46 protein-coding genes (2 of these 46 cut by a window edge) are annotated in these 57,671 nt (G+C 57.2%); 18 read left to right on the top strand and 28 right to left on the bottom strand.

What is annotated here, in order from left to right:
* On the top strand, positions 1-590 hold the 3' portion of the coding sequence (locus tag V9K67_RS10790; RefSeq protein WP_336722258.1) for a sugar transferase. Its footprint begins 214 nt before the window's first position; 590 of the gene's 804 nt are visible here — the last part of the coding sequence; its start codon lies off the left edge, out of view; the stop codon is at positions 588-590.
* A gap of 121 nt (positions 591-711) precedes the next feature.
* Here the strand turns inward: V9K67_RS10790 and V9K67_RS10785 are convergent, their stop codons facing one another.
* The 3 genes from V9K67_RS10785 to V9K67_RS10775 form a co-directional block, all read right to left on the bottom strand.
* Positions 712-1,473, bottom strand: coding sequence for an SDR family NAD(P)-dependent oxidoreductase (locus tag V9K67_RS10785; RefSeq protein ID WP_414696768.1), 762 nt, complete (start codon positions 1,471-1,473; stop codon positions 712-714).
* Positions 1,474-1,589: 116 nt separating this feature from the next.
* Positions 1,590-2,918: a xylose isomerase gene (gene xylA / locus V9K67_RS10780; protein ID WP_336722256.1), complete on the bottom strand. Its 1,329-nt coding sequence runs from the start codon at positions 2,916-2,918 to the stop codon at positions 1,590-1,592.
* Positions 2,919-2,970: 52 nt separating this feature from the next.
* Positions 2,971-4,431 carry a xylulokinase gene (locus V9K67_RS10775; protein ID WP_336722255.1) on the bottom strand — a complete coding sequence of 487 codons (1,461 nt, stop codon included), beginning with the start codon at positions 4,429-4,431 and terminating at the stop codon, positions 2,971-2,973.
* Positions 4,432-4,708: 277 nt separating this feature from the next.
* Between V9K67_RS10775 and V9K67_RS10770 the strand changes: the two genes are divergently transcribed.
* Together V9K67_RS10770 and V9K67_RS10765 are read left to right on the top strand one after the other, a co-directional pair.
* The gene (locus V9K67_RS10770) at positions 4,709-5,545 is read left to right on the top strand and encodes an AraC family transcriptional regulator (RefSeq protein ID WP_336722253.1); all 837 of its coding nucleotides are present in this window, start codon (positions 4,709-4,711) and stop codon (positions 5,543-5,545) included.
* An 85-nt stretch (positions 5,546-5,630) separates the two neighbouring features.
* Positions 5,631-6,047 carry a nucleoside-diphosphate kinase gene (locus V9K67_RS10765; protein WP_336722251.1) on the top strand — a complete coding sequence of 139 codons (417 nt, stop codon included), beginning with the start codon at positions 5,631-5,633 and terminating at the stop codon, positions 6,045-6,047.
* 61 nt (positions 6,048-6,108) lie between these two features.
* Here V9K67_RS10765 and V9K67_RS10760 read toward each other — a convergent pair whose 3' ends face one another.
* The 6 genes from V9K67_RS10760 to V9K67_RS10735 all read right to left on the bottom strand — a co-directional run bounded on the left by V9K67_RS10760 (position 6,109) and on the right by V9K67_RS10735 (position 14,483).
* Positions 6,109-6,996 (bottom strand): bestrophin family protein, encoded by an 888-nt coding sequence (locus V9K67_RS10760; RefSeq protein WP_336722250.1) that lies wholly within the window; start codon positions 6,994-6,996, stop codon positions 6,109-6,111.
* Between the two features lie 59 nt (positions 6,997-7,055).
* Entirely contained in the window at positions 7,056-8,486 is a 1,431-nt protein-coding gene (locus tag V9K67_RS10755) for an MmgE/PrpD family protein (protein ID WP_336722248.1), read from the bottom strand.
* A 110-nt stretch (positions 8,487-8,596) separates the two neighbouring features.
* A complete protein-coding gene (locus V9K67_RS10750) occupies positions 8,597-9,511 on the bottom strand; it encodes a TraB/GumN family protein (RefSeq protein ID WP_336722246.1) in 915 nt (304 codons plus the stop codon).
* 264 nt (positions 9,512-9,775) lie between these two features.
* On the bottom strand, positions 9,776-10,609 hold the full coding sequence (gene porG / locus V9K67_RS10745) for a type IX secretion system protein PorG (RefSeq protein WP_336722245.1): 834 nt from the start codon (positions 10,607-10,609) through the stop codon (positions 9,776-9,778).
* 156 nt (positions 10,610-10,765) lie between these two features.
* Positions 10,766-11,794, bottom strand: a complete 1,029-nt coding sequence (locus V9K67_RS10740; RefSeq protein ID WP_336722244.1) for a dipeptide epimerase — start codon at positions 11,792-11,794, stop codon at positions 10,766-10,768.
* A gap of 1 nt (position 11,795) precedes the next feature.
* Positions 11,796-14,483, bottom strand: a complete 2,688-nt coding sequence (locus V9K67_RS10735; protein WP_336722243.1) for a 4-alpha-glucanotransferase — start codon at positions 14,481-14,483, stop codon at positions 11,796-11,798.
* A gap of 234 nt (positions 14,484-14,717) precedes the next feature.
* Here V9K67_RS10735 and V9K67_RS10730 point away from each other — a divergent pair, with 234 nt between their 5' ends.
* Positions 14,718-14,867, top strand: a complete 150-nt coding sequence (locus V9K67_RS10730; RefSeq protein ID WP_336722241.1) for a hypothetical protein — start codon at positions 14,718-14,720, stop codon at positions 14,865-14,867.
* A 133-nt stretch (positions 14,868-15,000) separates the two neighbouring features.
* On the top strand, positions 15,001-15,228 hold the full coding sequence (locus V9K67_RS10725; RefSeq protein WP_336722239.1) for a hypothetical protein: 228 nt from the start codon (positions 15,001-15,003) through the stop codon (positions 15,226-15,228).
* A 214-nt stretch (positions 15,229-15,442) separates the two neighbouring features.
* Here V9K67_RS10725 and dnaK read toward each other — a convergent pair whose 3' ends face one another.
* On the bottom strand, positions 15,443-17,356 hold the full coding sequence (gene dnaK, locus V9K67_RS10720) for a molecular chaperone DnaK (RefSeq protein WP_336722237.1): 1,914 nt from the start codon (positions 17,354-17,356) through the stop codon (positions 15,443-15,445).
* 121 nt (positions 17,357-17,477) lie between these two features.
* Here dnaK and V9K67_RS10715 point away from each other — a divergent pair, with 121 nt between their 5' ends.
* Entirely contained in the window at positions 17,478-18,989 is a 1,512-nt protein-coding gene (locus V9K67_RS10715) for a DUF4403 family protein (RefSeq protein WP_336722235.1), read from the top strand.
* Positions 18,990-19,027: 38 nt separating this feature from the next.
* Complete coding sequence (locus V9K67_RS10710; RefSeq protein WP_336722233.1) at positions 19,028-19,414, top strand: endonuclease domain-containing protein; 387 nt, start codon at positions 19,028-19,030, stop codon at positions 19,412-19,414.
* A gap of 134 nt (positions 19,415-19,548) precedes the next feature.
* On the opposite strand, the gene V9K67_RS10705 is transcribed toward V9K67_RS10710, so the two are convergent.
* The gene (locus tag V9K67_RS10705; RefSeq protein WP_336722231.1) at positions 19,549-20,094 is read right to left on the bottom strand and encodes a GtrA family protein; all 546 of its coding nucleotides are present in this window, start codon (positions 20,092-20,094) and stop codon (positions 19,549-19,551) included.
* A gap of 132 nt (positions 20,095-20,226) precedes the next feature.
* Here V9K67_RS10705 and argS point away from each other — a divergent pair, with 132 nt between their 5' ends.
* Positions 20,227-22,005, top strand: coding sequence for an arginine--tRNA ligase (argS, locus tag V9K67_RS10700; RefSeq protein ID WP_336722230.1), 1,779 nt, complete (start codon positions 20,227-20,229; stop codon positions 22,003-22,005).
* A 93-nt stretch (positions 22,006-22,098) separates the two neighbouring features.
* On the opposite strand, the gene V9K67_RS10695 is transcribed toward argS, so the two are convergent.
* Positions 22,099-23,124, bottom strand: coding sequence for a tetratricopeptide repeat protein (locus tag V9K67_RS10695; protein ID WP_336722229.1), 1,026 nt, complete (start codon positions 23,122-23,124; stop codon positions 22,099-22,101).
* A gap of 104 nt (positions 23,125-23,228) precedes the next feature.
* On the bottom strand, positions 23,229-25,274 hold the full coding sequence (gene glgB, locus V9K67_RS10690) for a 1,4-alpha-glucan branching protein GlgB (protein ID WP_336722228.1): 2,046 nt from the start codon (positions 25,272-25,274) through the stop codon (positions 23,229-23,231).
* A gap of 160 nt (positions 25,275-25,434) precedes the next feature.
* On the opposite strand from glgB, the gene V9K67_RS10685 reads away from it, so the two are divergent.
* From V9K67_RS10685 to V9K67_RS10675, 3 genes are all read left to right on the top strand, one after another.
* Positions 25,435-28,164 (top strand): outer membrane beta-barrel protein, encoded by a 2,730-nt coding sequence (locus V9K67_RS10685; RefSeq protein ID WP_336722227.1) that lies wholly within the window; start codon positions 25,435-25,437, stop codon positions 28,162-28,164.
* Positions 28,165-28,198: 34 nt separating this feature from the next.
* Positions 28,199-28,942: a GLPGLI family protein gene (locus V9K67_RS10680; protein ID WP_336722225.1), complete on the top strand. Its 744-nt coding sequence runs from the start codon at positions 28,199-28,201 to the stop codon at positions 28,940-28,942.
* Between the two features lie 189 nt (positions 28,943-29,131).
* Complete coding sequence (locus V9K67_RS10675) at positions 29,132-30,178, top strand: hypothetical protein (protein ID WP_336722223.1); 1,047 nt, start codon at positions 29,132-29,134, stop codon at positions 30,176-30,178.
* A gap of 251 nt (positions 30,179-30,429) precedes the next feature.
* On the opposite strand, the gene V9K67_RS10670 is transcribed toward V9K67_RS10675, so the two are convergent.
* Together V9K67_RS10670 and V9K67_RS10665 are read right to left on the bottom strand one after the other, a co-directional pair.
* A complete protein-coding gene (locus V9K67_RS10670; RefSeq protein WP_336722221.1) occupies positions 30,430-31,701 on the bottom strand; it encodes a glucose-1-phosphate adenylyltransferase in 1,272 nt (423 codons plus the stop codon).
* 21 nt (positions 31,702-31,722) lie between these two features.
* The gene (locus V9K67_RS10665; RefSeq protein WP_336722219.1) at positions 31,723-33,144 is read right to left on the bottom strand and encodes a glycogen synthase; all 1,422 of its coding nucleotides are present in this window, start codon (positions 33,142-33,144) and stop codon (positions 31,723-31,725) included.
* Positions 33,145-33,366: 222 nt separating this feature from the next.
* On the opposite strand from V9K67_RS10665, the gene V9K67_RS10660 reads away from it, so the two are divergent.
* Positions 33,367-34,332: an ROK family protein gene (locus tag V9K67_RS10660; protein ID WP_336722217.1), complete on the top strand. Its 966-nt coding sequence runs from the start codon at positions 33,367-33,369 to the stop codon at positions 34,330-34,332.
* Positions 34,333-34,482: 150 nt separating this feature from the next.
* Here V9K67_RS10660 and V9K67_RS10655 read toward each other — a convergent pair whose 3' ends face one another.
* The 8 genes from V9K67_RS10655 to rhaT form a co-directional block, all read right to left on the bottom strand.
* Positions 34,483-35,142: a LutC/YkgG family protein gene (locus V9K67_RS10655; protein ID WP_336722215.1), complete on the bottom strand. Its 660-nt coding sequence runs from the start codon at positions 35,140-35,142 to the stop codon at positions 34,483-34,485.
* Positions 35,143-35,193: 51 nt separating this feature from the next.
* Entirely contained in the window at positions 35,194-36,570 is a 1,377-nt protein-coding gene (locus tag V9K67_RS10650) for a lactate utilization protein B (RefSeq protein ID WP_336722213.1), read from the bottom strand.
* Positions 36,571-36,699: 129 nt separating this feature from the next.
* On the bottom strand, positions 36,700-37,434 hold the full coding sequence (locus V9K67_RS10645; RefSeq protein ID WP_336722211.1) for a (Fe-S)-binding protein: 735 nt from the start codon (positions 37,432-37,434) through the stop codon (positions 36,700-36,702).
* Positions 37,431-38,822 carry an FGGY-family carbohydrate kinase gene (locus tag V9K67_RS10640; RefSeq protein WP_336722209.1) on the bottom strand — a complete coding sequence of 464 codons (1,392 nt, stop codon included), beginning with the start codon at positions 38,820-38,822 and terminating at the stop codon, positions 37,431-37,433. Before V9K67_RS10640 ends, V9K67_RS10645 begins: the two co-directional genes overlap by 4 nt.
* A gap of 193 nt (positions 38,823-39,015) precedes the next feature.
* Positions 39,016-40,290, bottom strand: coding sequence for a sugar isomerase (locus V9K67_RS10635; RefSeq protein WP_336722207.1), 1,275 nt, complete (start codon positions 40,288-40,290; stop codon positions 39,016-39,018).
* Between the two features lie 26 nt (positions 40,291-40,316).
* Positions 40,317-40,631: an L-rhamnose mutarotase gene (gene rhaM, locus V9K67_RS10630; protein WP_336722205.1), complete on the bottom strand. Its 315-nt coding sequence runs from the start codon at positions 40,629-40,631 to the stop codon at positions 40,317-40,319.
* A gap of 83 nt (positions 40,632-40,714) precedes the next feature.
* Entirely contained in the window at positions 40,715-42,835 is a 2,121-nt protein-coding gene (locus V9K67_RS10625; protein WP_336722203.1) for a bifunctional aldolase/short-chain dehydrogenase, read from the bottom strand.
* 112 nt (positions 42,836-42,947) lie between these two features.
* Positions 42,948-44,063 (bottom strand): L-rhamnose/proton symporter RhaT, encoded by a 1,116-nt coding sequence (gene rhaT, locus V9K67_RS10620; RefSeq protein WP_336722201.1) that lies wholly within the window; start codon positions 44,061-44,063, stop codon positions 42,948-42,950.
* A gap of 205 nt (positions 44,064-44,268) precedes the next feature.
* Between rhaT and V9K67_RS10615 the strand changes: the two genes are divergently transcribed.
* The 3 genes from V9K67_RS10615 to V9K67_RS10605 all read left to right on the top strand — a co-directional run bounded on the left by V9K67_RS10615 (position 44,269) and on the right by V9K67_RS10605 (position 48,042).
* Positions 44,269-45,300 carry a GntR family transcriptional regulator gene (locus tag V9K67_RS10615; RefSeq protein ID WP_336722200.1) on the top strand — a complete coding sequence of 344 codons (1,032 nt, stop codon included), beginning with the start codon at positions 44,269-44,271 and terminating at the stop codon, positions 45,298-45,300.
* A gap of 91 nt (positions 45,301-45,391) precedes the next feature.
* Entirely contained in the window at positions 45,392-45,931 is a 540-nt protein-coding gene (locus tag V9K67_RS10610) for an O-acetyl-ADP-ribose deacetylase (protein WP_336722199.1), read from the top strand.
* A gap of 128 nt (positions 45,932-46,059) precedes the next feature.
* A complete protein-coding gene (locus V9K67_RS10605) occupies positions 46,060-48,042 on the top strand; it encodes a primary-amine oxidase (protein ID WP_336722196.1) in 1,983 nt (660 codons plus the stop codon).
* An 89-nt stretch (positions 48,043-48,131) separates the two neighbouring features.
* Here the strand turns inward: V9K67_RS10605 and V9K67_RS10600 are convergent, their stop codons facing one another.
* The 3 genes from V9K67_RS10600 to V9K67_RS10590 all read right to left on the bottom strand — a co-directional run bounded on the left by V9K67_RS10600 (position 48,132) and on the right by V9K67_RS10590 (position 52,999).
* Positions 48,132-50,726, bottom strand: coding sequence for a S8 family peptidase (locus V9K67_RS10600; protein ID WP_336722193.1), 2,595 nt, complete (start codon positions 50,724-50,726; stop codon positions 48,132-48,134).
* A gap of 354 nt (positions 50,727-51,080) precedes the next feature.
* Positions 51,081-52,325, bottom strand: a complete 1,245-nt coding sequence (locus tag V9K67_RS10595) for a sensor histidine kinase (protein WP_336722191.1) — start codon at positions 52,323-52,325, stop codon at positions 51,081-51,083.
* Positions 52,322-52,999: a response regulator transcription factor gene (locus tag V9K67_RS10590; RefSeq protein WP_336722188.1), complete on the bottom strand. Its 678-nt coding sequence runs from the start codon at positions 52,997-52,999 to the stop codon at positions 52,322-52,324. Before V9K67_RS10590 ends, V9K67_RS10595 begins: the two co-directional genes overlap by 4 nt.
* A gap of 251 nt (positions 53,000-53,250) precedes the next feature.
* On the opposite strand from V9K67_RS10590, the gene V9K67_RS10585 reads away from it, so the two are divergent.
* Complete coding sequence (locus V9K67_RS10585; RefSeq protein WP_336722185.1) at positions 53,251-54,069, top strand: M57 family metalloprotease; 819 nt, start codon at positions 53,251-53,253, stop codon at positions 54,067-54,069.
* 159 nt (positions 54,070-54,228) lie between these two features.
* Here the strand turns inward: V9K67_RS10585 and V9K67_RS10580 are convergent, their stop codons facing one another.
* Positions 54,229-55,152 (bottom strand): 1-phosphofructokinase family hexose kinase, encoded by a 924-nt coding sequence (locus V9K67_RS10580; RefSeq protein ID WP_336722183.1) that lies wholly within the window; start codon positions 55,150-55,152, stop codon positions 54,229-54,231.
* 241 nt (positions 55,153-55,393) lie between these two features.
* Entirely contained in the window at positions 55,394-56,464 is a 1,071-nt protein-coding gene (locus V9K67_RS10575; RefSeq protein ID WP_336722182.1) for a baeRF3 domain-containing protein, read from the bottom strand.
* A gap of 706 nt (positions 56,465-57,170) precedes the next feature.
* Here V9K67_RS10575 and V9K67_RS10570 point away from each other — a divergent pair.
* Together V9K67_RS10570 and V9K67_RS10565 are read left to right on the top strand one after the other, a co-directional pair.
* A complete protein-coding gene (locus tag V9K67_RS10570) occupies positions 57,171-57,560 on the top strand; it encodes a BlaI/MecI/CopY family transcriptional regulator (protein WP_336722181.1) in 390 nt (129 codons plus the stop codon).
* 1 nt (position 57,561) lies between these two features.
* A protein-coding gene (locus V9K67_RS10565) for a M56 family metallopeptidase (protein ID WP_336722180.1) crosses the window boundary here: on the top strand, positions 57,562-57,671 show its beginning. The gene runs 1,555 nt beyond the window's last position; 110 of the gene's 1,665 nt are visible here — the first part of the coding sequence; the start codon lies at positions 57,562-57,564; its stop codon lies beyond the right edge, outside the window.

Genomic DNA, 57,671 nt, shown 5'->3' with positions numbered 1-57,671 from the left:
TCCAAAAACGCGTGGGCGCCGGCGGCAAGCTGTTCAACTGCCTGAAACTGAGGAGCATGGTTACCAACGCGCATGCCAATACCAAGCAGGCGCAGAAGAATGATCCCCGCATTACGGCCCTGGGCAGCTTCCTGCGCAAGGCCTGCCTAGACGAACTGCCCCAGTTCTTCAACGTATTCATGGGCGACATGAGCATCGTTGGTCCCCGCCCCCACATGATCCAGGATTGCAACGACTTCACGCAGCTGGTACCCCAATACAATTCCCGCCACCTGGTAAAACCCGGTATCACCGGCATCGCCCAGATCAAAGGCTGCCGGGGCGAAACCAAAAGCATTTACGACGTGATGCATCGTTACCAGTGGGATATGTTTTATATCCGCAACATCAATTTTTTCCTGGATCTCAAAATCATCTACAAAACTTTTCTCCAGACCGTATCGGACACCATGAAGCAGGAGGAAGAGAAAAAGGCCATCACCACGAAAACCACGGTGGTCACCAAGGAAAAAACCAGGTCCGACTTCCAGGACCACCTGGTGGAAGTGCTGGTTCCGGATTTTAAAGCAAGTGCCTACCTGCGCAAATAGGCAGCTTTACAGAAAGCCGGGATAGAAATTCTAAAAAAAAGGCCCTTCGGTTCACCAGGAACCGAAGGGCCTTTTTTTAGGAACGCCTTCTTGCGGTCCGATAAGTTATCAAAAAAATTCCCTAATTATTCAGCTTGATAAAGCCGCCATCGATGGGATAATCGCAGCCGGTGATAAAGGAAGCTTCATCGGAGCAAAGGTACAGCACCAGGTGGGCGATCTCTTCGGGCTTGGCCATGCGGCCGATGGGTTGGGTACGGGAAAGCTGCACGAACATTTCGTCCTCCCTGCCGGGATAATTCTTTTTCAAAAAGCCGTCCACGAACGGCGTATGCACGCGGGCCGGGGAAATGCAGTTGCAGCGGATGCCTTCGGCGATATAGTCGCGGGCCACCGAAAGGGTCATGGCGGCCACGGCGCCCTTGCTCATGGAGTAGGCAAAACGGTCGGGCAGTCCCACGTTGTTGGCAATGGAGGCCAGGTTCAGGATGGCGCCTCCCTTTTCCTTCATCAGCGGCAGGGCGGCGTACAGGCAGTTGTACACGCCTTTTACGTTTACCTGGAACACCCGGTCAAAGTCTTCCTCCGGGGTGGTTTCGGCTTTGCCGATATGCGAGATGCCGGCGCTGTTCACCAGGATATCCAGGGCGCCGATGCGCTGGAAAACCGTCTGCACCACCGACTGCTGCACCAGGTTGGCGATGTGCACCGATACGATGCCGCCGCCTTCCTTGATTTCCTGCGCCGTTTCGTCCAGGGCCTCTTCGTTGATATCGATCAGGTGCACCTGCGCTTTCTGCCGGGCGAATAACAACGCCACGGCCTTGCCGATGCCGCTGCCGGCGCCGGTAATAACTGCGATTTTATTTTGGAGACTGAACATCATGTATAGCGGTTTATAGTCATCAAACTTACTGCATTGTCGCATAAAAAAAGTCTTTCCTCCCCGGAGGGAGGAAAGACCTTTCCTTATAACAACTACGGATGAATGTCTATCGACTAGATGAAGCGGTTGATGATGTTCTCCAGGTACTCCTGGCGACCGCTGCGCGCTTCGGGTTCGCCGTTTTCGATGGCGTAGGCACGCAGGTCTTCCAGCCGCAGCTTGCCGGCAGCGAATTCCTGGCCTTTGCCGCTGTCGAAGGAGCTGTAGCGCTCCTGGCGGAACTTTTTGTAATCCGACTTTTGCAGGATGTTGTCGGCCGTGATCAGGGCGCGGGCAAAGGTGTCCATGCCGCCGATGTGGGCGTAGAACAGGTCGAGGTGGTCGGTGGAGTTCCGGCGGATCTTGGCGTCGAAGTTCACGCCGCCGCCCTGCAGGCCGCCGGCTTCCAGGAAGATCAGCATGGCTTCGGTGATCTCATTGAGGTTGTTGGGGAACTGGTCGGTATCCCAGCCGTTCTGGTAGTCACCGCGGTTGGCATCCAGGGAACCCAGCATGCCGGCGTCGGCAGCCACCTGCAGCTCGTGCTGGAAGGTGTGGCCGGCCAGGGTGGCGTGGTTCACTTCGATGTTGATCTTAAAATCGTTCTGCAGGCCGTGCTGGTTCAGGAAGCCGATCACGGTTTCGCAGTCGAAGTCGTACTGGTGCTTGGAAGGCTCGGCCGGCTTGGGCTCGATAAAGAAGTTGCCTTTAAAGCCTTGCTGGCGGGCATAGTCCTTGGCCATATGCAGGAAGCGGGCGAAATGCTCTTTCTCGCGCTTCATGTTGGTGTTCAGCAGGCTCATGTAGCCTTCGCGGCCACCCCAGAACACGTAGTTCTCACCGCCCAGGGCGATGGTGGCGTCCAGTGCCGCCTTCACCTGTGCGCCGCCATGGGCCAGCACCAGGAAGTCGGGGTTGGTGGAAGCGCCGTTCATGTAGCGGCGGTGCGAGAACAGGTTGGCGGTGCCCCACAGCAGCTTCACGCCGCTGTCCTGTTGCTTTTGCTTGGCATACTCCACCAGGGCTGCCAGGCGCTTATCGTTCTCATTTACGTTGTTGGTATAATCCACCACGTCCACGTCGTGGAAACAGTAGTAGGGCAGGTTCAGCTTGGTGAGGAACTCAAAGGCCGCATCCATCTTGTCCTTGGCACGCTGCACGGGGTCTGCGTTCTCGTTCCAGGGATGGATATGGGTGGGACCGCCGAAGGGATCGGTGCCATCGCCCACGAAGGAGTGCCAGTAAGCACCGGAAAACTTGAAATGCTCCTTCAGCGTTTTGCCGGCCACTACCCGGTTCTCGTCGTACCAGCGGAACGCCAGCGGGTTGTCGCTTTCGGGACCTTCATACTTGATCTGTCCAATACCTTTGAAATATTCTTTCGCTCCTAATAAAACTGACATAGTAGGTTTTATTTAATTGTTTTTTGTTGATTGTTTGGGGGGACGGGAACTCTTATTTTATCAATTGCTTCCACTCTTCGTACACCTGGTTGTAGGCGTCGGTTTGGGTGGGTTCGATCAGTTGCAGCGGCTTGATGTTCCGAAAAGCCTCCTGCTCGTTTTTGAAAGCTTTGGCGCCGATGCCCGCACCGATGGCGGCACCTACGCTGCCGTCGCAGGGGTACAGCTCCACGGGTACGCCGGTGGCATTGACGAAGGCCTCGGCAAATACGGGGCTCAGGAACAGGTTGGCCTTGCCGGCACGGATCACGCGGGGGTTCATGCCGTTCTCGCGCATGATGTCGAGGCCGTAGCGGAAGGCGAAGGCGATGCCCTCCTGGGCGGCCCGGAACAGGTGGGCGCGGGTATGCACGTTGAAGTCGAGGCCGTGCACCTGGGCACCCAGGATCCGGTTGTTCAGCATGCGCTCGGCGCCGTTGCCGAAGGGCAGGATGCGCAGGCCGTTGCTGCCGACCGGCACCGAAGCGGCTTCCTGGTTGATCTGGCCGTAAGGGATGCCGGGGGCCACCGTGTCGCGTACCCAGCGGTTGAGGATGCCGGTGCCGTTGATGCACAGCAGCACGCCCAGGCGCTTGTCGCTGCCGGTATAGTTGACGTGGGCAAAGGTGTTCACGCGGGATTCCTTATCGAAGGTCAGCTGGTCGCTGACGCCGTAGATCACGCCCGAGGTGCCGGCGGTGGCGGCTACCTCGCCGGGCTGCAGCACGTTCAGCGAAAGGGCATTGTTGGGCTGGTCGCCGGCCTTGTAGGTCACGGGGATGCCTTCGGTCAGGCCCAGCAGGTCGGCGACCTCCTTCTTTAAACGCCCGTGGTCGGCAAACACGTTGCTTACCAGCGGGATCAGGGAGGGGGAAAAGTCGAAATGCTGTAATACGTCTTTGGAAACGCTGTCTTTTTTAAAGTCCCAGAAAATGCCTTCCGACAGGGCCGAGGCGCTGGTGGTGACCTCGCCGGTCAGCTTCATGGCGATGTAGTCGCCGGGCAGCATCACCTTGTCGATTTGCTGGTACACCTGGGGCTCCGCCTCTTTTACCCAGGCCAGCTTGGCGGCGGTAAAGTTGCCGGGCGAGTTGAGCAGGGTAGACAGGCAGGTATCGCAACCGATGGCCTGGAAGGCTTTTTCGCCGTAGGGCACGGCGCGGCTGTCGCACCAGATGATGGAGTCGCGCAGCACGTTCTGGTCCTTGTCCACCACCACCAGGCCGTGCATCTGGTAGGCGATGCCGATGGCGCCGATGTCTTTGGTGTTTACGGACGTACCGACGCGCCGGATGGCCTGCTGCACGTGGTCCCACCACATGCCGGGAGCCTGCTCGGCCCAGCCGGGCTGCAGCGATTTGATCTCACTTTCCGAGTCGGGATATTGTGCCGATGCCAGGCACTGTTGGCTTTGGGCATCTACTACCGATACTTTAATGGAAGAAGTACCTACATCTATTCCTAGTAATAACATGTTCGGCAAGCGGTTTTTAGAAGTTTGTGGTTTGTAGCTGGTTGTTTGTGGTTGCCTTGAGCGCGGAAGCTTCGGAATAAATAAGCAAAACTCCCATAATAACTCCTGTTCCTGCTTCTACGCCCAATTACCAACCACAAACCACGAACTACAAACTTTTAAAGTGGTTGCAAATTAGATTTCCCCCCACAATTGCAATGCTACTTTCTTAATCAATTCTTATACGATTTTAATAAACTACAGGCTATACTTTAAAATTATTCCTTAATATCGTATCATGAAACCCCTGGTTGAGAAATTACCGCTGACGGAAAACACCTCCTACGTGGCCCGCACCCACCGCACGCCTTATTTCGAGGTGCCCTGGCACCAGCACCTCGAATACGAGCTGATCCTGTTTACCGAAGGCGCCGGCCTGAGCTTTATCGGCAACTACGTAGGCGCCTTCGAGGTGGGCGACATCTTCTTCCTGGGGTCCAACGTGCCCCACACCTTTCAGAAAAGCCACGAGGACCTGGTGACGAGCGCCGTGGTGGTGCACTTCCGCGACGACTTCTGGGGCCGCGACCTGCTGTCGCTGCCCGAGAGCAAGGGGGTGCGGCGCCTGCTGGAAACCTCGGCCCAGGGCCTGAAGATCTCGGGCGCCACCCGCGAACAGCTGAACCCGCTGATCCGCTCGCTGGAAACCGAACAGGGCTTCTGGCGTCTCGTGCGCCTGTGTGAATGCCTGGCACTGCTGGCCGGCACCCGCGAATACGAGACCGTGTCCACCCAGGAGATCCGGGCGCTGAACTACCGCGACCAGGAACGGATCGACGCCATCTTTCAATATACCATGGACAACTTCCGCGAGCCCATCCAGCTGCCGGTGATCGCCGGCATCGCGGGCATGACCGTTCCGGCCTTTTGCAACTACTTTAAAAAGCGCACCAAGAAAACCTATATCGACTTTGTCAACGAGATCCGCATCGGCTACGCCTGCAAACAACTGCTGTCCACCCAGATGAACGTGCTGGACATCTGCTACGAGTCGGGCTTCAACAGCATCGCCAACTTCAACCGCCAGTTCCTGAAAATAAAAGGCATGACACCCTCGGCTTTCCGGAAAGTTTAGAAAATGGGCAATCAGCAACAGGCAATGAGCAAATTTGGAACTTTCACCTACTTTTGCGCCGTAAAAAGCAAAAAGCAAAAGCACAATGAGCAACAGAACATTCACCATGATTAAGCCTGACGCCATGAAGAACGGTCATGCAGGCGCTATCCTCGACAAGATCATCAAAGCCGGCTTCCGCATCGTGGCCCTGAAACAAACCAGGCTGTCCTCCGACCGGGCCGGTGAATTTTACGCCGTGCACAAAGCCCGCCCCTTCTACGGCGAGCTGGTTGACTTCATGAGCAGCGGGCTGATCATTGCCGCTATTTTGGAGAAAGACAATGCCGTAGCCGACTTCCGCACCCTGATCGGCGCCACCGACCCGGCCAAAGCCGACGAAGGCACCATCCGCAAGCTGTTCGCCACCTCCCTGGGTGAGAACGCCGTACACGGCAGCGACAGCGACGAGAACGCGAAGATCGAAGGCGACTTCTTCTTCTCCGGCCTCGAACAATATTAATCGCCGGGATCACACATAGAAAAAAACGGAAGCGGACAACCGCTTCCGTTTTTTTATGCCGTTACAACACGTAAAAACCTTCGGACTGCAGGGGCCGGGGCACCTCCTGCTCTCCCAGCAGTTGCCGGATATTGATCTCGATGGTGGTAGCGATAGCGGTTACGGGCACGTCGCTGGGACGCCCCCGGAAGGGATCCTGCAGGTGGTAGGCGGTTTTCTCCAGCAGGAAAAACACCGAGGAAATCAGCAGCAACAGGGGGATCTCAAAAAGGGGCTGCACATTGCGCAGGGCAACGCTCAGTACGATCACGAACAGGTAAATGGCATAGTGCAGAAACAGGCGGTAGGTAACCGGGAAAACCGTTGAATTGATCCGCTCGGCCTTTCCCATCGCATCCACCAGGCGGACCAGGGTATTGTCCAGCTGCACCTGGGCAAACACATCGAGGCCGGGACCGTTCTTCAGCTCCCTGAGCTCCGCTGCATTCAGTTGAACGATGGCCAGTGGCTTGTTGGCGTGTTTGGCAATCACCTCCAGCTCCTCCCTGTCCAGGTAACGTTCCAGCCGGGCCATGGGATCGGTTCCCCGCAGCGACTGCCCCAGAGCATGGCACCAGGCGATTTGCCGGTAGGCCATACGCCGGGTGGCTGTTCCCCCGCCTACAAAAGTCTGCAGTTGCAGCACCAGGCTGCGCGAGTCATTGACAATAGCGCCCCACACCTTACGGGCCTCCCACCACCGGTCGTACGACTGGCTCATTTTAAAGGACAGCAGCACCGATATGCCCGTACCCAGGAAGGTGGGCACGCTGATGGGCATTTCGGGGATCACCGCATCGAAAACATCCGATAAATAATTAAAGACCAACCCCACCGCCAGGATAAACAATAAATCGGTCTGAATTTTTTTAAAGACATAGCTGAAGGGAACTTTCTTGCCGATAATCATAAGTACTTTCTTTTGGATACAACTGCCTGCCTGTACGCTCCTGCCCTCCTGCCCACCGTTTACCTGTTTGCTTCCGGCGCCGGGACAGCGGCCAGGAGGCCGGTCAACTCCCGGATCTCCTTGTGCTCCAGGTCGGCGATCACATCAATGATCCGCTGCTGGTGGTCACTGTCCAAAAACGGGGCCGATAAATTCCGGAAGCGGCCGGCCACTTCCTCCCAGGAAAAGGGCCGGGTAAAAAAGCCGGGATAATCTTCTTTCTCCTCCGTTATTTCCCGGCCATTCCGGAAGCGGATCGTCACCTTGCCCAGCAGGGCCTCGGGGTACGACTCGGTAAACGTATCGAGCAGGCCGGCTATTTTGGAGGGATGGTGCAGCAGCGAGGCGGTATGCACCGTTACCTTTTTTAATAGTCCCTGCACATCGGGACGGTTGATGCGTTCGGGCAGAAATTGGCCGGGCCCGGCCTCCCCGTCGATCAGGGCGACGGCCAGCACGTAGGGAATGCTGAACCGGGCCTGTTCGGGGGTAAATACTTCCTTGCGGTTACCGAAGTCGCCGCCGCCCGCCAGGTGGTAGGCCGTCAAATAGGTCCGGACATCGATGGTATCGATCTCCTCCACGGCAGTGCCCAGCCCGCCGCGCAGCGCCAGCACGGCTTCCACCAGCGACTGGAGGTGTACATCGGCCCCGTATTTTTTCAGAAAGCACCGGCCCACCAGCTCAAAATGGTCCTTTTCCCAGTGATACTTCAGCTCGCGGCCAAACAGTTCCTTCAGCCCCATGGGCCCTTCAAACACCTGCTGCGGGCCGGTCACCCCTTCTTTGGCCAGGAACACCAGGTTCATGCAGCCGAGTGCCACCAGTGAAGCGGACAGTCCTTCCCACTCATTGGTGTAGGAGGCGGTGCTGATCCCCAGCGTGTTGAAGGAGGCCGCCGCCATTCCCAGGGCATGGGCGGTTTGTTCGGGGGTCAGGGACAGCAGCCTGCCCAGGGCGGCGGTCAGGGATACCGCCAGGTAGAGGGCGTCGTCGTAGCCCCGGTCCGGCGCCGGCAGCTCCGTGGCCAGGCGGCATTCCACCTCGTAGGCCACGGCCAGGGCTGTGAGGAATTGGCGGCCGCCGGCCCCGGACAGGTGGGCGGCCGCCAGCAGGGCGCCGGCATTGTCGGAGGGCTGGCAGGAAGCGCCTTTTGCCAGGAAATCGTCCCCCGAACCGCTATACCCCAGGAGGGCCGTGTACCATTGGGCGGCCCGGTCGGGGGCGGTAGCACCCAGCAGCGGCACGGTGCAGGGACCGCCTTCGGAAAAGGCCCTGATCTGCCCCGCCAGCCGGTGCACGGAAGGCGTCCGCAGGGAAGCAAAGAGCGAGCCGGCGGCATACAGCAGGTGCTTTTTCAGCTGCCGGGTGACGTCCCCGGGCAGGGCGTCATAGCCGGCCTGCAGGGCGAAATGAGCGATCTGTAAGGTCTGTGGGAAGTTCTGGCTCATAAAAAGGTTTTAAGGAATGCGTTCATTGGGATATTGGGCCGTGATGATCCGACTGTCCCTTTATTCCTAATATCCCAATTACCTAATATCCCAATATCCCCGTTCAACCATTAGATCTCCTTGATCTTCTTGCGGATCATGTTGTTTTCCACGGGTTCCACCTTGTAGCCGGCTTTGCGGAGAAGGTTGATGATGCCCCGGTCGCCGGGCAGGTGGCCGGCGCCCACCGCGATCAGGGTAGCCGCTTCGGGCAGCAGCTGTTCCAGCTTTTTCACCCAGTTGGCGTTGCGGTTGTACAGCAGCAGGTCGGTAAAATGCTCCGAACCGATCTCCTCCACCTTGACCAGGGCTTCCAGCTTGTCCAGCTGCTGGTTGCGGTAGGCCAGCACCATTTCGTCGTACTCTTTGGTGGCTTTGCCTTCATGGCCGCTTTCGAAGCCGTCGATATAGGAAAGTAATTCCCTGGCCTGTACGGTATAAGGGATGCTGTCGAATATGCTGAGCTGGTACGACATGCTTTCCAGTCCCTTGATCTTCTTGTGGGATTTTTTCGCCTGTTGCATGATCAGTTGTTCCATGGCCACCGGCCGTTCGCATTCAAAAGAGCTCTGCATGAGGGTGGAAGCCGCCAGCATCGGCTTGTAGGTTTCCAGCACGGCAAAGGGCACCAGGCTGCCTTTTTTATCGAAAAAGGTCCGCACCCGGTCGTAATCGGCCGGCGTCAGCAGGTCGGCCAGGGTGGTATCCCCCCGCATTTTCATTTTGCCCACCGCCTGCAGCATTTCAAAAATGTTGTCCATGTCCAGCTCCAGGTACACCCGCTCGCTTTGCCGGATGGCGTTCACCAGGCTGTCGCTGAGCTCGAGGTCATCGGCACAAACCAGGTGGATGGTGCCGAAGAGGTAGGATGGCTGCGCCAGGTTCTTCCCGCTGATGCGCCACAGCAAGGTATTGTTGGCCGGGGTTTGCGCAAAGACCGACCCGAAGGCTACGAGCAGCAACAGGCCGAAAAGGATTTTTTTCATGATCAGGGGTTTCAAAATGTAAGGAACACAGGAACCTAAGGTAATAATAAGGTACGAGGTACAAGGGATGAGGTACGAAGCAAGGAAAACACGGCAAATTATTGCGCTATCCTACAAATTATTGCAGTTTATTGCAACTTATTCACCCTTCCTAAAGGAGATTGAGGCAAAAAAAAGACCATAAAGCAGGTAACTGCCTTATGGTCTCCAACTATTATAATAAAAATTATTTGCTAAACCTTCAAATGGAACTTGAGCGCCCTGTTATTGGACGGCCGGGCAACCGTAGCGGTCCCGTCCGTGCAGGGAAAAGCGGTAGGCCAGGGTGAGACCGGTGAAATAGTACCAGTCTTTTTGCTTGGCACTGCCCCGTTGGGCGCCTTTTTCGGGATAGGCAGGGTTGCCGCCGGGGATCTCGTCACCGCGGTAGGCGTATTCCACGGCCTGGGGGCCTTTGGCCGCCAGCAGGTCCGGGGCGGCGGCGTAGTTGTTACTCACATCGTCGAGGTAGTCGGTAAAGAGTTTGCGCAGGCCCAGTTCGGCGCCCAGGCGGAAGCGCTCGCCGAGGGCGAACTTCACCCCTGCGCCAAAGGGAAGCGCCAGCTGGGTGCGGGAGTACACCAGGCTTTGACTGTAGCCCGGCAATCCCTGCCCTTCGGTGCCCAGGGGCCGCAGGTACACCTTGCCGCCGGCCGAATCCTGAGCGTAGGGGTTGAAGCGGTACACCGCCAGGCCGGCAAATACGTAGGGCGACCAGCGCTTATAGTCGAAATTCATGGTATAGAACTCACCGGTCAGGCTGTATTCGGTTATGCGCGACTGAAAGCTCAGGTTGCGCTGCTGCCGCAGGTAATCTTTGTTGTAGCGATCGTCGCCGGCCACCTTGGCGAAGGTGACGCCGCCGCGGAGCACCACGCGGGGAGAAAGCTCGTATCCCAGGTTCAGGCCGATGGCCGGCTTTACCAGCTTGGGGGTAAATACGCGCCGGGCCAGGTCACCGGTGTAATTGGAAATGCCGCCAAAAAGGCCAACCTGCATTTGTGAAAAAGAGAAGGTACTAACGGTAACGGATAGTGCCAGGAGAAATAATTTTCGCATACGGAGAGGAATTGAGCCTCCCTTAGCAAATATGGGGCCAGTCCGCGCAACGATAGGGTATTGGTTAATTGGGATATGAGGATTCCCTGCCCGGAAAGACATTCCCGGCAGCAATGCCTAATATCCCAATTAACCAATTAACCAATACCCCATTTCCTAATCCATGCTTTTTAGTCCTGTAAAGCGGATGCCCAGGCCGGGATCGTCAGAAGGTTTCAGAACGCCGTTGGCGTAGGTGAGGCCGGTGGCGATGTCCTCTTCGAGGAGCAGCGGGCCGTCGGCATCGATATAGTCGGCCAGGGGCGCCAGGTGGGCGATGGCCGCGGTGCCGATGGTGCTTTCGTTCATGCAGCCGAGCATCACCTTCAGGTCCAGCTCCCGTGCCCGCCGGATCATCCGCAGGGCCGGCGTAATGCCGCTGCACTTGGTCAGCTTGATGTTGATGCCGTGGAAATAGTTTTGGCATTTATCCACATCCCCCTCTCCCACGCAGCTTTCATCGGCCACCAGGGGCAAAGGCGATTGGTCGTACAGCACCTTCATGCCTTCCCAGTTGTCTTTGGCCAGCGGCTGCTCCACCAGCTCCACGCCCAGCTGCTGCAGCACCGGGATCTTTTCCAGGGCTTCCTCCAGGGTCCAGGCCGCGTTGGCGTCCACGCGGAAGGGTGCGTCGGTATGGCGGCGCAGGGCTTCGAGGATCTCCAGGTCGTTTTCGGTTCCCAGCTTCACCTTGTACACGGGCCAGGGCTTTTCCTTCAGCTTTTCCACCATCACCTCCACCCGGTCGATGCCGATGGTGTAATCGGTCAGGGGGGCGGGAGCGCCCGAGGGGTTCCAGAAGTGCGACAGGGATTTGCCCTTCATATGGCCGAACAGGTCCCAGCCCGCGATGTCGAGGGCGCAGACCAGGAAGGGATTTTGGGGATAGAGGTGGTGCAGGTAGTGCCAGTAGCGTTCGGGCTCGGTAAAGGCGAACTTTTCGACAAAGAGCTTTTTACGCTGCAGGTCCTCCACCATTTTTTCCACGGTGATGTCGTAGTACGTTATCGCCGGGGCCTCGCCGAAGCCGTTGCGGCCCAGGTGCTCCAGCACCACCATCAGGGTGGGCTGGTGCGTCTTGCGGCCTTTGGAAATGGCAAAAGGGTACTTGAATTTCAGGTTGAATGTTTCAAAAAATGCTTTCACGTTATCGTCCGCTGTTCGTTATATAGGTTTTCAGTTCGTCGTTAAATTCCGTCTGTTGCAGCAGGTCTTCCAGGGTCAGGTGCATCCGGTACCGCCAGTAGTGGGCCGGATCGGAGGGCTCGTTGATGCGCTCGTCGTGCGGGTTTTCGCGGCGCAGCCGGCCGCTGATGCCCAGCAGGTCCTGCAGCTGGAAGATGCTCCACATGGCCGGCGAATGGAGGTGCTGCAGCACGATGTCGCGGTTCACCTCGGGTTCGCAAAAGAAAGGCGCCACGCCTTCCCTGCCCATGATCTCGTTGTAAAACTTCTGGGTGCCCGGCCGGTCCTCCTCCCACCAGCCCCTGACGGTGCTCATGTCGTGGGTGGAGGGCGTGACGACGGAAAGATAAGGCGCATCCTTGGGATGGAAGAATTCTATTTTCGGGTCCTTGGGCATGCGCTGGATCTCGAGGCTGAGGATGCCCAGCTGCTGCATCACTTCGGGCACGCTGTGGGGCACCATGCCCAGGTCCTCGCCGCAGATCAGCATATGGGTCACGTCTTTCAGGGCCGGCAGCTTTTTGAGGGCTTCCTTTTTCCAGCATTCGTCCTGGCGGTAATAGAAGTAGTCGATGTAGAAGTTGTAGAGCGGTCCTTTGAGGTAGTCGTCGAGCCGCTGGAAGGAGGCGGTCTTTTCCATGGAAATGCGGAAATGAAACAGCTGTCCGCCGGAGCCTCCCTCCTCGAACAGGAGGACGTTGGAGATGAGGTCGAACAGCCCAAGCTTTACGCGTCTGGTGGTCTCGTCATCGTTCCAGGTGGCCAGGAGGGCCTCCACTTTCCGCTGGGTGTTGACGGCCTCTTTCAGGTCGTAGCCGCCGCGGTCGTTACGGTCGAGAAATTCTCCCCGCACCCAGTCGGCGTCACTACCAAAAATTTCCTGCAGGATGTCGTCGGTGATATAGGGGCGGCAGAAGCGGTCGTAGTCGAAGCGGATGCCGCGGCTTTCGAACTCGTGGAGGTGCAGGGCCTGGGCGGGCACAAAGACGCCCATGATGCCTTCCACGGCATGCATCGGTACGCTCCAGATGCGGAAGAAGCCCAGGATATGGTCGATGCGGAAGGCGTCGAAATAATGGCTCATCTGGTGAAAACGGCGGTGCCACCATTCGAACTGGTCTTCCTGCATTTTCTTCCAGTTGTAGGTGGGGAAGCCCCAGTTCTGGCCTTTGACGGCAAAGGCGTCGGGCGGGGCGCCGGCCTGCATGTCCATATGGTATTGTTCGGGCGCCATCCAGGCGTCGCAGCCGAAGCGGTAGATGCCGATGGGGATATCGCCCTTCAATACCAGGCCCTTGCCATGGGCGTAGCGGATGGCGTCGCGCAGCTGCAGGTGCAGGTGGTATTGTACGAAGTACCAGAAGGCGATCTCGCGGTAATGCTTGCCCGAGGGGGAGCAGAGCTGCTTGATCTCTTCCTCGCGGTACACCTTGTGGGACAGCCATTGCGAATAGTCGGGCGTGCCGTACAGGTCGCGGAAGTGGCAGAAGGCGGCATAAGGGATCAGCCAGAAGGCGTTGGAATCGAAGAATTTCCGGTAGTCGTCGCTGTGCAGGAAGCCGTCGCCCTTGGCTTCGAACAGCTCGCGCATGACGTTCAGCTTGGCGTGCAGCACTTTTTCGTAGTCCACCACGGGCAGCTCGCCCAGCTCTTTTTTCTTGCGGGCCAGGGGCTCCAGCAGGCCGGCGTGTTCGGGGCCGGCCACCGCTTCAAGGTGGAGGTACACGGGGTTGAGGGCGAAGGCCGAGATGGCGGCGTAGGGGTACGAGTCCTTCCAGGTGAGGGTGGCCGTGGTATCGTTGACGGGCAGCAACTGGATCAGTTTCATCCCGGTCAGGGCGGCCCAGTCGGCCAGCAGGCGGATGTCGTTGAATTCGCCGATGCCGAAGGAGTCGTTCGAACGCAGGCTGAAAACGGGGATAGCCAGGCCGGCGCCCTTCCAGGTGTTGTTGGGCCGGTACACGAAATTGTCGTGCAGCACTATGCGGCTGCCTTCGCTGCCGGGGAAGTTCAGGTGGCGGTTCTCCCCTCCTTCGTAGCGCACGAACCGTCCTTCGCGAAAGTTGTACACGCCATATTTATAGGCAATCGGGTAATAGGCGGCGGACAGGTCCACCGAGGCCACCCACCATTCCCGTTCGCGGTGCAGGAGCACGGGCGCGCTTTCGTTCCAGTTGCCCAGGGAGTCGGCGGCGCCCAGCAGGCACACGCATTCGTCGTGGCCCAGCAGGGGGGCCTTTACCTTGAAGGTATGGGTGCAGCAGTCGGGCTGACGGCTTTCAATGAATTTGTCCTCATTGGTCAGCACCCGGGTAAACGGGGCGGTATAAAAAGCGTTCTCGTATTCGCCGGTACTGTTCCAGGTGTCTACCGCTACCAGGTGGCCGGGAGCGCCTTCAATCTTGAGGTGGCGGTGTTTTTCCCCATCGAGGAGGGTGTTGCCCCGGTCGTCGCGGAAAACGTAACGGTACGAGAGCGCAGGCAGGTCAAAGGTTTCCACCTCCAGGGATACAAACCAGAACTCCTCGTTCAGGTACCGCATCGGCAGCGCATGGTCCTTATGGTAATTGCCCAGGGTTACCAGGTTGCCGGTAAGGAATAAATTCTGGCCCGGGAGTGTATGGTAGCGGAGATAAAAATCGATTCTCATGGAAAAAGGTTAAGGGTGTTTTTTGGAATGAGCTAAAAGATACATCAAGGTCGGTACCAAAGTGAATTTGGGGAATTGGATAATTAGGGAATTCGTTAATTGGTTTATTGGGAATCAGGGGGGATGCCCCTCCCCAATACCCCAATCAACCAATTAACGGATTCCTTAAATCTTTTTTACCCTGCTGGCTAATTGTACCCCGTTCTCCATTACTTTTGCGGCAAATTATTACGCATGGAAAAAAAGTCGAGAGGTTTATACTGGCTCCTTTTCTTTATCTCAACCGCCGCCTTCCTGTTCGCCATTATCGCCCACTGGCCCTGGCTGACCCTGATCATCCCGTTTGTGACCACCTTTTTCGTAAAGGCTATGGATATCATGTAAGCAAAAAGCTTTATCATATATAAGGCCGCCCCAACGGGCGGCCTTTTTTGTTGCATTGAACTATAATCTATTTCGCAATAACCATTATGAAAACGGAGCATTTTTATTTAAATTCCAAAAAAAATTGCTTCATATGGGAAAAAAGAGATCGTACAAAGAACAACTTCCCCCAGGACAAGGGTATGACTATGATCCCAAGACTCATTGGGAAATAAAAAAAGAAAAGGCTCCTCCAGCAGATATAGAACGTTGGGAAAATCGAAGACTAAGTAGAACCAACCTTGACCATTTCTACCCAGATGACCATGGTTTAGGCTCGCCCAATGATTCGGACGATTATAGTGACGAATCCCATCCTTAACTCTTTCTAATTGCTTTTCAGTATTTTTAAATCCAATCCCCCCAGCTGTGCTACAGTTAGAACAAAAAGTCTAATAGAAAGTACCTAAATAGCTCCGCAGTTGGAAGCCCGGAGGGCTTCCAACTGAACGGGCAATAAAAAGGCCGCCCCGCTCTTTCGGCGGGACGGCCTTTCGCTTATCAGCCTATATCCTTTCTATTTGAAAAACAAGAAATTACTTCACTTCTTCGTACTCAGCATCGGTCACGTTTTCGCCGCCGGGGCCTGCATGGGCACCTGCGCCGGCTCCGGGACCACCATCGCCGGGCTGTTGGGCGCCGGCACCCTGGGTGGCCTTGTAGATCTCTTCGCTGGCGGCGGTCCAGGCGCCGTTCAGCTCAGTGGAGGCGGCATCGATGGCGGTAACGTCCTGCGACTTGTGGGCTTCCTTCAGCTTGGCCAGGGCGGCTTCGATCGGGGCTTTTTTGTCGGCAGGCACTTTGTCGCCAAACTCTTTCAGCTGCTTTTCGGTCTGGAAGATCAGGCTGTCGGCCTGGTTGATCTTTTCCACCCGCTCTTTTTCCTTTTTATCCACTTCTTCGTTGGCCTTGGCCTCGTTCTTCATCTTTTCGATCTCGTCCTTGGTCAGGCCGCTGCCCGCTTCAATGCGGATCTTTTGTTCTTTGCCGGTGCCTTTGTCCTTGGCGGTTACGTGCAGGATACCGTTGGCGTCGATATCGAAGATCACTTCGATCTGCGGAACGCCGCGGGGAGCCGGCGGAATGCCGTCGAGGTTAAAGATACCCAGGCTCTTGTTCTGGGTGGCCATGGGGCGCTCGCCCTGCAGCACGTGGATCTGTACGCCCGGCTGGTTATCGGAAGCGGTGGAGAAAGTTTCTGATTTCTTGGTCGGGATGGTGGTGTTCGACGGGATCAGGGTGGTCATCACGCCGCCCAGGGTTTCGATACCCAGGCTCAGCGGGGTAACGTCCAGCAGCAGCACGTCCTTCACTTCACCGGTCAGCACGGCACCCTGGATAGCGGCGCCGATGGCCACCACTTCGTCGGGGTTCACGCCTTTGTGGGGCTTGCGGCCGAAGAATTTCTCTACGATCTCCTGTACTTTCGGGATACGGGTAGAACCACCCACCAGGATAACTTCGTCGATCTGGGAAGTGCTCAGGCCGGCATCACGCAGGGCCGCCTCGCAGGGTTTCAGGCAGCGGTCGAACAGGCTGTCGGCCAGTTGCTCGAACTTGGCACGGCTCAGCTTTTTCACCAGGTGCTTGGGCACGCCGTCCACGGCGGTGATATAGGGCAGGTTGATTTCTGTTTCGGAAGAAGAGGACAGTTCCACCTTGGCCTTTTCGGCAGCTTCCTTCAGGCGCTGCAGGGCCATGGGGTCTTTGCGGAGGTCCACGTTCTCTTCGCTTTTGAATTCGTTAGCCAGCCAGTCCATGATCACCTTGTCGAAGTCGTCACCGCCGAGGTGGGTGTCGCCGTTGGTGGATTTCACTTCGAATACGCCCTCACCCAGTTCCAGGATGGAGATATCGAAGGTACCGCCACCGAGGTCGAACACGGCAATGTGGTGGTCTTTTCCGCCTTTGTCCAGGCCATAGGCCAGGGCGGCGGCGGTGGGCTCGTTCACAATCCGGCGCACCGTCAGACCGGCGATTTCACCGGCTTCCTTGGTGGCCTGGCGCTGGGCGTCGTTGAAATAAGCCGGCACGGTGATCACCGCTTCGGTTACTTCCTGGCCCAGGTAATCTTCGGCCGTTTTTTTCATTTTCTGCAGCACCATGGCGGAGATTTCCTGCGGGGTGTACAGGCGGCCGTCTATATCGATACGAACAGTATTATTGTCGCCTTTTGCCACTTTATACGACCAGTGGCTGATTTCCTCGGTCACTTCATCATGACGGCGTCCCATAAAACGCTTGACGCTCATGATGGTGTTCTGGGGGTTGGTAATGGCCTGGCGTTTTGCCGGGTCGCCTACCTTTCTTTCACCATTTTTCAAAAATGCAACCACGGAAGGTGTCGTACGGCGGCCTTCGTCGTTTGCAATTACTACCGGCTCATTTCCTTCCATAACTGCCACGCAGCTATTGGTGGTACCTAAGTCAATACCTATTATTTTTCCCATTATTTAGAATTTAACGTTCATCGTCAGTTTATCAATGATTATGCCGCCCGGCCAAAAGATGCAATTTTGGCAGAGCCGGGCCGTTATCCAACTGTCATTCAAAAATATTAGCTTTAAAACGATGATATTCCGACGGTATTCTTTTTTCCTGGGGCTCCTGTGGTGGAGCCTGCTGATGGTATGCCCGGGCAGTCTGCAAGCCCAAATGCTCCTGTCCGCCCGCGGGCCCGTGTCCCCCGACTCGCTGCCGTATTCGGAGGTCAACCTGCCCATACAGATCAGCCTGAAACCCCTCTTTGCCATGGCCGAAAAGGGCATTCCCCCCCACTTTTCCTCGCCCCGCTGGCCCCACGGCTGGGTGATGGCCGACTGCGGCACCCGCTTTAAATACAGCTTCCGCCGCACGCCCCTGGAGATGAACGCCATCGGCAACACCTTCCACCTGTCGTTCACCGGCTCTTACAAGGTGGTCGGTTCCACCCGGGCCTGCCTGAACGGGGCGGTTTTGTCGCCCTGGGCGCCCTCCTGCCAATGTGGCTTTTCCGAAGGGGAGCGCAAAGTGAATATTGGCTTCAGCGTGGTCTTCCACCTGCAGTCCGACTATACGCTGAAAACCAGCATCCGCCGCACCGATCCCCGGGCCCTCAATGCCTGCAACGTCTGCTTCTGGCGCCAGGACATTACCCATATCATTATGGATGGGCTGAAAAAACAGCTCGACCGTTCCCTCAAGTCCATCCGCGACTCGTTCAGCACCATCAACCTGCGGCCCTATGTGCTGCCGGTTTGGCAGCGACTGAACCGTTCCTACTCCTTCCAGGAACTGGGATGGCTGCAGCTCAACCCCGACCGGCTGTCCATCAACTACATTTATGCCCGCAACGACATGCTCTATATTTCCCTGGGCCTGCGGGCCAAACCGGTGCTGCGGTTCGAAAAGCCGCCCCTCCAGCGCAAAGCTTTGCCGCCGATCACCACCTCGGCCCAGCCGCCCGGCTTCAATATTTTCCTCACCGCCCTGCTGCAGTACGACTCGCTGAGCCGCATCGTCAACGGGCGGCTGCGGAACCACTGGTTTAAATTCTACCAGGGCACCACACCCAAATACGTGGTAGTAAAAAACGTGGGGCTGTCGATCAACCAGATGGGCCACCTGAAAATCGCGGTAGACTTTGACGGCTCGTACAAGGGTACGGCCATCTTCCGGGGGCGCCCCTACTACAACGATTCGCTCAAAAGCATCCAGATCGCCGACATCGGCTTTGACCTGCGCACCCGCAATGCCCTGCTGCGGACCGCCAAATGGCTGCTGAACGACCAGATCATCGCCGAACTGAGCGCCCGCTCCACCTTCAACCTGTCCACCTATTACGGCATGGCCAAGGAGGAACTGAACCGGCAGATCAACAAAAAATGGAAGGGTCTGCAAACCTCCGGCAGCATCTTCGACGTGAAGCTGGTGGCCATCCAGCCGCTGGCCAACCACCTGCTGCTGCGCAGCAGCGGCTCGGGGCGGCTGAGTGTGATGGTGACGGATGTGATTAATTGGGAGTTGGACCTCACCCGTCCCGCCTCCGGCGGGACACCCTCTCCAAATGGAGAGGGCGGGGGCGGCCGTCCTACAGGCAAATAAATTGCTGCCATTTCCAACAGTCAATAAAAACTATTTCTATGGCTGATGGTAACAACGAATTATTCCTGGGAGCTTCGGGACAAATCTTTGAAAATGCCCGGAACCTGCGCCACCGGCTTACGAAGGCCGAAGCTCTATTGTGGGAAAAATTGCGAAACCGCCGGTTAAAGGCGTTAAAATTCCGCAGGCAGCATCCGGTGGACCAGTTTGTCCTGGATTTTTATTGCCCCGACCATAAAATAGCTGTTGAGTTGGATGGCAGTGCCCACGAGGGAAGCGAGGCGCAGCTTTACGATGCCGCCCGAACAAAAAAACTGGAACAATTAGGCATTCATGTTATCCGGTTTTCCAATGATGAAGTAGAGAAGGATATTCATATAGTAATGAGAAAGATAACGGACTTCGTTAAAAGAATAACCTCCTAAAAAACCGGACAACTGATAAGCAAAAGAAACACGATTGTTTTCTGAATCGAAAGGTAATTACCTCTTTAGGCGGCGCTCCTCCCCTCTCCATTTGGAGAGGGTGTCCCGCCGGAGGCGGGACGGGTGAGGTCCATTTACACCACTTGCTTCTGCTCCACCATCCGCGTCACCGCAGGCTGCACCTTTCCTTCCTTCACGCGGAAGGAGAAAAAGCGCTGGGCCAGGTAGCTGAAGACCACCACGAAGCAGGTCGTCAGGATCATCGAGGGGGTGGGGTACCAGCCCATGATGTCGACAAAGAGTTTCAAAAAAGTGTAGTTGAAAATAACGCAGGCGATCACCACCAGGAAATACCGCAGGAACTGCACCCGCCGCCGCAGGTACGACCCCTGGAACACGACGAACATGCTCAGGTAGAAGCCGGTAGGAAAGGTGATGCAGAACGCCAGGACAAAGGCGGCAATGTGCGGGCTCAGGGCAAAAGCCCCCAGGTGAAACACCTGGTTCTTAAACAGGAAGTTATGCGCCGCGGAAAAGATAAGGATGTTCAGCGCCGTATTGCCCCCGCCGCAGGCCGCATAGCGGTAGGTCTGCAGCGGCATGAACTTGCGGAACAGCGGATAAAAGAAGTCCACTAAGGCCAGGATGCCCAGTCTGGTTTGGTGATGGATCTTTCGCATGAAGCGCGAAAATAATCCCAATTTGCCAGGTTTGCTGTTAAAATCGGCGAATGCCCGCCCGGAACCTTCCAAGCAGGGATTTTTGGGGGGCCGCCCGGTTTCAGTAAATTGCGCCGCATTTAAATCCACAAAATGAGTTTAGCAGTTCAGATAAAGGAAGCCGCCGCCCAGGCAATCGGGGAAGTTTATAAGATCGATGTACCTGCCAACAGCCTGGTGATCAGCACCACCAAGCCCGAATTCGAAGGCGATTATACCGTGGTGCTCTTTTCGCTGGTGAAGCAGCTGCGCGCCAACCCCGAAAAGCTGGGAACCGAGATCGGCCAGTATTTGACCACCCACCGCGCCGACCTGTTCACCGCCTTCAACGTGATCAAGGGATTTTTGAACCTGACCATTGCCGACAGCCGCTTTGTGCGCCTGCTGCTGGAACAGCCGTCGGAGCTCCCTGCCACCGGTAAAACCGTCGTGGTGGAATACTCCTCCCCCAACACCAACAAGCCCCTGCACCTGGGCCACCTGCGCAACAACTTCCTGGGCTGGAGCGTCGCCCGCATCCTCGAAGAAGCCGGCAACGACGTCAAAAAAACCTGCGTGGTCAACGACCGCGGCGTGCATATCTGCAAAAGCATGATCGCCTGGGAACTGTTCGCCGATGGCGCCACCCCTGAAAGTACCGGCAGCAAAGGCGACCATTTTGTGGGCGACTATTACGTACGCTTTTCCAACGAACATAAAAAAGAGATCCAGGAGCTGGTGGCCGCCGGCCAGACCAAGGAGGAAGCCGAAAAGAACGCCCCCATCATGCAGCGCACCCAGCAGATGCTGGTGGACTGGGAAAAGGGCAAGCCCGAAGTGATCGACCTGTGGAAGCGCATGAACGGCTGGGTATACGAAGGCTTTGACACTACCTACCGCCGCATCGGCAGCGAATTCGATAAAACCTATTACGAAAGCCAGACCTACCTCTTGGGCAAGGAGTTCGTGGAAGAGGGCCTGGAAAAAGGCGTGCTCTACCGCAAGGAAGACGGCAGCGTATGGATCGACCTGACCGCCGAAGGCCTGGATGAAAAGCTGCTGCTGCGCCGCGACGGCACCTCGGTCTACATTACCCAGGACCTGGGCCTGGCCCAACAGAAATACGACGACTACGGCTACGACCAGAGCATCTACGTGATCGCCGACGAACAGAACTACCACATGCAGGTGCTGGAACTGATCCTCAAAAAGCTGGGCATGCCCTATGCCGGCGGCATTTTCCACCTGAGCTACGGCATGGTGGAGCTCCCCAGCGGCCGCATGAAAAGCCGCGAAGGCACCGTGGTGGACGCCGACGACCTGGTGGACGAAATGGTAAAAGAAGCCGAAAAGAAAACCAGGGAACACAGCAAGATCGAGGACTTTAGTGCCGAAGAACTGAAGGAACTGTACGAAACCATCGGCGTGGGCGCCCTGAAGTACTTCCTGCTGCGGGTAGACCCGAAGAAAAAGATGGTCTTCAACCCCGAGGAATCCATCGAATTCTACGGCTTCACCGGCCCCTTCATCCAGTACACCCATGCCCGGATCAAGTCCATCCTGCGCAAAGCGGAAGCAGAAGGCACGAAGTACGAAGGATTGGATACAAAGGAAGCAAGTGCCCTGTTACCCCTGGAGAAAGAATTGCTGCTGTTGCTGGAACAATACAGCGATACGGTACAGCAGGCGGCCGCCGAATACAACCCGTCGGTGATGGCCCTGTACGCCTTTAACGTGGCCAAGACCTACAACACCTTCTACACTGCCCACAAGGTGCTTGCCGCCGAAACGGAAGAAAAGAAGCTGCTGCGCCTGCGCCTCTGCGCCCGCACCGCCTCGGTCATCAAATCGTCCCTGGCGCTCCTGGGCATTAACGTGCCGGAAAGAATGTAATTTCAAAGAAGTATAAAAATAAAAAAGCACTCAACATTCGCTGGGTGCTTTTTTTATTTTAGCAAGGTTCGACTTCGTACCTCGTTCTTGGAATTACATTCCCGGCATGGAGATCTTTTGCTTGTTCTTCGCCAGGCTGGGATCCATCTGGATGGCCTTGTCGCAGAGGAAGGTGCCTTTTTCCTTTTCGCCCTTGCGCTGGTAGCTCAGGCCGATCATGTACAGGGCCTCGGCATTGGTCTTGTCCAGGGCCAGGAGCTGGTCCCAGTACTCAATCGCCTCGTTGTAGCGTTTGGCATCGTACAGGGCTTCGGCGATCATGTTCAGCAGGTTCACGTCGCTGGGGCGGCGCTGGAGGGCTTCCTTAAGAATGGACAGGCCCTGGTCGAACTTCTTCACGTTCAGGTAGGCGATGCCCAGGTTCTCCAGGTATTCGTTATCGCGCTTCAGGCCTTTATCGGCTGCTTCCAGCATGTATTTGAGGGCGTTCTGGTCGTCGTGCATGCCGTAGTACATCAGCGACATTTCGTAGATCCAGCGGCTCTGGGCGGGATCGATCGCCAAGGCTTTCTGGAAATAACCGACCGCCTGCTTGTAGTTCATCATGTCGGCATACGACCGGGCGATCATATAGGGCACTTCGGCGTTGGCGGGATCTTCCGTCATGGCCGCATTGAGGTGCTTGATGGCATCGCCGTAATATTCGCGGTCGTAGTTGGCCTTTCCGAGGTAGTAGCTGACCTTCTCGGAAGGATCGGCCTTCTTCACCAGCTGGGCATATTTAACGGCATCGTCAAACTGGCGCATGTTGAAGGAAAGCTGCATGATCTGCTTTAAGGTAGCCGGCGACTGGTCGCCCAGCTCCTCGAGGTGCTTGTAGGTCTCACGGGCCTGGCCGTAGCGGCGCAGGTCATTATAGGCGGCAGCCAGCTCGCCGGTGATCTGCTTGTCGCCCTTGTCCAGGGCATAAGCTTTTTCCAGGTTCTTCAAAACCTCCAGGCGGTGGCCTTTGGCCTTCTCCTCCATGGCTTTCTGGTAAAAGAAGCCCGCGCTGTCCTGCTGCGCGAACATAAAAGTACAGGAGCCCATAAGGGCGAGGGTTAATATGATTTTACGCATGGATATTGTGATTTGGTTTTCTTGGTCAGGACAAAGGTAGAAAATTGCCCCAAGGGCCCCTTCCAAATTTCGCCCAAATACCCGAAAAACCTACCGGGCAGGCCTTATTCAAGGACGATCCCGGCCAGCGGCGGTAAATTCACTATCAGCTTGCATTTCCTTTGATAATCGTTAACACTCAATTCGTTATCAGCACAATCCTGTACCCGGGCGGAGCGGATGTCGGGGTTATAGATGAGGCCGGTTCCCCCGTAGCGGGCGGCATCGCTGTTGAAGACCTCCCGGCGGTAGGGCACCTCCTCCAGCTCGATCTCCCAGTCCCAGCGCACTTCGGGGGTGAGGTTGAGGATCACCAGCAGGTCGCCGGCGGGCCGGCGGCTGCGGCGGCGGTAAACAAAGACGCAGGCCTCCGGGCGGCCGGTATCCACCCATTCGAAGCCGGAGGGGTCGAACTGGTCGGCGTAGAGGGCGGGCTGGTGGCGCAACAGGGCGTTGAGGTCGCGCACGCACTGCCGCAGGCCGGCATGGGGCGCCTGTTGCAGCAGCCCCCAGTCCAGCTCGGATTTATAGTTCCATTCCGTGGTCTGGCCGAACTCGCAGCCCATGAACAGCAGGCGGGCGCCGGGATGAGTCCACATATAGGTGTACAACACCCGCAGGTGGGCAAACTGCTGCCAGCGGTCGCCCGGCATCTTGTGCAGCAGGGGCGCCTTGCCGTGCACCACCTCGTCGTGGCTGAGGGGCAGCAGGAATTTCTCGTGGTAGTAGTACTCCATGCTGAACCGGAACTGGCCCTGCCGGTAGGGGCGGAAGAGCGGGTCGACCCCGAAATAATCCAGGGTGTCGTGCATCCAGCCCATCATCCACTTCATGCCGAAGCCCAGGCCGCCCTCGCCCACCGGCCCGCTAACGGCCGGCCAGTCGGTCGACTCCTCGGCGATGGTCTGCACGCCGCGAAAACAGCGGTAGATGGAGGCGTTCAGGTCGCGGAAAAAGGCCATGGCCTCGAGGTTGCCCGTGCCCCCGTACTCGTTGGGCTCCCACTGTCCCGGCCCCCGCGAATAATCGAGCCGCAGCATGGAAGAAACGGCGTCCACGCGGATGGCGTCAATATGGAACAGGTCGAACCAGAAGTGGGCATTGCTGATGAGGAAGGACTTCACCTCGTGGCGGCCGTAGTTGAAGATATAACTGCTCCAGTCGGGGTGGTAGCCTTTGCGCATGTCGGCATACTCGTAGGTATGGGCCCCGTCGAAGCGGAACAGGCCGTGCGCGTCGTAGGGAAAATGCGAGGGCACCCAGTCGAGAATTACGCCGATGCCCGCCTGGTGCAGGCGGTCGATCAGGTACATCAGTCCTTCCGGGGGACCGAAGCGCGAGGTAGGGGCGTAATAGCCGGTCAGCTGGTAGCCCCAGCTGCCGTCGAAGGGGTATTCCATCACGGGCATCAGCTCCACGTGGGTAAAGCCCATTTCCTGCACGTAGGGCACCAGCAGGTCGGCCGTCTGGCGGTAGCTGTTGTAGGCATCTTCATTGTGGGGGTCGGGCCGCATCCAGCTGGCCAGGTGCACCTCGTACACGCTCCAGGGGGCGTCGAGGGCGTTGTGGCGTGCCCGCCCCTCCATCCAGGCCGCGTCGTTCCAGTGGTAGTCCGTTTCCCAGGTGATGGAGGCGGTCTTGGGCTTATGTTCCCAATAGCGGGCATAGGGGTCGCCCTTGAACAGGGTGCTGCCGTCGCTGCCGGTGATCTGGTACTTGTACAGCGCCCCTTTGGGCAGGCCGGGAATAAATCCTTCCCAGATGCCGCTGCGGTCCCAGCGCGGAAAAAGCGGGTGCCGGCCGGGCCCCCAGCCGTTGAAATCGCCCACTACCGACACCGTTCTGGCGCAGGGCGCCCAGACACAGAAATAATAACCCCGTTTGCCCATGACCGTTAGCCGGGTGGCGCCGAACTTCCGGTACAGGGTCTCGTGCGTACCCTTCTGGTAGCGCCGGATATCGTCCTCGGTCAGCAGGGAAAAGCTCCAGACGGGGCCGGAGGTGTCGATGGGAAGGGGCTCTTCGCAGGGGATGGTTTCGGCGGGCGCCCAGCGGTCGGCGGTGATCCGGCCGGGTGCTGTCTCCAGTTGATTGCTCCAGTCGTTGGCCATAGGAAGGAGGTTCGCTTGGATTTGTAATGTTAAATAAAATTAAAATAGAACCGGTTAAGGAAAGCGTCAACCCTGCCCTCTGCCAAAAACAGTACCTTTCGCTCCTGATCATTCTAACCAAAACAATACAAACTGTTTTATGCGTAAAATAGTCCTCTGTATGGTTGGTGCATTACTTGCCATTTACGCCGATGCACAACAGGCTATACTCAAAGGGTCTGTCCAGGATACCCTGGAAAAGAAACCGCTCCCCTCCGCTGTCGTTACACTCGTACACAAAAAGGATTCCACGCTCTATCGCTTTACCCGTACCGGGCAGCAGGGTGCCTTTACCCTGCCGCAGGTAGCCCCCGGCAAATACGTGCTGCTGGTGAGCTACCCCAAATTTGCGGATTATACCGACGAACTGGAAATCACCGCCGGAGGCGAAAAAAACCTCGGGCGCATTGCCCTGACCCTGAAGGCCCAGCTGCTGCAGGAGGTGGTGGTGCGCTCGGGCCAGGCCATCCGCATCAAGGGCGATACCACCGAATTCGCCGCCGACTCCTTTGCGGTGCGGGAGGGCGCCACCGTAGAAGACCTGCTGAAAAAACTCCCCGGCCTGTCGGTGAACAGCAAGGGCGAGATCACCGCCCAGGGTAAGAACGTGGACAAAGTGCTGGTGGACGGCGAGGAATTCTTCGGCGACGACCCCACCGTCGCCACCCAGAACCTGTCGGCCCGGGCGGTGGACAAGGTGCAGGTGTACGATACCAAGAGCGAACAGCAGCAGCTGAGTGGCATGACCACGGGCAACGAAGGAAAAACCGTGAACATCAAGCTGAAAGAAAGCGCCAAAAGGGGCGCCTTCGGCAAGCAGGCCCTCAGCACCGATTTTCATAACTACCTCGACATCCGCTCCATGTACAACAAGTTCGTGGGCAACAAAAAAATATCGGTCTATGGCACCCAGAGCAACGTCAATGCCGGGAGCCTGAACCGCCAGGACCGCCAGAAGCTGGGCTTTGAAAACGATTATGAATACGACGAAGTGTCGGGCTACTACTCCACCATCGGCGGGGGCGACGAGTTCGGCAATGTCAGCGGCCTGCCCGAGGCCTATTCGGCCGGCGGCCTTTTTGGCAACAAGTGGAATGCGGGCAAACACAACGTCAACGGCTCGTACGCCTACAACCGGCTGGGCGCCACCAACGAACGCTCGTCGCTGACCCGCAACGTCCTGCCCAACAAGGGCCTGCAGGTGACCAGCAGCACCTCGGGCAGCGAAGGCCTGCGCCAGCAGCACAGCGCCAACGGCAAGTACGAATGGAAGATCGATTCGCTGGCTTCCGTGAAGCTGGTGACCACCGGCGCCTATAAATGGAGCAACACCTTCGACTCCACCCTCACCTTCACCCGCAACGAACTGGACGCGCTGGTGAACAAAAACGACCAGCACGGCACCAGCGAAGCCAACCAGCTGCGCATCGACAACCAACTGGTATACAAGCAGCTCTTTAAGAAAAAGAACCGCCAGCTGCTGACCACCCTGCGCCACGGCCTTATCGACGACGAAGGGCAGCAGCACCAGTACGCCCTGATGACCTTTTACCGCGACGGCAGCCCCAGGGATTCGGTGGTCGACCAGCAGCGCCACAACGAAGGCCAGTCGCAAACCCTCAGCGCCAAGGTCACCTACAACGAACCCCTCACCGCCAAATGGAACCTGGTGACGGACTATTCGTTCAGCCAGAACCAGTCCTCCTCCGACCGGGCCACCTACAACCGGTCCGCCAACGGCAAGTTCGAGAAGCTGGATTCTCTTTACAGCAACAACTTCGACCTGACGGCCAACGCCAACCACGGTACGGCCATCCTGCGGTTCGTGGACAAAAAATTCCGCTTCGGCTTTGGCTCCGGCCTGTCCACCGTGGCCCTGAAGCTGAACAACCTGTCGCAGCATACCCGCACCAACTACCGGTTTACCAACTATACGCCCCAGGCGAATTTCAGCTTTATGCCCAAACAGCAAACCAGCCTGTCGCTGAACTACCGGGGCACCACCCGCCAGCCGTCCATCGACCAGCTGCAGCCCATCCGCAACAACAACGACCTGCTGAACGTGTATATCGGCAACCCCGACCTGAAAGTGGGCTTCAACCACAACCTCAGTACCTTTTTCAGCAAGTACAAGGTGCTGACCGGCGAAGGGATCTGGGTGAACGCGGGCTATAACCTCACCAATAACGCCATCACCAACTATGCCACCTACGACGAGAAAAGCGGCAAGCGCACCACCACCCCGGTAAACGTGGACGGGAACGACAACTGGTACTTTTACGGCCAGTGGGGCCGTTCCGGCAATGGCCGCAAATGGAACTACAGCGTGCAGCTGGAAGGCAACGGCGGGCACACCATCAGCTTCATTAACGCCCAGAAAGGAGTGAATACGTACAGCAACGGCACCATCAGCGGCAGCATCGGCTACGAAAAGGAGGAAAAGCTCTACCTGAGCCTGCGGCCCAAGATCGGCCGCAACGACGCCCGCTTCTCCCTGCGGCCCGGCGAGGACAACGCCTACCTCACCTATGGCGGCCAGGCCGTGGTCAACATCACCCTGCCCTGGAAGCTACAGGTGAATACCGACCTCAATGCCGACCTGCGCCAGCTGACGCTGGGCGCCGACCGCCGCGTGAACCGCTACCTGTGGAACGGCACGATCAAGCGCAAGGTGCTGAAAAAGGATGCCGGCCAGATCGTGCTCGTTGCCAACGATATACTGAACCAGAACCGCGGCTTTTACCAGTTCATCAATGGCACCAACACCAGCGAAGGCCGCTCCTCGCAGATCGCCCGCTACTTCCTGCTGCGCTTCGAATGGAATTTTAACCAGATGCCCGGTGCCAAATAACCGCCACTCCAAAGACATTTAAACTTATTGATACATGAAACCAATTTTGTTCCTCCTCTCCTGCCTGCTGTGTGTCGGCGCCCTGCAGGCCCAGGCCCGTTTTTTCGGCAAGGTCAAGATCGAATACGAGCGCGTCGTCTACGAACGGCAGCTGGTCAAAGACCTGGACCCCACCGGGTACGAGCGCATGAAGGACCGCCTGCCCGAAAAGACGGTCACCTATTCCGAATTTGTTGGCGACACCACCCGCGCCCTGTATAAACCCGGCCGTGAACTGCCCAAGGACAACAATATCCGGTCCGTAGCGGGTAATTTCGGGGATAAGAACACCGTGTACACCGACTTCCGCAGCGGGCGCATGGTGGCGCAAAAACCCCTGTTTGAAGAAACCTTCCTGGTAGAGGACAGCCTGCCCAAAATCAAATGGAAGCTCACCGCCGACACCCGCACCATTGCGGGCTACGACTGCCACAAAGTGGTCGGCATCCTTAGCGACAGCATAGCCATCTTTGCTTTCTATACCGACGAGATCCTCGTTTCGGGGGGGCCGGAAAGCATCGGCGGCCTGCCCGGCATGATCCTGGGCATGGGCGTACCGCGGCTGCACACCACCTGGTTCGCCACCAAGGTAGAGGCGACGGGCGTGGACCTGGGAAGCATCGCCCCGCCTACCAAGGGTAAAAAGACCAATTTCCGGGGCATGATGGACGACCTGCAAAAGGTGATGAAGAAATGGGGCCCCGGCGGCCGCTACCTCATCCTGAACCTGGCCATCTAGAAAGACAATAGACAATAGTCAAGGGTCAATGGTTATGCCTTAACGGTAATGGAAAATCCGTAATCGGCACATAAACCATTGACCCTTTGTTCTATAGCATCATTTGTTTTCTTATTTTAGTCCCTTTCCATTCCGGAGAAAAACTGCCGGAACGCACCAAAGCTTACATCACTAATTGCATTGATCCACATGAGAACGCTCCTTACCCTTGCCGCCCTGGCAGGACTTACCTTAAGTGCAAGCGCACAAAAATTCACGAAGTATTACGACCGGTCTTCCAAACCCACCGAAGATGCGTCCAAAGCACGCTATGTGTCCATCGTGGAATTCAAAGACCCGCTCTGGTTCCGCTTCGATTATTATTTCCCCGAAAAGACCCAGCACCTGCAGGGAAGCTACAAGGACACGGCCTTCAAGGTGAAACATGGAGATTTTCTTACGTTCCACCTGAACCAGAAAGTGGAATCCAAAGGCACTTTTGTAAACAACCGGGAACAGGGCCTGTGGCTGCGCTACCACGACAACGGCGCCCTGGCCGATTCCGCCGTCTTTGACCATGGACGCGTGCAGGGCTATCGCCTGAAATGGCACGCTAACGGCGCGATCGCCGACTCCATCGCCTACGCCCCCGACGGCAGCGGCGTCCATTACAGCTGGTTCGACAACGGCGCTCCCTCCAATGCCGGCCGCTACGGCACCGATGGAAAGAAAACCGGCAAGTGGCAGTACTTCCACCTCAATGGCCAGCTGAGCACCCTGGAAGAATACGAGGCGGGCAAGCTGACAGCATTGCAGTATTTCGACGAGCAGGGCAAAACCGTTTCGGATACCTCCCACCTCACCCGGAAGGCCGACTTCAAAGGCGGCACGAAGGGCTGGGCCAACTACCTGAGCAGAAACCTGAACGGAGCCGTTCCCGTGAATAATGGCGCACCGGAAGGATCCTATACCGTCATCATCAGTTTCAAAGTGGACATTGATGGAAATGTTACCGACATCATTCCCATGACCAATATGGGATACGGAATGGAGCGGGAAGTGGTGCGTATTCTTCGCAACGGCCCCAAATGGATACCGGCCATGGACCACGGCAGGAAATTAATAGCCCTTCGCAAACAGCCGGTTACCTTCATTGTACAACGCCGGACGACTACGGAATACCGCACTACCAACGAAACCAACCCCGGCCGAATGGGCAACCAGGGGAATATGGGAAATACGGGGATGGGCTTTTAACCTCACCCCCGGCCCCTCCCGCTGAGGCGGGACAGGTTCTCCATGTGGAGAGGGGTGCCAAAATCAGCAGCTTATCCTACGGGATAGAACAATAGAAACTCCTATAAACAGAAAAGCCTTTTCCAAAATGGAAAAGGCTTTTCTGTTTATTTTATCCCGGTGCTCAAACCAGTAGGAAAAAACTGTGGTTTGGGCACCCCTCTCCATGTGGAGAACCTGTCCCGCCTCAGCGGGAGGGGCCGGGGGTGAGGCTATCCGATGGTAAAGCCATTGGGCAGTACGGCGCCCTTCTTTACTACTACAATACCTTCTTTCACCGTATAGAGGTTGTTGTCGGTATCCTCGAGGTGCGAGCCGCCCTTGATCATCACGTCGTTGCCGATGCGGCAGTCCTTGTCGATAATGGCGTGGTCGATGAAGCAGCGTTTGCCAATGCCGATCAGCGGCAACAGGTTCTGTTCGTCTTCCTTGATCTCGTCCAGGGTCTCGTAAAAGTCGCTACCCATCAGGTAGGAGTTTACGATCACCGAGTCGTGGCCGATGCGGGAGCGGATGCCCACGATCGAGTTCTCGATGCGGGAGGCGTTGATGATGGAACCTTCCGAGATGATGGCATGGTTCAGCGTAGTGCCGTCGATCTTGGCCGGGGGCAGCATACGCGGACGGGTGAAGATGGCGCGCTGCTTGTCGAACAGGTTGAATTCGGGCAGGTCGCGGGTCAGGGCCAGGTTGGCTTCGTAGAAGGCACGGATGTTCCCGATGTCTTCCCAGTACCCTTCGTACTGGTAGGAAGCCACTTTGTATTTGCCGATCGACTGCGGGATGATTTCTTTACCGAAGTCGGTAGCATCTTTCGATTCGTTCAGCAGCAGGTCGAACAGCAGCTTGCGGTTGAAGATATAGATACCCATGGAGGCCAGGTACACCTTTCCTTTGCTTTGCATTTCGGCGCCGGTATCGCTCACCCACTCTTCCAGGCCGGTCTTCGGCTTCTCGATGAAGGAGGAGATGAAGCCGTCCTGTGTTTTCAGGATGCCAAACTCGGAAGCTTCGCGCTGGGCTACGGGGATGGTGGCGATGGTGATGTCGGCACCTTTTTCCTTGTGCTCGTCCAGCATTTCCTGGAAGTCGATCTGGTACAGCTGGTCACCGGAAAGGATCAGGATATACTCGCTCTCGAAGGGAGCCACGTGGCGCAGACACTGGCGCACGGCATCGGCGGTACCCTGGAACCAGGCGGGGTTGTCGGGTGTTTGTTCGGCAGCAAGAATATCAACAAAAGCCTTACTGAAAATACTGAAATGATAGGTGTTCTTGATGTGCCTGTTCAAAGAAGCCGAGTTGAACATCGTCAGCACGAACATGCGGTTCATGTTCGAGTTCAGACAGTTCGAGATGGGAATGTCCACCAGGCGGTATTTACCGGCAATGGGTACGGCAGGCTTGGAACGCGTTGTGGTCAGCGGCTGAAGACGGGTACCGGCACCGCCTCCCAGGATAATCGATAGTATTTCGTTGCTCATAAGATCCAGGTTATGCTTGTGTTAATGTATAATAGATTGATAAAGGTGAATGTATTCGTCGGCGGAATGTTTCCAGGAGTTGTCCAGCGCCATCATGTAGTTGCGCATCCAGTTGAACAGGTCGCGCTTGTTGGTGTACAGGTCCAGGGCCCGGTACACCGAATCGGACACGTCGTGCACGTTGGCGTGGGTGAAGCGGATGCCGAAACCATGCCAGTCGCCAAAGTCCTTCACGGTATCTTTCAGGCCGCCGACACTGCGTACCATGGGCACCGTGCCGTAGCGGAGGGCGTACATCTGGTTGAGACCACAGGGCTCCACGCGGCTGGGCATCAACAGGAAGTCGGCGCCCGCATAGATCATGTGGCTCAGGGTTTCGTTGTAGCCGATGAAGGTATTCAGCTGGCCGGGGAACTGGTGCTTTACTTCTTCCAGCTTTCCTTCCACGACCTTGTCGCCGGAGCCCAGTACCAGGAAGCTCAGTTTGCCGCTGTAGTGGTGCAGGCAGTGGCGGAAGGTGTCGGGCAGCACGTCGGCGGCCTTCTCGCCTACCAGGCGGCCGATAAAGACAAACAGGGGCAATTCGGGGTTGAGGCCGAACTGCTCGCAGAGGGCCCGCTTATTGGCTTCCTTTCCTTCCTTGACGGTTTTAACGGTAAAATTCTTCTTGATCATCGGGTCGGTAGCGGGGTTCCACACCTCGGTATCGATGCCGTTGAGGATGCCGGAGCATTTGCCGGTTTCGTAATGGAACAGGGCTTCCATACCCTGGGCGTGCTGTTTGAGTTCCTCCATGTAGCTGGGGCTCACGGTGGTCACTTTCCAGGCGCATTTCACGGCGCTGGCCAGGGCGTTGACGTTGTTGTGCCATTCGAGCATGCCCCATTTCCAGGTATCGTGCGGGGGGATCAGGTGGTGCTTGTTGGGCCAGATCCATCCCTGGTATTCGGCGTTGTGAATGGTGAAGACGGAAGGTACGTTTGCCAGGCTGTGGAAATCGTAGCAGTACTTCATCATAAATGGAACCAGGCCGGCCTGGTGGTCGTGGCAATGGATGATGGAAGGCTTGTGCTCCCACCGGGACAGCCAGTCGCAGGCGGCGATCTGGAAGGCTACGAAGCGCTCGGTATCGTCATCGTAACCGTAAATCTTTTCTCGGTCAAGCAAGCCGTTGATGTCGATCAGGTACAGGTCGAAGCCCAGTTTGTTGGTCTTTTCCTTGATGACGCTGTAGTGGAACCAGGTTCCCCCCAGGTATTGTCCGCCTTCATGTACCAGGTCCCATTCGTTGGCGTATAAAAATTTGGTACGGTACATGGGCATGATCACTTTGGCAATATGCCCGAGGTCTGTCTGGTATTTTGGCAGTGCTCCCGCAACATCACCCAACCCTCCAGCCTTTGCTACCGGATAACATTCTGCAGTTATATGTATTATTTCCATTTTAGAGATAAAGTGTAACGGTCGTCAAATTAAGCGTATTTTTTTGATGAAAGAACGCATTTTTCCTTTAATATCAAAATCTGTTTTATTTTTCAACATGATGCCCACACGGCCATCCGGAGCGGATCAACCGGCCCTAAAGCCCTGTTTCGGCTGCCCGTTTGCGTGGAGCTTTTGCGGGACTTCCAACCCCTAATTTTTGAACAAAAAAATCGATCGATCATGCAAGATTCTTTAGAAAAATACGCCATCGGCGTGGACATCGGCGGCACCGGCACCAAGTACGGCATCGTAGACCACCGGGGCCGGATCACCCACAAGGGCAGCGACCTGCCGACTCATAAATTCGGGCAGCCGGAAGCTTTTGTAGACGCCCTGCACGACGCCCTGCTGCCGGCGATGGAACAGGTAGGAAAGGAAAACATCCGCGGCATTGGCGTGGGCGCCCCTAACGGCAATTATTATTCAGGCACCATCGAGTACGCTCCCAACCTGCCGTGGAAAGGGCTGGTGCCGCTGGCGCAGCTTATAACCGAAAAGTTTGGCCTGCCCGCCTCGCTGACCAACGACGCCAATGCAGCGGCGGTGGGCGAGATGACCTATGGCGCGGCCCGCGGCATGCGGGATTTTATCATGATCACCCTGGGCACGGGCGTGGGCAGCGGCATCGTGGTCAACGGCCAGGTGGTGTACGGCCACGACGGCAATGCCGGCGAGCTGGGGCACACCATCATCCGTCCCGGCGGCCGCCTGCACTGGTCCACCGGCCTGGAGGGTTCGCTGGAGTCGTATGCTTCCGCCACCGGCATCGTGGTTACGGCCAAAGAGCTGCTGGCCGCCGATGGTGGGAAAAGCGCCCTGCACGCGCTGGCGCCGGAGAAAATAACCTCCAAAGCCATTTACGAAAGCGCCGTCAGCGGCGATGCGCTGGCCCTGGAGGTGTACCGCTTTACCGGCCAGGTGCTGGGCGAGGCTTTGGCCAACTTCATCATGTTCTCTTCGCCGGAGGCCATCGTGCTGTTCGGCGGCGTCATCAAGGCCGGCGACCTGCTGCTCACCCCCACCCGTGAGCACATGGAGCGCAACCTGCTGCCGATCTTCCGCAATAAGGTAAAACTGGTATTCAGCGAATTGAAGGAAGCCGATGCGGCCATCCTGGGGGCCAGTGCCCTGGCGTGGGAACGCTAGACACCTCACCCCTGTTTAAAAAACAAATCCCTTTCACCAGGGTATTTTGTTCTGCGAACAACTACCCGGTGAAAGGGACTGAATATGATCCTAAAGTTTTTTCCGGCGGGCACGACAACTCGTGAACCCGTAAACTTGTGAACTCGTGAACTATTTCCCCGTCAGCACAAACACGTTCATGCTCTTCGGACCATGGGCGCCCAGCACCAACGACTGCTCGATATCGGCGGTCTTGGAGGGGCCGGCGATGAAGGCGCCGAAGCCGTAATCGGCCTGACCAATGATCTCGTAGGCATGGTGCATAGTGGGCACGATCTTGCGGGCATCGAGCAGCACCACCAGGTGTTCGCCGATGAAGGGCAGCACGCGGATCTTGGTATCCTTCTCAGTCACCCAGACCGCGCCGTTCTCGGCTACGCCGAACTGTGCGCCCAGGATTACCACGTCCACATCGTGCAGCGAATGGTGCTTCACGTTGCTGTAATCGGCCACGTAATGCCGCTCGATGGAGGTGACGGCCGACACTACACGCTTGGCGCCGGGGAACAGCTTTTCCACGCCGGCCAGCACTTCCTCAATGCCCGGGACCAGGTGCACCGTGCCGGTGCCGCCGATGGTTTCCAGAACGGTTTTAAAGCGCTGTACATCGCCCAGTTCCGCAGAGGGAACAATAGGCGCCGGCAGGGGCACCAACGGCGGCTGGGAGGCCTTGACGGCCCCCAGGATCCGGTCCCTGCTGGAAGTGGTGCCTGCGGGCGTGCCTTTTTCTTTATTGGTAACTTCTTTCTCTTTTATCGTACCGGTATTCATGGAGTCAATTTTGTTGGTCCGGACGGCTGTCGCCAGCCATCCTGCCTCTGTTTACTTTCGGTTTTTCTTGTACCATTCGGTAAATGATTCCTTCGGCGGTTCGGGCAGCTCGCGCTCCTTGGACCAGGGGTTCATCTTGTTGTTGGCCGCCCAGGGGAAGGCTTTTAACACAAAACGGCCCGCCTTGCCGGCCATATTGAACACGCCGGGGTGCGACAGCGTAAAGGCCATGGCCTTCATGGCCATGCTCTTGCTGGTGGGCGAATGCCCTTCCTTCGTCAGCACCTGGCGCCACAGGTACAGCTGTTCGTGTATGTTGATCTTTACCGGGCAGACGTTGCTGCACGATCCGCAGAGCGTGGAGGCAAACGGCAGGTCGGCATATTGTTTCATGTCGAGGTTCGGCGCCAGGATGGAACCGATGGGACCGGCAATGGCGTTGTGGTAGCTGTGGCCCCCGCTCCGGCGGTAAACCGGGCAGGTATTCATGCAGGCGCCGCAACGGATGCATTTAAGGGAGTTGCGGAACTCTTCGCGGCCCAGCTGGCGGCTGCGGCCGTTGTCCACCAGCACGATGTGCAGCTCCTGCCCTTCGCGGGGCTTTTTGAAGTGGCTGCTGTAGGTGGTGATGGGTTGACCGGTGGCGCTGCGGGCCAGCAGGCGCAGGAACACACCCAGGTGCTTGCGCTGCGGGATCAGCTTTTCAATGCCCATGCAGGCGATGTGCACATCGGCCAGGTGGGCGCCCATGTCGGCATTGCCTTCATTGGTACACACCACGAATTCACCCGTTTCGGCCACGGCGAAGTTCACCCCTGTGATGGCGATGCGGCGGGTAAGAAACTTCTCGCGCAGGTCCACACGGGCGGCGTTGGTGAGGAACGAGGGGTCGGCATTGCCCTCGGGGGTGCCGAGGTGGAGGTGGAACAGGTTGCCGATCTCTTCTTTCTTCCAGTGGATACAGGGCAGCACGATATGGCTGGGAACTTCCCCCGCCAGCTGCACGATGCGCTCGCCCAGGTCGGTATCGATCACGTCGATGCCTTTTTCCTCGAGGTAGGGGTTCAGGTGGCACTCCTCGGTGAGCATCGACTTGCTTTTCACGATCTGCTTTACGCCGTGCTTTGCCAGCAGGCCGTGCACGATGGCGTTGTGCTCGTCGGCATCGGCCGCCCAGTGGATGATGGCGCCGTTGGCCTGTGCGGCCTTTTCAAACTCCTCGAGGTAACCCGCCAGGTTCGACAGGGTATGGTGCTTGATCTGGGAGGCCTGCTCGCGCAAAGGCTCCCACTCCTCTCCCAGCGACCAGGCGGCCTTGTCGCGCTTCTGCCGTATCCACCACAATGTTTCGTCATGCCAGTTGACCCGCTCTTCGTCCTTGTTGAACTTCTGCGATAACGTAGCGTGATCTTTTGTTCCGTGTTGCATGTTCTTTATTAAACAGTTCACAGGTTCACATGTTCACAAGTGCCCATGTTCCCTTTGATTTCTATATAATTATTTGAGGGCCATGCCCCAATTCCAAATTAACCAATTAACCAATTCCTTCCGCCAGGGCTACCGGCCCACCAGTATCTCCGCAATGTGCTTCACTTTCACCGGGCTGTTCTGACGGCGCAGGATGCCTTCCAGGTGCATGAGGCAGCTCATGTCGGCGCCGGTGATGAATTCGGCCCCGTGGGTCACGTGGTCGCGGACGCGGTCCTTGCCCATCTTGGCCGATACGGCTTCCTCGGTGACGCAGAAGGTACCGCCAAAGCCGCAGCATTCGTCGCGGCGGCCCAGGTCGATGATCTCCAGGCCTTTCACCAGGCGCAGCAGCTTTTCGGGCTTCGAATAGGGCTGGGCCACCAGCTCGGTCATCTGTGAGAGGTGCAGGCCCCGCTGCCCGTGGCAGCTCTGGTGGATGCCCACCTTGTGGGGGAAGGAGGCTTCGAGGGCCTCCACCTTCAGCACGTCGGTCAGGAACTCTACCAGCTCGTAAATGTGGTTGCGGATGTGGGTGGCGTCGCCTTCGGCTTTTTCGGAATGCAGGTGCTCCTTGAGGTGCAGCACGCAGCTTCCCGAGGGGCTGACGATATACTCCAGCCCTTTAAAGTTCTTCACGAACAATTCGTTGCAGCCCTGCGTCAGGTGTTCGTAGCCCGAGTTGGCCATCGGCTGGCCGCAGCAGGTCTGCTGCAGGGGGTACACCACTTCGCAGCCGGCCCTTTCGAGCAACTGCAGGGAGGCGATGGCCACGTTGGGGTAAAACTGGTTGACGTAACAGGGAATAAACAAACCTACTTTCATAGTACGACTTCCTGTGTAACAGAATATTTTTTTAATTCAATCAAATCAGACGGCAGCGGCTTGCTGTTCCAGGCCGTGTGGATGGCCAGGGCCGTGCCCACAGAAGTGGCCTGTGCCATGGAAGCGGCATATACCTCCAGTTCGGGGAAGGCGGCTGCCAGCAGGTTCATGTACACGGCATTCTTTCCAAAGCCGCCATCCACGAAAATACGCTTTACGGGCGTACCGCTCACGACCAATTGGGTAGAAGCGTATTGCTGGGCAATAATATCCAGGATCAGCTGGTGGTAGGCCTCGTCCACGGAAGCAAAGGAAGCCAGGTCGCGGCGGGCGAACAGCGATTCCTTAATGAGCTCCTTGGTGGAGATGCCGGAGGCGATCTCTTCTTTGGCCTTCAGGCGGGCGATGAGGTCCGAGTCGAAGGGAACGGTGCGGAAATAAACGGGATCCACGCCAAAATGGGCGGCGAGGCGGGCGGTCTGCTGCTCGTGCTCGTTGCCGGCGAACAGGCGGGACGCCTTGATGGGCTTGCCCTGGTAGTGCATATAGCTCAGGCAGTCGAGGTCCAGCTCTTCGGCCGTCAGCGGCGCCTGGTTAAAGGGGTTCAGGGTGATGCACCAGGTACCGGTGGAGATGAGCACGAAGGGCTCGGTAAAGCTCACCAGGTACGGGATCAGCGCGGCCGAGCTGTCGTGCAGGCCAATGCCGACACTGCCGACATTGGCGGGGAACACTGCCGGCACGGGCTTTTCCGAAGGGGCGATGGGCGCCAGCTTCTCGGAAACCCCCTCGCGGTATACCCAGGCGTGGTAGTCGTTGCGGGGAAAATCCCAGAGGTTGGTGTGGCAGCCGATGCTGGTGATGTCGGAAAAGGCGATGCCCGAGATCAGGAAGCTCAGGTACTGCGGCAGGTGCAGGGCGTACTTCACCTGCCCGAACAGGGCGGGCTTCTCGTTCTTCAGGCGGTACAGCTGCATGCCCGAGTTGAGGCTGCCCAGCACCGGGGAAGCGGTGGTATAGGAAAATTCCTCCTCGCCGCCGTACGTATCATAAAACACCTGCTTCAGCTCTTCGGGATAAGGTTTGAGGTAGTTGTAGAGCGGGGCCACGGGGCGGCCGTCCTCGTCGATCAGCACAAAGGAAGCGCCGTAGGTGGAAAAGTTCACCGCCTTGACGTCAAACTCTTTTTTCAGCAGCACTTCGCGCAGCGCGTCGAACACGAACAGGCGGAGGGCTTCGAGGTTCTCGCAGGGGTCGCCGTCCTCATCGGGGATGTCGGTAAAGCGGGCCGAGCGTTCGTAAACGATTTTATAGTCCTCGTCGAAGAGGAACAGTTTTTTATTGGTTTTGCCAACATCGATGATGGCAATTACGGGCGTCGAGTTCATGGTATATAATAATTAAAAAGAAAAGTCCGGAAGCCCGGAAGAGCGAAAGTCGGAAGACGCTTACTGCGGGCGGAGCCGGGACGGCTGCGGGCCCTTGTTGTGCTGCCCGGAGAGGCAATTACAAACAGGCGTAAACTGCTTTCGGACTTTCGGACTTACGGACTTTCGGACTTTCTTTTCCGGGTATATGCAATTACAGGCCGGTGGCTACGGTCTTCAGACCTCTTTCGCCAACCAGGCTTTGCCGTACGTTCAGCTGGCGGAACAGCTGCAGCGGGTTCAGCGCGGCGCCGGCACGCAGGCGGGCTTCGGCTACCAGCGGGCGAACGTCGGTGCGGAAGGCGTTCTGCAGGATTTCCTGGGCTTTTACCACGTCGTTGGATTGACGGGCGGCCTCCAGTTCCTTCTGGTCTACCAGCAGCGCCTGGGCGTAAGCGATCTTGATCGCTTCCACCGACTGCAGCAGGTCTTCCAGCGGGTCTTTAATATTGTGCGAGGCGTCGATCATCCAGCCCAGGTCGGTGGCGTGGTTCATGCCGCGGGCGTCCATGCCTTCCACCAGTTCGTTGAAGATCAGGAACAGCTGGTAGGGCTTCACGCTGCCTACGGTCAGGTCGTCGTCGCCGTATTTGGAGTCGTTGAAGTGGAAGCCACCCAGCTTGCCTTCCATCAGCAGCAGCGAAACGATCTGCTCGATGTTGGCATTGGGCAGGTGGTGGCCCAGGTCCACCAGGGTATAGGCTTTTTCGCCCAGTTTGCTTACGTAGTTGAACGACTGGCCCCAATCCGCAATAGTGGTGGAGTAGAAGTTCGGCTCGTAGGCTTTGTATTCCACAAAAACTTTCCAGTTGTCGGGAAGGGCGGCATAGATCTCCTGCAGGCTTTCCAGGGTGTTCTGGAAGGCTTTGCGGAAGTTCAGCTGGCCGGGGAAGGAAGAACCGTCGGCGAGCCATACGGTCAGGGATTCGGAGCCCAGCTCCACGCCGTGGCGGATCACTTCGATATTGTGGTCCACAGCCTGCTTGCGTACGGCTTTGTCCACATGCTGGAGGGAACCGAACTTGTAGCTGTGCTGCTGGCCGGGTTGGTCCTGGAAGGTATTCGAGTTAACGGCATCGAAGCGCAGACCGTGTTGGGCGGCCAATGCTTTGATGGCGTTGGGGTTTTGCGGAATATCCCAGGGAATATGCAAGGAAATAGCACCGCTCGATTGGTTCAACTTGTGCAGCAGGCCTACGTCTTCAATTTTTTCTTCGAGGCTGCGGGGCTCGCCGCCGCCGGCAAAACGTCCGAAACGGGTGCCGCCTGTGCCCAGGGCCCAGGAAGGAATGGCGATCTGGAAATCGATCAGCTTCTGGAGTACTGCTTCCAGGTTTTTAACGGAAGGGGCGACAAAGTCAAACTTGCGTTTGTGCTCCTGGAGTCCTTCTTGGTTGAACTCGTCTATTTTGTACTTTTCTAATTGCATAGCAAAAAATGAATATCGATTATCGATTAGGGTAAATAAAACACTTCTTTGAGCGGAAGGCTCACCGGCGAGTTGTCGGGATTTGCTTCCATGATGTCCGCCATGTATTTCCACCAGCGCTGCATCACTTCCTGCTCGGGCAACCGGTCCAGTACGGCAGGATCTTCGGCCTGCATCACGCCAAACAGGCTGTTGGTCTGGGGATCCAGGAAGATCGAGTAGTCGCTGACGCCGTTTTGCTTCAGCAGCTGGCTCAGTTCCGGCCAGATCTCGTCGTGCCTTTTTCGGTATTCCTCTTCAAAGCCTTTAAATAACTGCATTTTGAATGCAATGCGCGCCATGAGGTATGATTTGGAGGTAAAGTTGGGCGTTTCCTCCTATTGCCGGAAGAAACGCCCAACAGTTTTTATTTAGTGAGCACTAATTAGCGGTAGAAGCCCATAGCCACACCACCGTCTACGTTGAGGGCATTGCCGGTAGATTTGTTCAGCAGGCCGCCTACGAAGGCAAAGCAGGCGTTGGCAATATCATCCGGTAAAATGATCTCGTTGAGCAGGGTGCGCTTCGCGTAGTAAGCAGGCAGCTCTTCCACGGTGATGCCGTACGCCTTGGCGCGGCCTTCAGCCCAGCCACCGGCCCAGATGTTGGAGTCGGAAATAACCGCATCGGGGTTCACGGTGTTCACGCGGATCTTGTCGCCACCCAGCTCGGCAGCCAGCAGGCGGGTCAGGTGGGCCTGAGCAGCCTTGGCGGAACCGTAACCGGCGTTGTTGGGACCGGAAACCACGGCGTTCTTCGATACGATGTTCACGATATCGCCGCCGATGTTTTGCTTGCGCATAACTTCCACACCGTACTTGGATACCAGGAACTGGCCTTTCACGAGGATGTCGTACAGGCGATCCCAGTCAGCGATGCTGTGGTCGGCGATGGATTTGGAGATAGAGATACCGGCGTTGTTCACGATGATATCCACACCGCCGAAGGCCAGGGCGGTCTCGTCGATGGCTTTCTGGATGGTATCTTCCTTGGTCACGTCGAGGATCACGGAAGAAACGGCATCTTTACCGAATTGCTTTTTGAACTCTTCGGTAGCGCCTTGCAGACGCTCTTCGTTGATGTCGTTGATCACCACGCAGGCGCCTTCCTGGGCGAATTTTTTGGCGATAGCCTTACCGATACCGCCGGCAGAACCGGTGATGAGGGCGATGCGGCCGCTCAGGGATTTCGGCTTGGGCATGCGCTGGAGCTTTGCTTCTTCCAGCAGCCAGTATTCGATGTTGAACGCTTCCTGGCGGGGAAGGGCAGTGTACTCGGAAATGGCTTCCGAGCCGCGCATTACGTTGATGGCGTTGATATAAAATTCAGCGGCTACGCGGGCCGTTTGCTTGTCCTTGGCAAAGGTGAACATACCGATGCCGGGGTACAGGTGCACTACGGGGTTGGTGTCGCGGATGGCCGGGGAGTTGTCGTGCTTGCAGGTCTCGTAGTAGTCCGCGTACATCTTGCGGTACTCTTCGTACTGGGGAGCCAGCTGGGCTTTGATGGCGGCTACGTCGCTCAGGTCCTGGCCGGGCTCCAGGCTCAGCACCATCGGGCTGATCTTGGTGCGCAGGAAGTGGTCGGGGCAGGAAGTACCCAGGGGCGCCAGGCGGTCCAGGTCGTTGGAGTTGATGAACTGCAGTACGCGCTCGTCGTCGGTGAAGTGACCGATCATCTTGGTTTGGCTGGAGCAGAAGCCGCGCAGCACGGGGGCCAGCTTGGCAGCCTGGGCCAGGCGCTCTTCTTTGGACAGCGACTGGATCTTTTCACCGCCGAACACCTGGCCGTTTTTGGCGATGGCGTCCTCGATGTACTGGGCGCAACGCTCGATCACTTCCAGGGAGTTGATGTAACACTCTTTGGCGTCATCAGCCCAGGTGAACAGGCCGTGAGAGCCCAGGAACAGGCCGCGGATGCCGGGGTTTTCGGCCAGGCACTGGCGCAGTTGCAGGCCCAGGTCGAAACCGGGCTTCTGCCACTCTACCCAGCCCATGGTACCACCGAACAGTTCTTCCACGATTTTTTTACCATCCTTGGCAGCGGCGATGGCGATAGCGGCATCGGGGTGCAGGTGGTCGATATGCTTGAACGGCAGGAAACCGTGCAGGGGCGTGTCAATCGAAGGGGCTTTGGAGTTCAGGTCGTAAATGCAATGGTTGAACAGCTCTACCATCTCGTCTTCGTGCTCGATACCACGGTAAACATTCTCCAGGGAACGCAGGCGGTCAACGTACAGAGCAGCCAGGCCGCTTTTTTTCAGGGTGCCGATGTCGCCACCGGAACCTTTTACCCACATCACTTCGGTTTCTTCTCCTGTCAGCGGATGCTTCGCTGTGGTTTTGCAGGAAGTGTTGCCACCGCCGTAGTTGGTCAGGCGCAGGTCGGCACCCAGGAGGTTCGAACGATAGATCAACAGGGCCACTTCGTCGCCGGCCATCTGTGCGGCCTTGGCATCGTCCCACAAGTAGCTTACATGCTTGAAGGTTGCTGTTTGAGCAGACATAATTTTTCTTTATAAGGTTAAATTGCTGAATATATCCCACACAAGCTCAACAGGTTGTGTTTTTGCTGGCGGAAATTAAGTTTTTCTTCCTTGCGGAAGGCGTTTTTTTTGATTAGTGCGTGGCTGCGGCCGGGGTGCCTTCGGGGGCGGCCGGCTTCAGCGAGTTGCCGTAGCCTACGACCAGCACCGACAGGATGATGGTGAGGATACCGGCGATGACGGTATTCTTGGTCTTGCGGGTGACGCCGTTCCACTCCTTCAGGATCAGGCCCCAGGCGTTGGCGATGATGATGATGAAGGCCATGTGCAGGATCCAGGAAGAAGGACCGTTGCCCAGCTTGCTTTCCCCCATGCCGTAGAAGAAGAACTGGAGGAACCAGGTCAGGCCGGCCAGGGCGGAGAACAGGTAGTTCTTGGCCAGGGGCGTTTCGGCATTGGTATAGTCGCCAAAGGTTTTGTTGCGGAAATTGAGCAGGACACACCAGATGAGGTTGGTGGTCAGGCCGCCCCAGAGCACCACTACGTACACGACGTTGTTGCGGTACAGGAATTCGCCCTGGCCGGGGTTGGCCTTCATCCAGATCTCGTTGGCCACGGTGGCCATTTGCGAGCCGGCCTCGATGCCGAAGGAGAAGCAGGCGCTCAGCAAACCGGAAATGACGGCAACGATAAGCCCTTTCACGATCTGGAACTCGCCGTGGGCCGAACGGTCGGCACCGGCCGACAGGTCTTTTTCCTTCATAGAGCCGGCCTTGCCGCAAAGGGCAATACCCGCAATACAAACCGCCAGTCCCAGCAGCACCATCTGTCCCCAGGTGGTGGAGGTCAGGTCGGTAATGGTATCCTTACCGGCAGTAGGATTAAAATCGTAATAAACCGAGGGAATAAGGGCGCCGAAAACGGAGCAAAGCCCCAGGATCACCGAAGAACCCAGCGAAACGCCCAGGTACCGGACACCGAGGCCATAGGTCAAACCGCCAATGCCCCAGAGCAGGCCCATGAGGTAGGTCCACTTGAGGATGGAGAGGTCGGTGGTGGCGATAATTTCAGAAAAATTCGGGATGGTCAGCCAGGCGGCCAGCGGGGGGACGATCAACCAGGAAAACAATCCGCCGATGATCCAGTAACTTTCCCACGACCACTTTTGTACTTTTTTGTAGGGAATGTAAAAACTTCCGGAGGCAAACCCTCCCACGAAATGAAAGATAACTCCTAATATGGCCTGCATATCTGTATTTTGTTTTTCTTTATGGCAATTAGCATTAGCAAAGGTCTAAAGTAGCAGGAAGAAATAACCTGCCCATCATGTACTATCATGCTAATTCTTAAATTCACCGCGAACTTAGAACAATTTTTACAACGAACTTCGCCGCATTTCAATGGCGGTCAGCGCCTTGTTTTGCCCTATGAACTGATCAGAAAATACTTTGTATATGAAAATTAGCCCTTTTGAAAAGCTCATCGCGTTCGACGAGTTTTCGGCCACTCCCAAATACCAGCAACTGGCTAACTCCATTATCAAGGCCATCGAAAACGGCAAGCTGCAGGAGGACGACGTACTGCCCTCGATCAACGAGCTGAGCTTTCAGTTTGAAATTTCCCGCGACACGGCCGAAAAGGGCTATAAATACCTCAAAAGCGTGGGCATTATCGGCTCGGTGCCGGGGAAAGGCTATTTCATCAAAAACGCCAATGTGCACCGCAGCCGCCGCATCTTCCTGATGTTCAACAAGCTGAGCCCGCACAAAAAGATCATTTACGACTCCTTTGCCGCCGCCCTGGGCGAAACCGCCGCCATCGACTTTTACATCTACAACAACGACCTGGCGCTGTTCAAAAAGATCCTGAACCAGGCCAAGGAAGATTACCATTACTACGTCATCATCCCCCACTTCCTGGTAGCCGAGGAGCTGGCGCAGAACGTCATCAACACCCTGCCCAAGGATAAGCTGATCCTCCTGGATAAGCTCATCCCGGGAATTTCGGGCAACTTCGGGGCGGTATACGAGAATTTCGAAAAAGACGTCTTCGGGGCCCTGCAACAGGCGCTGCCCCAGCTGAACAAATACCATACGATCAAGCTCATTTTCCCGGAAAACACCTACTATCCCCACGAGATCGTGTCGGGCTTTACGGCCTTCTGCCAGCAGTATGCCTTTGCCTACAAGGTGGCCCACAACATCGCCAACGAGCCCATCAACGAAGGCGAGGTCTTCATCAACCTGATGGACCAGGACCTGGTAGTGCTGATCGAGCGCATCATCGAGCTGGGCTACGAGGTGGGCCGGCAGGTGGGCGTGATCTCCTACAACGAAACCCCGTTGAAGCGCATTATCCTCAACGGGCTCACCACCATCTCCACCGACTTTGCCGCCATGGGCACCGAGGCCGCCCGCCTGGTGCAGGGCAACCGGCTGGAGCATGTGGAAATCCCCTTTTATTTAACGTTACGTTCGTCGCTCTAAGCCGCCCCGGGGAAGCAGGGGAACAGTATTTGTAAGCTAGCACCTACGATATTATCAGAAGATTCAAGAACGACACCCTCAACAGAATACCATGAGCAAAACAAGCGAACTGTCCTTCCGCACCGAGGCCCTCCAGGCCGATATCACCAAAGTACAGGTAGACGCCATCGTCAATGCCGCCAACAGCTCGCTGGCGGGCGGGGGCGGCGTGGACGGCGCCATCCACCGCGCCGGTGGCCCGGCCATTTCAGAAGAATGCCGCAAGATCGTCGCCCGGCAGGGCGGCTGCCCCACCGGCGAGGCCGTGATCACTACCGGCGGCAGCCTGCCCGCCCGCTACGTGATCCATACCGTGGGCCCCGTGTGGACCGGCGGCGGCAAGCACGAACGCGAAAAGCTGGCCTCCTGCTACCGCAAATCGCTGCAGCTGGCCGTGGACAACGGCTGCAAAACCATTGCCTTCCCCAATATCAGCACCGGCGTGTACGGCTTTCCCAAAAAAGAAGCCGCCGAAATCTCCGTCCGCACCGTCAACGAGTTCCTGTCCCAAACCGACAAAATCGAAAAGGTGATCTTCGTCTGCTTCGACGACGAAAACCTGAAGCTGGTAAAGGAGCTTTTGCACCAATGAGTTGGGCCAGGAACATTTTGCAGGGAAGCTTCGGGTAACTAAATTTTAATTCAGGCGCCTGCTTGTAGCTGCTGCCAAAAATGGTTATTTTAAGGGGTATCGTCTTCCGGACCATTTAAACCAGGCACATGAACAGACGCCCCTTACCTATTCCCTTCCTGCCCATCGTTTACTTTTTCCTGGTCGCCTTCTTCCCGGCCGGCGCTGCCGGTCCCGCCCATCCCCTCGATCCCCTGGGCGCCGAAGAAATTTCCACCGCCGTGCGCCTCCTGAAAGCAACGCCCGGCTGCCCGAAAGAGGCGCTCTTTTCCACCCTGACGCTCCACGAGCCGCCCAAACCGGAAGTGACCGCCTACCGGGCCGGCGCCCCCTTCCGACGTGAAGCCTTTGCCGTGCTCTACGACCGGGCAAAGAACCGCACCTTCGAAGCGGTGGTGGACCTGAAGTCCCGTAAAACCCTTTCGTGGAAAGCGCTCCCGGGCGTACAGCCACTGCTCTTCCAGGATGAATACGAGCTCGTTCCCGCCCTGGTAAAGGCCGACCCGCGCTGGCAGGCCGCCCTGCGGAAACGGGGCATCACCGATTTTGACAAGGTGCAGATGGATACCTGGGCCGCCGGACAGGTAGACGGCGCCCCCTCCGGCTCCGGCCGCCTGCTGCGGGCCGTGCCCTTTTACCGGGACAGGAGCACAAACGTTTACGGCCGACCCATCGAAGGCGTGATCGCCCTGGTGGACGTGACCGCCCGCAAGGTGGTGAACGTAACCGATAACGAAGTGGTGCCCCTGCCCCCTCCCTCCCAGGAGTTTGACGAACAAAGCACCGGCACCCGCTCCCAAAAACCCAAACCCCTGGTCATCTCCCAGCCCGAAGGCGCCTCCTTCACCCTCAATGGCCAGGAGATCCGCTGGCAAAACTGGCGCTTCCGCTTTTCCATGCACCCCCGCGAAGGGCTGGTGCTGCATACCGTGGGCTACGAGGAAGGCGACAGCCTCCGCCCGATCCTGTACCGGGCCTCGCTCTCGGAAATGGTGGTGCCCTACGGCGACCCCGCCCCCGACTGGCGCTGGCGCAGCGCCTTCGACGTGGGCGAATACGGCGTAGGCCGCCTGGCCAGCCCCCTGGAACCAAAGATTGACGCACCGGACAACGCCCGGTTCTTCGACGCCACCTTCGCCGACGACCGGGGCCGCCCCTACACCCTGCAGCGGGCCGCCGCCCTGTACGAACGCGACGGCGGTATTTTGTGGAAACACTTCGAAAGCTTTACCCTGAAAAACGAATCCCGCAGGGCCCGCGAGCTGGTGCTCTTTTTCGTGGCCACCATCGGCAACTACGATTACGCCGTCAACTACATCTTCAAACAGGACGCCTCCCTGGAAGTGGACCTGGCTCTCACCGGCATCATGCTGCCCAAAGGGACGGCGCAGCAACGGGCAGAAAGCCACCATTCCATGGGCATAGCCCCGAACCCTATGGCCGAGCACCTGGTATCCCCCAACGTAGTGGCCCCGCACCACCAGCACTTCTTCAACTTCCGCCTCGATTTGGATGTGGACGGCACCGAAAACTCCGTCACCGAAATGAATTCCGCCGCCCTGCCCGCCGGGGCCGCCAACCCGCACGGCAACGGCTTTTCCATGCACGAAACGGTCTTCCGCACCGAAGCGGAGGCGGGCCGCCGCATGGACCTGCAATCGGCCCGTACGTGGACGGTCCGCAACGGCGTAAAAAAGAACGCCCTGGGGCAACCCACCAGCTATATCCTTGTTCCCGGCGGCAACTCACTACCATATGTAGCCGAAGAATCGTCGATTCGGAAACGGGCCGCCTTCATCAACAACCACTTCTGGGCTACCCGCTACCATCCGCAGGAGCTGTACGCCGCCGGCACCTACCCCAATCAAAGCAAAGGAGGCGACGGCCTCCCGCAATTCACCGCCGACAACGAACCACTGGCCAAGACCGACGTGGTGGTCTGGTACACCCTGGGCGTCACCCACATCCCCCGGCCCGAAGAATGGCCCGTGATGCCCGTCACCCACACCGGCTTCAAGCTCGTTCCCGGCGGTTTTTTCCGCCGCAATCCGGCGTTGGACGTGCCCCGGTAAGTTCACGAGTTGACGGGTTTACAAGTTTACGAGTTGCTTGCGGCCGTCAGGAACTCGTAAACTTGTAAACCCGTCAACCTGTAAACTTCTCAGAGCACCACCAACTTCCGCACAAAGTTCTCGCCGTCGGAAAAGACTTTGACCAGGTACAGGCCTTTGCTGAGACGCAACTCGGCGATCTGGCTGTTGGCATCTTCCAGCACGGACCGGTACACGATCCGGCCGGCGGCATCGTAAACGATGATAGAATAGAGGCCCGGCTCCCGGGCGATGATGCGGACCGGGACATTTTGCGGTGCCGGGTTGGGAAAGACGATCACCGGATCGTCGGGGAAATAAGCCACCGACTCGGTGGCGCTGTAAAACATTTCTCCGCTTTGCAGGGTCACCGCCATGCGGTAGGTGTTCAGGCCCCGGACCAGGGACGTATCGGTAAAGCTGTGGTAGGTGCCGGCAGGGGCGCTGACCGTGCGCAGGGTGGTGAAACCGGCGGGCAGCAATTTTTCCAGGCGCAGCTCCTTTACCTGGTACAGCGTGCCCAGGGTGACTTCCAGGAAAGCCGTGTTGCCATTGGCCAGCGAGGCGAAGAAGGACTGGAAATAACAGCCGGCGCCCTGGGTGGTATAATTGACCAGGTAGCTGCGAAAACCGTCGCGGTCGCCCACTTTGGGCGCCACGGCATAATGCAGGGCCGGAAAATCCCTTTTGGAAAAAATGGTAAAGGTATCAGTAACCTGTCCCAGGGGTTCGAGGTATTGATCGCCCAGGCGGTACAAGGTGTAGCGGTTGCCGGGGAACCGGTTCCAGTACAGGAGGAACGAATCGGGGCAGTCGAAGCCCACCCGCAGGTCGGGAGGACCGGACACCACGAAAGGCTCCGTTTCGGCCACTCCGTTTACGGAGGGCAGGGTCAGCCGCAGCTTTACGGTCCCGGCCCGGGCAGGCACGTCCCAGCGCACCTGCTGGTCGCCCGCCGGCACATCAGCCCGGATGAGCTGCCAGGGGCCGTTATCGACCGCGTACGACAGGGTGCCGGTGGTGGCTACCGTGCTTTGCCAGTGCAGCACATAGCTGCTGCCGGCCGCCAGCACGTCCGAAGCAGTGGGGAAGGTCCATTGAAAGCGCTGGGCGGTATCGAACTGCCAGGACAGGGCGAAGGCTTGCGCCGCGGTGCGCAACTGCTGTCCTTTCACGTGGAACATATAGGTGCCCGCCTGGGGGTTGTCGAGGGTCACCTGCTCCACCGTATTCAGCGTGTCCCGCTTGCGGGTGGGAAGCAGCCGGAGCGAGTCGGCATGGGCCCGCGAAGGGAGCACCCAGGGCAGCCACTGCTGGCCGATGGCCGGCAGCGAAAGGGTGGCATCCAGGTCGTTCACCAGGGCTTTGGCGGCATTGACCGCGGCCGGCGTATCGGTCCACACCAGCAACACTTTCAGGCGGCTGATCCCCGCCGGCACCGCCAGCGGGAACGACCGGGTTTCCCCCGCCCCCACCGTTCCTTCGGCAAAGCGGGCCTCCTTAAGGGCGCTGACGGCCCGGTAGGCATTCAGGCTGCCGAAGCCCGAGGCGTAATCAGGCCCGCTCCGGCCCACGTCGTCGGCGCCGTTCAGCAATACCGCCCGGACAAGGGCGGAAGCCGGTAGGGCATTAAAGGCCTGCCGGTAGGCCTGTTGCACCAGGGCGGCGGCTCCCGATACCAGGGCGGCCGCCCCCGAGCTGCCATCCTCGCCGAAGGCCACCAGGTCGGGCTTTATCCGGCCGTCGTAGGCCGGCCCCCTGGAACTGTAGGGACTAATGCGGTTGAGGGAGTCCACGGCCCCTACAGTTATAATATTTTTCGCCATTTTAAAGCTGCCCGTCAGGTTGGCCAGCGAATCGATGCCGGCATAATTTCCGGAGGAGGACGAACTGGTGCCCGAATTGCCCGAGGAAAATACATGCAGCAGGGAGGGGTGGCGGTGGCTGCTGGCATCGTAGGCCAGGGCGTCGCCGGCGTACAGGTTTTCAATGGCGGTGCCGTAGGAATGATTTTGCAGGCTGATGCCATAACGGTCATACACAGCGTCGGCGTCGGGCAGCAGGCTGGCAAAGTCCGAAGAGGTGACCCGGGCGCCCGGGGCGCCCCCTTTGGCATAGGGCGACGAGTTGCCTCCCCCTGCCAGGGTGGTGGTCATGATGGACGCATGGTTCGACTGCGTCGGGGCGGCCACCCCGCTGTTGAAGTAGCGGCCCTTCCAGTCCACATCGGTGGTATCGAACCGCTGCTCCTTGACCGAAACGTTGATGCCCGCGCCGGTAAGTGCAGGGAAGCGGTGGTGCACCAGGTTCAGCTTGTTCAGCGTCAGGTCGAGGGTGCCGGTGGTCAGCTCTTCCCGGGGCTGCCGGTGCAGGTCGGCAAACGCCACGGAGGTATCGGCGCTCACCAGCCCCAGTGCGCCGGAAGGGATGCGGCACACCAGCACCCCCGCCGGCTCATAGGCCGCCAGCACCCGCACACGGCTCTTCCATTGTACGAAGGAACGTTGATCCTTGAACGAAAGGACCAGGTTCATGCTGTCGGGCCTGATCCGTTCGTTTTGCATCCGCCGAAAGGAAGGTGAAAACCGCTCCGGCGGCAGCACCTTTTGCTGGGCCTGCCCGGACAGGAAGCCCAGGACCAGGAAAATAAGAAGCAGTGTACGCATGACTTTACCCCTTATGTGGTCCATAAATGTAACAAAAGAAAAAATGTTTCAATCCGGGAGACAGGCGCAGGAGGCAAGGGGAAAGGGGCAAGGGACGGCAAGCCCTGGAAAAGGGTGAAAAAAAGGGCACGAATTAATGAAAAACACCAATCGCTAGACGTTTCGGTTGCCCTTTACCGGTAGGACGCCGGGACGCGTCGCAGGGGTGCGGCAAAAAGCAACAATAAGTTTCCCGGAGCGATGCGTCACCGGCCGGATGGAAGGGGCGGCAGCATGCTTCAGGGAACAAACTTAGGAAGCGATTCTGAAAATAATCTATAGCCGGTGCCGGAAGGGGCGGGACGAACCGAAGGATTAAAAGTGTACGGAAAACCGGTGCCGCAGGCTGTCGAAGTCGTAGTGCAGCCTAAAGCCGTACTGGTCGCAGATCTGGCGGGCAATGGCCAGGCCCAGGCCCGTGCCTTCGGATTGGTCGGACTTGTAAAACCGGTCGAAGATCTGCAGCTTATTCAGGGGCTCGGTGCCCGAGTTGCTGACCGAGAAAACGTTATTCCCGGCCGCTACCTGGATGGTGCTGCCCCTGGCCGAATGCCTTATGGCATTGCTCAGCAAATTGTTGATAAGAATTTCTGCCAGGTGCCCGTCCATTTGCGCCGTCAGCGGGTGCAGGTTCATTTCCAGCACGAGGTCCTTGGAGTGCATCCATTCGTCCAGCTCGGACACCTTGTGGCGAACCAGCTCGCGGATGCAGACCGGCTGCACTTCCCGGAACTGGTTGTTGCCGATCTTGGCCAGCAGCAGCAGGGAGCCGCTGAGCCGCGACAGCTTTTCGGCCGCGTTGTAAATGCTTTGCACCTGCATCAGCTGGTGCTCGGTGAGGTGCGGGTCCTGGATGAACAGGTCCAGCTTGGAATTGATCACCGCCAGGGGGGTCTGCATTTCGTGGGAGGCATGGTCGGTAAAATCCTTCAGGGACTGGTAGTCGCGGATCACTTTTTCGGTCATCAGCCGCACGCTTTCATTCAGCCCCTTGAATTCGTCGATCGTGGTCTTGGCCACGCTGATGGGGGCCGGGGCCGTCAGGTCGAAATCCTTGATGGCTGCCAGGGTGGTATGGAAGGGCTTCCAAAGCGTTTTGAGCAGGAACCGGTTGGCCAGGAACAGCACGGTGCCCAGCAGGACGATCAGTCCCAGGGTGATCAGGGCGATGAGGATGGCGAGCTTTTCGGTGGTCTCCTGCGACTTGATAATGGTCACCGCATACAACTGGTCCTTTACACGGACCGGGAAAACCAACTGGCGGCTGAGTTCCGTCCGGTGCTCTTCGGGAATATAGATTTGCCGGCTCGTGAAGTAAGGCATCAGGTCCTCTTTAGCCCGGCTGTAGGAAATGCGCTGGTCTTTGTAGATGGTGGCTTCGGGCAGGGCATGGTACTTCTGCACGTGGTCGAAGATTTCTGCCTCCTCGACCAGCAGGGCCTGGTCCAACTGTTCGAGCAGCACAAAATACAGCAGGACAAAATAGCCGATGCCGCCCAGCAACAGTACAAAAGCGGAAGAAACGATGGCGATGCGGTTGTATTGAGCCTGCAGCTTCATTCATCAGACAGTTTATAGCCCATACCGTAAACGGATTTGATGTAGTCGGGACAGCCTTTGTCCTGTAGTTTTTTGCGCAGGTTACGGATATGGGTATAAATGATATCGAAGGTTTCGTTGTTGCTCATTTCATCGGTCCACAAATGGCTGATGAGGGCGTTTTTCGAAATCACCTTCAGTTGGTTGGAAAGGAAGTACAGCAGGAGCTGGTATTCCTTTCGCGTCAGCTCGAGGGGCATATCCTGCACCCGGGCCTGCTTGGCAATGGTATCGATGCTGATTTCGTGAAACGTGACCACGTTGTTGCCGCGGTGGACTTTGCGGCGAATGATGGCAGCGATGCGGGCCGCCAGCTCGGGCAGGTAAAAGGGTTTGACCAGGTAATCGTCCGCTCCCAATTGCAACCCGCCGATGCGGTCGTCGATGCTGTTCTTGGCGGAAATAATGATCACCCCGTCGCTTTTGTGGTTCCGCTTGAGCTCCTGCAACAGCCGTAGTCCCGAGCCGTCGGGAAGGGTGATATCCAGTATGATGCAGTCGTAATTGATCACTTCGGTTTTGAGCAGCGCCTCGTTGTACGTAAAGGTCAGCTCGCAGGTGTAGTTTTCATTTTCCAGGTAAGACCGGATGTTTTCCGCCAGCTCTTTTTCGTCCTCAATGATGAGCAGCTTCATCGGCTTCTTTTTCCTATAAACGTACCAATGAATTCTGAAGAAAATCAGGAGCGGCCGGTCCTTTTCTTTTTCCGTTTTCCCTTCCCTGCTGACGGCCTGATGCTTCTGTTGCCTGCCCGGGCCAAGCGCCGGCCTCTTTTTTTTGAAACGGCTGTTTCCGTTGTCCCTTCTTTCCGCGATTAGTTAAGTGTTATCCGGATAGCGCTTCACCCAACCTACTTTTTCACAATCACCCTTAACCATTGCATTTTATGAAAAAGATGTTTCTTTCCCTGACCCTGATCGCTGCCGTAACCCTTGTGTTTACTGCCTGTAAAAAAGACGCGGACACTACCCAGGCCAGCGCCCCCCAACAAAACCAGGAGATCTCCCCCGAAACGCTGAGCCAGATCAAACAACTGGGATTTGGCACCTCCAGCGTTAAAAAACTCGACAAGGACCACTACCTCGTAGAAAACGATATCGTGCTGACCCGGGAACAGCTCAACAGCAAACCCAAGGCCGAGTTCATCCGGGTAGGCGATGAAGAGCAGTACCGCACTACCAACACGGTCCTGGGCCTGCCGCGTACCGTGACCATCCGGGTGTCTACTGCCCTTCCCTGGGCCTTCTTCGTGGCGGCCGATTCGGCGATCCGGCGCTACAACAGCCTCGGCCTGCTCCTCCGCTTTGCCCGGGTGACCGTGGGTGGCGAGATCGTGATCAACCCCGCTCCTTCCGGCTCTCCGTACCTGGCTTCTGCCGGCTTTCCCAACGACTATGGCAACCCTTACAGCCAGGTGCTGGTCAACACCTCTTACCTGAACAGCTGGCCCCTGCAGACCAAGACCTCGGTCCTGGCGCATGAGCTGGGCCATTGCATCGGCTTCCGTCATACCGACTATGCCAACCGGGCCTACAGTTGCGGCGGTACGGCGGTAAACGAAGGTGCCACCACTTTTGGCGCCAAGTGGATCCCGGGCACCCCCGTGGGCGCCGATCCCAACTCCTGGATGCTGGCCTGTATCGGCTACGGTGTGAACCGCCCCTTCAATGCCAACGACAGGATCGCCCTGAACTGGCTGTACTGATAGCATCTCCCTAAACGCCAAAAGCCACTGCAGACAGTGGCTTTTGGCGTTTAGGGGGGATTGGCCAATTGGTTAATTTGGAACTGGGAGCAGACCATTAAATCAGGCTGTATTGATGGATTCGTTCCAAATCCCCAATTAACCCATTAACCAATATCCTTACCTGATCACTGCCAGCAGGTATTCCACGTCCTCTGGCTGGCAGAGGCCGGTGCCGGGATTCATCGTAGCGGCCGTGCCGCAGGCGACGCCCATTTGCAGGGCCTCTTTCAGGCTGGCACCCTGCGACAGGCTCAGTACCAGTCCCGCTACCATGCAGTCGCCGGCGCCTACCGTGCTTTGCATCGGTACTTTGGGCGCCACCACCCGGAAGGATTCGGTGGCGGTGACCAGCAGCGCCCCCTTGGCACCCATGGAAACCACCACGATCTCGCTGTTGCCCTTCTTAATCAACTCGCGGGCGCAGTCCTCGACTTCCTCTTCTTTCAGCTCCTGCCGGCCGACCAGCAGGCTCAGCTCGCCCAGGTTGGGTTTTAGCAGGTATACGCCCCCGCTGACCGCCTGCTGCAGGGCTTCTCCCGAAGTGTCCACCACCAGCCGGGCGCCTTTCTTTTTAACGATGGCTGCCAGCTCGGCCAGCACGGCGGCGGGTACGCCCGGAGGCAGGCTGCCGCTGGCGACCACATAGGAAACGTCCGGGGCCTTTTCCACCTCTTTTAGGCACTGCCGCCACTCCGCTTCGGACAAGGGCGAGCCCGGCATACCGAAACGGAACTGGTGGTTCTTTTCCGCCTCCAGCACAATAATGTTCTCCCGTGTATGACTGCCCGTTTCCACCACGACGGTGGGAATATTTTCTTCCTCCAGCAATTTGTTCAGGAACTTTCCGGAATACCCGCCGGCCGGGTACAGGGCCCGGGCGCTGCCGCCCAACCGGTTCATGGCCCGCGCCACGTTGATGCCGCCCCCGCCCGGCTCGAACTTCGGCGCCGTGCAACGCAATTTTTTTTCGGGAACCAGCAGGGGAATAGAGGTGCTTTTGTCGATACAGGGATTAAAGGTAAGGGTGAGTACTTCCGCCATAGTTAAATGAATTAAGCCGTTTTAATTGTTTACCGCCTCATCAGCTGCACAGGCCGGCGGCCTGCACGTTTTAAATATACAGGAGATACGAAGAATTATACCGTTTTAAGTGGAGAAGAGGGGCAAAAGCTCATCCGGATGCCGGGCTAAGGGGAACCGCCGCCCATAAAAAAAGCCAAAGGGGGCGTGTCCTGCCTTCCCCCTTTGGCCGTATACCTGGTGAAAAAGAATGCTTGCGTACCTATTGTAGGATCAGTGCGATGCGCAGGTAACCGCTGAGTGTACCGGGCTCAACGAACTCCACGTCGCCGCCGCTGGCCAATACCTTCTCGATGGCATTGTCCACAGCCTCTTTAATGTTTTGCGCATGATGGTCGGAATTGAAATCCACGTAGATCACGCCTTCGCCTTCCCCGAAATAAGCCGGGTATTTATAATCGCTTTCCACGACCAGCAGCTTGCCCCTTTTTTCGCTGGCGGCCTGCCACACTTCGTGGATGCCTACGGCCAGCTTGCCCTTATGGAGGGCGTTTTCCACCTGCAGCAGCACATCCTTTTCCTTGGTTTTCTTCCAGGCCGCCAGGTAAGGCTGTACCGCTTCTAACAGCTCTTCCTCGGTTTCGTTATGGTACACCTGGTGAATATGTTCCACTACGCAGGGGTCGTTGTTCGATATGGCCTGGAAGGCATTCATGGTTTTGCGTTCGGCCACCACGAACAGCGGGTAGGGATAAGCTTTCAGGATAATGCTCAGCCCATAATCCACGTATTTCAGAAAAGAGATCAGCGAGGCCGTTTTGCCCATCCGTGCCGGGGCGGAGCCTTCCTGCACCAGGTGTTCGGCCCGGTTGGTCACCAGGCGGGTGAGCCGGCTGCCATTGCCCAGGTAAATTTTCGCGGTATGGCCGTTGACGGCCAGCACCAGGTACTTGCGCTCTTCTTTCTTTTGCTGCACCAGCTCGCGGAAGTCCAGGGTTTTGTTCACCACCACCCGTTCGCGGACGGGGATGTCGAGGTAGTACACTTTTTCCTCGAAGGGCGATAAAAAGATCGCAATGCTTTTCTTCAGCGTGCTGTATTCCAGGGCGCTGAAAATCGTTTTAAGGCGGTTCAGGGCGGGGCGCACGATGTACTTGGGAAAATTACAGTAAAGCTCCTCCATTACTTTATCCATGGCCGTTTTCAGGCCATATTCGATCTGTGCTTTGGTCATGCTGGCCGGGTCAAAGGGCAGCACGAGGGAAACGGATGGCAGGGAAAGACCGGACTCAAATAATAGCTGTTCTTCTTTTTGAAATACACCAGGTACCATAATTAAGCGGTTTTATATAGTTTACAATGAGTACACAAAACAACAGGTTTGCAACCCGGAGTTCCGGCAGGAAAGCTCCGAAATAGCATCGGCAATTTGCTGGTCGGCAAGCCGGGTACGACCTTTTGGGTCGGCATCGATTTCGTTTTGGCTAATGGAAAATGAAGCCCTTCGTGCGGCTCAATATGGCTATGGGGGTTATCGTCGCTGGATCAGTGCAACCGTCAATCGTCAGGCCTCCGGAATACGCTGGGCGATAACCGGTAATTTGTTCTTTTCGAAATTTCCTTAATCCTTCCCGGACATCGCGGTTACAGGTACCGGATACCGGTTGTGACGTCTGCGAATATAACAAATTTTTGTGCAAAAAACTTTACCCAATGCGTTGGAAATTTTCAACAGTTTTTTAGATTTTCCGGCTCGACAGTTCCATCTGCGCCCTGTGGAAAAAGCCCGCACCTATATAAAAAATTGATGCATGTAACCCATTATGGTTCACATATTCCCCAAAACATATTAAACAATACTACCAAATATAAAGCCGGGCTTTTTCCGGCTCCTGGAAGCGGGAGGCTCATCTTGGCCTGTTTTTTTTATAGCGGCCCGGCGGGCCCGGCGGGAAAAATTGTTAAAAAAGATGGAAGAGTCCCCCGGATTTCCCGACTTACGAAACTAGTCGTAATTTAGACCGTAAATTCTATCGGATATGGCAGCACCCAAGTATATCAAACCTACGGAAAGCGAGCTGGAGATCCTGCACATCCTCTGGCAGAAAGGAACGGCCACGGTAAGGGAAGTGCATGAGGAATTGTGCAAGACCAAGGAAGCCGGCTATACCACCACCCTGAAGCTGATGCAGATTATGCACGAAAAAGGCATTGTGCACCGCGACGAGTCGATCCGCACCCATGTCTACCAGGCTGCCATCAACAAGGAAAAAACGCAGAAGCACCTGCTCTCGCGCATGATCGACAATCTGTTCGGAGGCTCGTCCACCCAGCTGGTGCTGCAGGCCCTGGGCACCGACAACGGCCAGCTGTCGTCCGAAGAGCTGGACCAGATCCAAACCCTGATCGACAACCTCAAAAAGCAATAGCATGAACGAGGTAAGCCAATCGCTTTTCTTACAGGCCCTGGGCTGGGCCATGATCAGCAGCCTCGGACAAATGGCATTCCTGTGGTGCGGTTTTGCAGCGGCGCGGCAGGT

It is taken from the genome of Huijunlia imazamoxiresistens (genome assembly GCF_037132455.1).
Classification (GTDB): Bacteria; Bacteroidota; Bacteroidia; order Chitinophagales; family Chitinophagaceae; genus Flavisolibacter; species Flavisolibacter imazamoxiresistens.
The sequence above is the reverse complement of the archived record's forward strand: the minus strand, read 5'-3'. Positions and strand labels throughout refer to the sequence as shown.

Coding starts and splice junctions, on each gene's coding strand:
- V9K67_RS10580 (WP_336722183.1), bottom strand. CDS start 55,152: ATGGCGGAAGTACTCACCCTTACCTTTAATCCCTGTATCGACAAAAGC.
- V9K67_RS10755 (WP_336722248.1), bottom strand. CDS start 8,486: ATGAGCCAGAACTTCCCACAGACCTTACAGATCGCTCATTTCGCCCTG.
- rhaM (WP_336722205.1), bottom strand. CDS start 40,631: ATGGCGCGCATTGCATTCAAAATGCAGTTATTTAAAGGCTTTGAAGAG.
- V9K67_RS10670 (WP_336722221.1), bottom strand. CDS start 31,701: ATGAGCAACGAAATACTATCGATTATCCTGGGAGGCGGTGCCGGTACC.
- V9K67_RS10600 (WP_336722193.1), bottom strand. CDS start 50,726: ATGCGTACACTGCTTCTTATTTTCCTGGTCCTGGGCTTCCTGTCCGGG.
- V9K67_RS10725 (WP_336722239.1), top strand. CDS start 15,001: ATGGGAAAAAAGAGATCGTACAAAGAACAACTTCCCCCAGGACAAGGG.
- V9K67_RS10775 (WP_336722255.1), bottom strand. CDS start 4,431: ATGTTATTACTAGGAATAGATGTAGGTACTTCTTCCATTAAAGTATCG.
- V9K67_RS10595 (WP_336722191.1), bottom strand. CDS start 52,325: ATGAAGCTGCAGGCTCAATACAACCGCATCGCCATCGTTTCTTCCGCT.
- argS (WP_336722230.1), top strand. CDS start 20,227: ATGAGTTTAGCAGTTCAGATAAAGGAAGCCGCCGCCCAGGCAATCGGG.
- V9K67_RS10615 (WP_336722200.1), top strand. CDS start 44,269: ATGAAAATTAGCCCTTTTGAAAAGCTCATCGCGTTCGACGAGTTTTCG.
- V9K67_RS10570 (WP_336722181.1), top strand. CDS start 57,171: ATGGCAGCACCCAAGTATATCAAACCTACGGAAAGCGAGCTGGAGATC.
- V9K67_RS10695 (WP_336722229.1), bottom strand. CDS start 23,124: ATGCGTAAAATCATATTAACCCTCGCCCTTATGGGCTCCTGTACTTTT.
- V9K67_RS10585 (WP_336722185.1), top strand. CDS start 53,251: ATGAAAAAGATGTTTCTTTCCCTGACCCTGATCGCTGCCGTAACCCTT.
- V9K67_RS10605 (WP_336722196.1), top strand. CDS start 46,060: ATGAACAGACGCCCCTTACCTATTCCCTTCCTGCCCATCGTTTACTTT.
- V9K67_RS10710 (WP_336722233.1), top strand. CDS start 19,028: ATGGCTGATGGTAACAACGAATTATTCCTGGGAGCTTCGGGACAAATC.
- V9K67_RS10750 (WP_336722246.1), bottom strand. CDS start 9,511: ATGAAAAAAATCCTTTTCGGCCTGTTGCTGCTCGTAGCCTTCGGGTCG.
- V9K67_RS10675 (WP_336722223.1), top strand. CDS start 29,132: ATGAGAACGCTCCTTACCCTTGCCGCCCTGGCAGGACTTACCTTAAGT.
- dnaK (WP_336722237.1), bottom strand. CDS start 17,356: ATGGGAAAAATAATAGGTATTGACTTAGGTACCACCAATAGCTGCGTG.
- V9K67_RS10590 (WP_336722188.1), bottom strand. CDS start 52,999: ATGAAGCTGCTCATCATTGAGGACGAAAAAGAGCTGGCGGAAAACATC.
- V9K67_RS10655 (WP_336722215.1), bottom strand. CDS start 35,142: ATGAATACCGGTACGATAAAAGAGAAAGAAGTTACCAATAAAGAAAAA.
- xylA (WP_336722256.1), bottom strand. CDS start 2,918: ATGTCAGTTTTATTAGGAGCGAAAGAATATTTCAAAGGTATTGGACAG.
- V9K67_RS10610 (WP_336722199.1), top strand. CDS start 45,392: ATGAGCAAAACAAGCGAACTGTCCTTCCGCACCGAGGCCCTCCAGGCC.
- V9K67_RS10765 (WP_336722251.1), top strand. CDS start 5,631: ATGAGCAACAGAACATTCACCATGATTAAGCCTGACGCCATGAAGAAC.
- V9K67_RS10685 (WP_336722227.1), top strand. CDS start 25,435: ATGGTTGGTGCATTACTTGCCATTTACGCCGATGCACAACAGGCTATA.
- V9K67_RS10660 (WP_336722217.1), top strand. CDS start 33,367: ATGCAAGATTCTTTAGAAAAATACGCCATCGGCGTGGACATCGGCGGC.
- V9K67_RS10625 (WP_336722203.1), bottom strand. CDS start 42,835: ATGTCTGCTCAAACAGCAACCTTCAAGCATGTAAGCTACTTGTGGGAC.
- V9K67_RS10680 (WP_336722225.1), top strand. CDS start 28,199: ATGAAACCAATTTTGTTCCTCCTCTCCTGCCTGCTGTGTGTCGGCGCC.
- V9K67_RS10715 (WP_336722235.1), top strand. CDS start 17,478: ATGATATTCCGACGGTATTCTTTTTTCCTGGGGCTCCTGTGGTGGAGC.
- V9K67_RS10575 (WP_336722182.1), bottom strand. CDS start 56,464: ATGGTACCTGGTGTATTTCAAAAAGAAGAACAGCTATTATTTGAGTCC.
- V9K67_RS10730 (WP_336722241.1), top strand. CDS start 14,718: ATGGAAAAAAAGTCGAGAGGTTTATACTGGCTCCTTTTCTTTATCTCA.
- V9K67_RS10640 (WP_336722209.1), bottom strand. CDS start 38,822: ATGAACTCGACGCCCGTAATTGCCATCATCGATGTTGGCAAAACCAAT.
- V9K67_RS10635 (WP_336722207.1), bottom strand. CDS start 40,290: ATGCAATTAGAAAAGTACAAAATAGACGAGTTCAACCAAGAAGGACTC.
- porG (WP_336722245.1), bottom strand. CDS start 10,609: ATGCGAAAATTATTTCTCCTGGCACTATCCGTTACCGTTAGTACCTTC.
- V9K67_RS10705 (WP_336722231.1), bottom strand. CDS start 20,094: ATGCGAAAGATCCATCACCAAACCAGACTGGGCATCCTGGCCTTAGTG.
- V9K67_RS10770 (WP_336722253.1), top strand. CDS start 4,709: ATGAAACCCCTGGTTGAGAAATTACCGCTGACGGAAAACACCTCCTAC.
- rhaT (WP_336722201.1), bottom strand. CDS start 44,063: ATGCAGGCCATATTAGGAGTTATCTTTCATTTCGTGGGAGGGTTTGCC.
- V9K67_RS10785 (WP_414696768.1), bottom strand. CDS start 1,473: ATGTTCAGTCTCCAAAATAAAATCGCAGTTATTACCGGCGCCGGCAGC.
- V9K67_RS10645 (WP_336722211.1), bottom strand. CDS start 37,434: ATGAAAGTAGGTTTGTTTATTCCCTGTTACGTCAACCAGTTTTACCCC.
- V9K67_RS10650 (WP_336722213.1), bottom strand. CDS start 36,570: ATGCAACACGGAACAAAAGATCACGCTACGTTATCGCAGAAGTTCAAC.
- glgB (WP_336722228.1), bottom strand. CDS start 25,274: ATGGCCAACGACTGGAGCAATCAACTGGAGACAGCACCCGGCCGGATC.
- V9K67_RS10735 (WP_336722243.1), bottom strand. CDS start 14,483: ATGAGAATCGATTTTTATCTCCGCTACCATACACTCCCGGGCCAGAAT.
- V9K67_RS10665 (WP_336722219.1), bottom strand. CDS start 33,144: ATGGAAATAATACATATAACTGCAGAATGTTATCCGGTAGCAAAGGCT.
- V9K67_RS10760 (WP_336722250.1), bottom strand. CDS start 6,996: ATGATTATCGGCAAGAAAGTTCCCTTCAGCTATGTCTTTAAAAAAATT.